The sequence below is a fragment of the Nostoc sp. DedQUE12b genome, from assembly GCF_034530835.1.
Lineage (GTDB): Bacteria > Cyanobacteriota > Cyanobacteriia > Cyanobacteriales > Nostocaceae > Nostoc.
On record NZ_JAVRCI010000030.1, the window covers coordinates 1 to 57,671 of the forward strand.

Genomic DNA, 57,671 nt, shown 5'->3' on the forward strand with positions numbered 1-57,671 from the left:
CGAGTATTTGAACCGGATGAATCCACCTTTGATCTCCGTTAACGAGTATTTGAACCGGATGAATCCACCTTTGATCTCCGTTAACGAGTATTTGAACTGGATGAATCCACCTCTACAAGTTTCGTGGTTAGAGTAGCATAGCTGTGCTGCTCTACAACGATGAGAACATTTACTTATTCTGCTGTTCTAAGATTTTGTGTTGGCTATTCCCACACATCTATATAATAAGAAAACAGTCGCGATGAGCGATAACTATATTTTGAAACGTATATGTGCATACAGACAGCAAATCCTAAAAGAAAATAAAGAAACCTGTTTTTCGCCTATCCAACTAATAAGATATTAATAGTAATAGGATATACAGAAAATAGATTTATAAGCTTACCAAATTCATATTTGAGTGCATCTGAGTACAGCTTAATATATTGCAAAATATCTTGATAAAATCTTAGCAAATGCTTACGGGTAAAGTTTCTTGTAGCATGAACATAAATTCTTAACCCCTGCCCCAAAAATACTAGTACCCCCATCATTAAATACTAGTGCCCCTACCCCAAGATAAATTTTAAGTTTATCTAGAGTCGGGGTTTTGGCGTTTGAGTACAACCTTAATCAATCCAATAAATCCAATCAGCATTGGGTTTTCTATCGAGTTGAAAGTCACCTGATATAAGCATAAAAATAGCAGATGACTCTTTTACCAGATAGACATTACCGATGCAACAGTCTTTAGACAGTATTAGCGATCCCCCAAGTACCAAAACGCAGGATTCTGCCCGTATATCCATGCTGAAAAATTTACTCTCTGGCGTTTTTTTTGAGCCATTATTGAGTGATTTTCGCATTATTTTTGAGCGCGATCCCGCAGCACGTAATTGGCTAGAAGTGGTGTTTTGCTACCCTGGATTGCACGCACTATGTTTGCATCGTCTTGCTCACTGGTTACATTGTCGAGGAGTCGGTTTTATCCCCCGTTTAATTTCTCATTTGGGGCGATTTTTGACAGGAATTGAAATTCACCCAGGTGCAGAGATTGGCGAGGGCGTGTTTATCGACCACGGAATGGGTGTAGTCATTGGCGAAACTGCGATCGTCGGCGACTATACACTGATTTATCAGGGCGTTACCCTTGGTGGAACTGGTAAAGAAACTGGTAAGCGTCATCCCACAGTCGGCAAAAATGCAGTGATTGGGGCGGGTGCGAAAGTTTTAGGTAATCTGCAAATTGGCGATCGCGTCCGTATTGGCGCAGGTTCCGTTGTCTTGCAGAATGTCCCCAGCGATCGCACAGTTGTGGGAATCCCCGGCCGAATCATTTCTCGGAACGAAAGCGCCAGCCTTTCTCCTTTAGAACATGGAAAGCTACCCGATGTGGAAGCAACCGTGATTCGTTCTTTGCTCTCGCGCATTGAAGAACTCGAAAAACAACTGCAAACTTTACAAGTCAAGAGTCATTAGTCATTAGTCATTGGTCATTGGTCATTAGTCATTAGTCATTAGCAAAGGACAAGCGACAAATGACAAAGAACAACCGACAAAGGACAAAGGACAACTGACAAAGGACAAATGACAAATGACAAATCACGTTTTGCAGATTCCTTTGAGCGATCGCTGGCGAATCTATTACCGTTTGCAAGAGTTAAAAATTAATTGCTCTTGTCCCCCTGATGGTTCTTTACGAGTGCAAGTGAACAATTTGCTCGAAGTAATTCTAATTCGTAGTACAGTTATGCAACTTCTCGCTTCTCGTCACGAATTATTAGAATGGCTAGAGCGTTGCTGGCATTACAGTGATGAGTCATGATTCTTTCAAAAAGACCTAATTTAGGCACGATTAATCTTGAATTCATGACGCAAGTACTGGACTTCATCCTTTTTGTTCATAGATGCACAAAGCTCAAATAGGTTTAGAGTTTGAAGCTACTGTCCGCTAGCAGAATTTGTTGCAGACTGAGATGGATTAGATGGGGTTTAGATTTCGTTGGGTCTACTTAATCTGAAACTTCCCTGACATATAGCAACAATTAAAAAGGCGAAATTCCCAAATATAAATTGGAGTTTCTGATTTTTAATCTTTTCCCAAATTAAGACATTGAAAGTTCAATTATGGCGACTCGGAACAGAGATATAAAACTACTCAATTTTTTGCACAATGAACTTGAACTTTCAAATGCCGATATTGCTGTAGCTCTGCGACACCGTGAATTAGAAAATGGCCCGTTACCGATGCTCCTTTGGCAGTATGGTTTCGTTGACTTGGAGCAGCTAGGAAAAATTTTTGATTGGCTAGCAGACCAAAGTTAGCGAATTTGCACCTCTTAGTGTTGAGTACCATTACCTGCCTAAATTACACCAAAATGCACTAGAAAAGTGAGGTTACGAAGATGATTACATCCTTAATTGCTGGCTTCTGTGTATTACTTTGTTCGGGATTTGCTAATAGTTATATTAGTTCATTGCTACTCGAAGACATTTCAACTGACATCGGTAAAAACGATTAGTAATTTATACATTGTTTTAGTTCCCTGCCATACAGATGTGATGCTAATAATGGGGCAATAATTAAGGATCATGTATCCTACATTATGAATTGTGATATTTTTAGCATTTACCATCACGAGGGATTGTAGAGGGAAAGGATATTAAGAATACTTCCAAGAGAGGGATATTTGCAATGAATCAAATCATAATTAATGACACTACATTACGTGATGGGGAACAAGCAGCAGGTGTTGCCTTTACTCTACAAGAAAAAGTAGCGATCGCGAAGTTTCTCGATGCTATTGGTATACCGGAATTAGAAGTGGGTATACCGGCAATGGGTGACGAAGAAACGCGTGCGATCGCCGCAATTTCTAACTTGGGTTTACAAGCAAAACTCTTAGGCTGGAACCGGGCTGTCATCTCAGATATCAAGGCTTCCATTGCTTGTGGTTTGAATCGGGTGCATATTGCTATTCCCGTCTCTGGTATCCAAATTGCCACTAAATTTCATGGTCAGTGGCGAGTAAGTTTGCAAAAACTCAAAGACTCAATCCACTTCGCCCTTGATCAAGGTCTTTGGGTAGCAGTCGGTGGAGAAGATTCTTCTAGGGCTGATGAAAACTTCCTTTTAGATGTAGCACTTTATGCCCAAGAATGGGGTGCATCCCGCTTCCGCTTCTGCGACACTGTAGGAGTTCTCGACCCCTTTACCACCTACACCAAAGTCCAAAGGCTGGTTTCAGCGTTGACGATTCCCCTAGAAATCCACACGCATAACGATTTTGGTCTGGCAACTGCCAACGCTCTTGCGGGTATCAAAGCCGGAGCCTCATCAGTAAATACCACAGTCAACGGATTAGGTGAACGGGCAGGAAATGCAGCTTTAGAAGAAGTTGTCATGGCGATTAAACGCATCTACGGCGTTAATTTGGGCATTGACACACCCAGTTTGCTGGAACTGTCTCAACTAGTTGCAGCCGCATCAGGAGCTAGCGTACCACCTTGGAAAGCGATCGTTGGCGAAAATACCTTTGCTCACGAATCTGGCATCCATGCTCACGGGGTATTGCAAAATCCCATCACCTATGAACCATTTGCACCCGAAGAGGTGGGTTGGGAACGGCGTTTAGTAGTAGGTAAACATTCTGGACGGCATTTAGTTGCTAACTTGCTAGAACAGCATGGAATTTTCTTAAACCCCCAAGAAACCCAATCTGTTTTAGACGCAGTGCGCCATCAATCGGTACAGAAAAAACGCAGTTTGACGACAGAAGAATTGTTGAATTTGGTCAGAGAACAGAGGTACTCTCATGCAACGTGATGAATTAGAACTGAACTTGCCACCCGCTTTTGAAATTGGTGAAAAAGTCAGAGTTCGGAAACTGCTAAAAAACGATGGTACCTTTCCCGGTAAGGAAGTCGGCCAAGTTTTAGTCAACAAAGGAGATATCGGTTACATAGCGAGTATAGGCACATATTTGCAGACTTCCTATATATATGCTGTGCATTTCTTAGAAACAGGGTTTGTCGTCGGCTGCAAGAAAAAAGAACTAGAATCGGTTGAGGAATCTCATGAAAGTAATGCTACGGATGAATGATGCCGGCACTTTAGTAGTTTACGTTGCGAAAAAAGACCTGGAAGAAGAAGTCGTCAAACAAACCGATGGAAGTGATGGCAAGATTCTCACCCTAGCAAATGGTTGGGAATTAGAATTTCGTGAATTGCCAGACACAGCAAATTTACCTCAAACAGTAGAAGCTAAACGCCTAGCTTAAAAACAGTTAGGAGTTAAGAGTTATGAGTTGGAAGTTAAGAGTTATCAGTTAAGAGTTATGAATTATTAACTCTTAGCTCCTCATTTTTAACTCCTCACTCCTAACTCCTCACTCCTAACTCCTCGCTTTAACTCCCCACTCCTAAATTTTTATCAATCATGGGTAACAAGTATTTGACGTTATCAGAATTGAATCTTGAGGGACAGTTACTAGGTTTTGTTGGTGGTGAACCAGGAAAATATAAATACTTGCAATTGGCAGTTCCATCTGGAAATGTAGATGTTAAACTGCCTAAAGAGTTACGCCGTTTACTAAGTTCATCCTTAGTTCCTGGTCAGCAAATTCGCATTTGTGGTCATAGTAAAATAGACTCGCGCACAAGTAAAATTAAAATTAAAGCCTATAAGGTGACACCAATCAGTACTTGTCCAAAACAAGATTTACCACCTCAAACCAAAGCGAGGATTATGGTATGTCAAAAGGGCGGTTGCCTGAAACGTGGCGGTAAAGGGTTATTATCAGAATTAGAAAAAACTTTGTGCGATCGCGGTTTATTAGACAAAGTTACTATTGAACATACAAGTTGCCAAAAATGCTGTGGTAGCGCTCCCAACTGTGTTTTACAGCTTGGTAAAAAGAAATACAAGAATATTCATCCTGACGCGATCGCATCTTTGCTAGAAAGTCACTTAACAGAGTAATAATCTTCTCTAGCTATTCTTCAAATAATACGCAAGTTTGTAGGGGTAAAATATTTACCCCTATTTGTTGTAAGTATCGTCTATATAGCACCCTTGTCAAACTGCGAGCGGCTAAGTTATAACTGCTGCACTGCTAGTAGTACCCAATACAAACAGAACTTATAAAAATTTTCAGTAGTCATGTTCCATCAGGACTACAAGCTTAATTATTGTGTGTAACTTTTTTGGAATTACCTTAAATATTTAAAAATAAATGTCTTTGTTCACGAATTTACTCAATCTGCATTCAGGAAACAAACCGCGTGAAGATTTTTTTACTGAGATTGTTGCTTATTTTTTCTCCTTGAATAAAGATATTTTAATTGATTGGCTAAAACATCACTCAATCATTAGTGATGATAATTATTCCAGCGTCAAGATTTCAACTCAACAAGAACATCAAGCTCTGGCGAGCCATACTGAGGATAGTAGACTTGATATTGTGGTTGAACTTTCAACTGGTTTAAATACAGATGTAATATTTATTGAATCAAAAATTGGTGCAAAGGATGGAAATAATGCTTTAAAAAAATATGCTGATATCTTGAGTAATTTATCAAATATCAGACATCGAATTTTAATTTACATCACCCGTGATTATGACCCAAAAGAAGAAAGCAAACAATATGATTGTGATCCAAAACCAGCAATCAAAGAGTATTGCCTTGAGTTATCACCCAAGATTAATTTTTTCCAACTGAGGTGGTATCAGTTTTATAGCTTCTTAAAAGAACACGCGTCTGATATCTTAGCTCAAGAAATATTAATTTTTATGAGGAATAACAGAATGTCTCACACTAATCAATTTTCATCAGTTGACTTATTGACAATGGTGAATTATAACAAAACTCTCCTTCTTATGGAGTCAACTCTCAGTGAAGAAGTACAGCAAGAATTCAAGCTAGCTTTTGGAGGTGTTATCAAAGGTGCAGCAAGTAGGACTCAATGGAAATGGGACGAAAGATATATTATTTACACCCACTTTTCTCCCTCAACATGGGACTTATGGTGTGGTCTTGGATACTTTGGTTTAAATCCAAGTAATTTAACTGATTATCCATATTTAGGTATATTTTTGCAGGTTTCTCCTAAGTTTGGACAACGCCCAAAAATTATTGAATCTATGCAAAAAATAATTAACGATAAACCCAATCTATGGACTCCTAGTAATTTAAAAGTTTTGCCAGCATGGTCAGGTATATTTTATCGAAAAAGCTTAAAAGATTTTTTATCTGAAGAAAATCACGTATCTGCTATTAAATTATTTTTCCAAGAGTCAATAAAGGAATTAAAAACGGTTCAGGAACAATATTTTGATTTTCCTTGGAAGGGTGTAAGTATAGAAACAGTTACAGAAACTGATAAAGAAGAAGACCTAGACACCTCACCATCTTCCATCGCAGAAGTTTAATCAGTTACAGACAGCTATATTAAGATAAAAATAACTCTGCATTCTCGTATTTGTTATGACCCTTACCACTGCTAAACGCTTTACTATAGCTGAATATCACCGTCTAGCTGAACTCGGCTTCTTTGGGGAGAATGACCGAGTTGAGCTAATTAAGGGTGAAATAATCCAGATGGCAGCAAAAGGTACACCGCACTCTGTTTGTGAAACACGCCTAGAGCGAGAATTATATAAGTTAGTAGGCGATCGCGCAAGTTAATTTATATGCCAAATGAATCAGTTAATCTGCCATGTTTCCCTGATTTAGTTATGAATTTATCCAAGGTATTTTCAGGTTGACGTACCAAGGTCGATTAAACTAAATCCTCTTTCATAAACTAAACCAAGGCACAGTAAAGTTTCCAGAAAGAAGAGTGAGAAATTCTCAGAACATTTTGTAAAAATATTTGTTCACGAACCGATAATATAATCTCTACTTTTGCATTAGTTACCTGAGCAAACTCTATGTTTGTCGTTTCTTCGACTTCAGGGAGTAAATGTGCAACACCAAATAGTTTTCCCAAAGGAGATGTTTTTAGAAAAGCTTGCCGTTGGGCGTGAGTCATCATCTCACTTGAGCCTACTCTTATTTCATCACTGCTCATATAGCTTTGCTTCTCCCCATTGACTTTCGTGTAGCTGACAGAATTTTGCTGCTGCTGTTCGTGAAAATCTGAAGCCATATAACTCTTCTCTAGGAGTGCTACGTGCGAAGCCAAGATATTCCATCTGCACTTTATCTCTATAGTATGACACAGCTGTATCTAGAGCTTCCAGAATAACTAGCGGCTCGTCTGCTTGTGTTTGACAAAATTCCAGACCTACCTTGGTTGCATACCAGATTAACCATTTGCCGATTGGTTCAATTAACCGTTCAGCTACATCTCCTCGACTTGTAGGATGGGCTTCTATATGTTCTATTTCTATAAAACGGGGATATCCAGGATAGGGATAAAGACCATATTGCACTAATCCCCAAACTTTGCCCTTATAAACGAGTTTGACTATGTTTTGGCATTCAAAACTAGTATTTTTCCAGAAGTTTAACCAGCTACAGAACCAATCGTTTGGCATATCGTTTTCTCTAGCTGGGGAAAGAAAAGCTATTTCTTCAACCGTCGATTGAATTCGGACTTTTACCTGATAGGAACCAATGATAGTCAATTAAGTTTTACAACCTTTTAGTAGGAATCTTGCATATTCAAAGATTCTAAAGCACCTACTAAATAATATAAAACAATGAGCATATAAGTTTCATATTTTTCAAATCAATCCTTCCAAAGCGTGTTGCAAATCATTGGTCACCTCAGCAACAGCTTGTTTAGCACCCAAACGATTTTCCTTATACGCCGGGTAACGCTCAGAAATAGATATAGGTTCACCCACAGTAATTTTAACTTTTTGCTTACCCAATTGTGGACGCTGTCCACTTTTATCGCCTTTGATTTTAGCAATCATTTGCCATAAAATTAAAGTCGTCTCAGCAAACCTTTCTACCGTTGGATTTTCCCGAATATAATTACCAGAAACTGCGACAAAACTTTCTACTAACCGCATGTGCCACATCCGTGCATTCGCTTCTTCGGCAACGCGATCGCCTAAAGCTCTTTCAACAGCAGATACTCCTTTTACGTCCTTAAATTCTTCTCTAAATATATAATTCCAACCTGCTTGCTCTACTCGCCGACAACGGTCACTCAAACTACCTTTTGACTGCAAATTAAAATACTGTTCTGAGATTAACAGCGCTGCATTCAATAAAGCTTGCAAACGAAATGATAATGCTTCATTTCTATCAGCAATTTGCCCAGCAACAATCTTGGGATCTGGCAGTTTCTGATGATAAAACCGGGTGTAAAATTCTTCCATGAGCAAAAGTAAATGTTCTGCCAAAGTCAACAATCGAGGATAAAGCGACTCTATAGAAGCATTTTCTGGTGCATTTACAGGTAAACCACTAGCCGCTTCCAATTCACTTAAAAGATTAGCGATCGCATCCCAAGGAGCATCAACGTAACTATATTTAATCCCAACTGGTACAATTAGAACCTGTTGGTCGCGTCCAGCTTTGTGCAAATCTTCAGCACACCAAAAGCCTAATTGGGCAATACCAGGTTCTAGGGGGCTAATATTCTCTGATAAACCATTGGTTGCACCTTCTGGCGCAGCCGCCATCGGAAATTTCCCATTGGCGAACAAGTCACGCGCCGAACGTAACCCCGTCCAGTCAGCCTTACCTCGCTGAATCGGAGTACCACCTAAATGAGAAGCAATCCAGCCGACGTAGGAACCTGCCCATAGAGGAATGCCGCGATCGTAGATAAAATGAGCGTGAATGGGATGTTGTAGTGTTGTACCTTGCGATCGTGCTACCTTTGGCACGAGTTGAGACAGCAAGTAGGTCAAACAAAATGGATCGTCTGTTTTAGGATGGCGAAATGCCAGCATAAAACGGATCTTACCCTCCTGAAACTGGCGATAAAGATCCACCAGCACCTCTACGTTATCTGCTTCAATTTGGGTAATAGGTGTTTGCCAGTTTATCCAACTGGGTAGCAACAGATGGACAACTCGTAGAAATAAGGGGTTAAACGCCGGAGGAATAAATTCTAAGGGTGGCTGTGCTTGATAAATTACATCTGCCAAGGTAGTTTTCTCCTAAAGTTGCGATCAAAAAAGGCGGAAGGCTATAAGTAAAAATGAAAAATAAATAAGGCTGTATACTTTGTACTTCATCCTTAATACTTCATACTTTAGTTGACATAGAAATTAGCGATCAAAGAAAGGCTATAAACGATGCGACTGTCACAAATGTTATTCGTTACACTCCGGGACGATCCAGCTGATGCTGAGATTCCTAGCCATAAATTATTACTCCGTGCAGGCTACATTCGTCGCATCGGTAGTGGTCTTTATGCTTATTTGCCTTTAATGTGGCGGGTATTGCAAAAAGTTTCCCAGATTGTGCGGGAAGAAATGAACGCTACAGGCGCACAAGAATGTCTCCTACCACAATTACAACCATCTGATTTATGGAAAGAATCGGGACGCTGGGACACTTACACGAAAGCTGAGGGGATCATGTTTTCCCTAATTGACCGCCGCGAGCAACAATTAGGATTAGGCCCAACTCACGAAGAAGTAATCACAGCGATCGCTCGTGATATGATTCGCTCTTATCGCCAGCTACCACTAAATCTCTACCAAATTCAAACCAAATTCCGCGATGAAATTCGTCCCCGCTTTGGTTTAATGCGCGGACGAGAGTTTATCATGAAGGACGCCTATTCCTTCCATACCGATGAAGCTAGTCTTAAAGAAACTTACCAGGATATGTATAAAGCCTACAGCAATATCCTGCGGCGTTCTGGTTTAGCTTTTCGGGCAGTGGAAGCTGATTCTGGTGCAATTGGTGGTTCTGGTTCCACAGAATTTATGATTTTGGCGGAAGCTGGCGAAGACGAAGTTCTCTACACTGAGGATGGTAAATACGCCGCTAACGTAGAAAAGGCTGTTTCTTTACCAATTGACGCCGAAACCTCACGGTTTACAACCTATGAGAAACGCGATACACCTGGAACAGAGACGATTGAAAAGGTGTGTCAACTCCTCAACTGTTCTCCTACTCAATTGGTGAAAAATGTCCTTTATCAGACAGTTTATGATAATGGCGCAACAGTGTTAGTTCTGGTAAGCATTCGAGGCGATCAGGAAGTTAATGAAGTCAAATTGCAAAATGAACTGACCAAATTAGCTTCTGAATATGGCGCTAAAACTATTATTAGTTTGAATGTACCAAATGTAGAAGCCCAGCAAGCATGGACAACTAAATCTCTGCCTTTAGGCTACATTGCGCCAGATATCGCAGATGAGTATATTACTGCTAATAAACAGATCCATCCCAAGTTTTTGCGCTTGGTGGATCAAACAGCAGTTGATTTAAAAAACTTTGTTACAGGCGCAAATGAAACTGGCTATCACGTAGTTGGTGCTAATTGGAGTGAGCAATTTAAGTTACCAGAGCGAATAGTAGATATTCGTAAGTCAAGACCAGGCGATCGCGCCATCCATAACCCAGAACAAATCCTACAAAGCGCCCGTGGAATTGAAGCAGGTCACATCTTCCAATTAGGCACTAAATATTCCCAAGCGATGGGAGCAACTTATACCAATGAACAGGGTGAAGAAAAGCCGCTATTGATGGGTTGTTTTGGTGTAGGTGTATCGCGGTTAGCACAAGCTGCCGTAGAGCAATCTTACGATAAAGATGGGATTATTTGGCCAGTTGCGATCGCACCTTATCACGCGATTGTGACGATTCCTAACATTAAGGATGCTCAACAAATCGAAATCGCCCAAAAACTTTACACAGAACTCAATTCCAGGGGAATTGAAACTTTACTAGATGACCGTGATGAACGGGCGGGAGTGAAATTTAAAGATGCTGACTTGATTGGCATACCTTATAGAATTGTAACCGGACGCGCGATCGCTAATGGCAAAGTTGAAGTTGTAGAAAGAGCCACGCGTAACTCTCAAGAAATTGCCATTGATGAAGTAACAACAACACTCAAACAGTGGATTACGGAAGCAATAGAGGGGAGAGGGAAGTAGGGAGTAGAAAATTTTTCATCCAACCTAACTTTTCACCTCATCTAGAAAGTTCCACGAAAAACCTAACGCCCTTCCCAAAATGGTAAGGTGGAAAATTCAAAGTCTCTCTCCTTCTAGGAGAGAGATTCCAGATCCTGCAAAAAATTAGATTCTCCACTCCCCAAAATTTACATAATTTGGTAGGTGACGGATTAGAAGTAAAAATTCTAAAATTGAATGAGGGGCTTGCAAAATTAAAAGGCATTAAAGTCTCTTCCAGATTGTGAGAAACTCTTCAGTTACAAGTATCGTCGTTAACCAGGCTGCTCCTCACATAACTACCATATCAGCCCTCAGTTAGGAAGGTTTTGAACATGAAAGACCAACAAGGATCTAATCGTATTTCTTCAGGCGTAATTGCAGCGGTGTCAGCAGCAGTTGTAGCGGTGGGTGGCGGTGTAGCTTGGTTTACCACACAATCCGGCAATACTCCCACACCATCAAACCCTTCTGGCCGCATTGAACAGCCAGCACAGCCATCAACTAGGCAGCCAGCTAATGAGCAAACCCCCAACGTTTATTGGCTAAGATCAAACAACAAAAATGTTACTTTGGTTCCCCAGCCTGTTAGAGTCGCTTCTATTCGACCCAACCAGCCTTTAGAAGCAGCTTTCCAGAGTTTGTTAGCAGGCCCAACAGAAGGCACAGATTCTACAACCATCCCCAAAGGAACCAAACTGTTGGGGCTGAAGGCGGAAAATGATGAAGTTCACGTTAATTTATCTGAAGATTTTACCAGCGGTGGTGGTAGCACTTCAATGATGGGTCGCGTGGGACAAGTTGTTTACACTGCCACAACTTTAAATCCCAAAGCCAAAGTATACATTGACGTGAATGGCAAACCGTTGGATGTTTTAGGCGGTGAGGGTGTAGAGTTACAACAACCGCTAACTCGTGAACAGTTTCAGAAAAATTATCCACTTTAGTCATTAGTCATTGGTTTTTCACAAATGACAAATGACAACTGACAACTGACAAAAAACCTAACGTTTGCTATTTAACACACGAAAATTACGGGCTTGCTGCTCCAACCTTGTGGCGAGGCGATCGCAAACCCGATTACACAACTCAAAAATCATTTGATCTTCCACCCGGTAATAGGCGCAAGTTCCTTCACTGCGGCGGCTAAGGATACCTGCTTGCCACATTACCTTCAGGTGTTTTGACACATTTGCCTGAGAAGTCTGTGTTGCCTCTACCAACTCTTGCACGCATTTTTCTTCATCCCGTAATAAGTGTAGCAGCCGTAGGCGCATTGGCTCACTTAATAGGCTGAAGTATTCAGCTACTTGTTGCACCACTTCAGGTGGTAAAGGCAACGTTTGTTTCATCAGGGTTGACCCGCAAGGACTGAAAGTTTTAACAATGACTCACATCATACATACATTAATACTTAATCAGGGTTAATTCGCATCAAAGGTTGACCATATTCTACAGCGTCGCCATTTTGGAGGAGAATTTCCATCACCTGTCCAGAGACTTCGGCTTCGATTTCATTCATCAGCTTCATGGCTTCAATGATACAGACTGTTTGACCCTTGCGGACGCGATCGCCCACTTCCACAAATGCCGCTTCCCCAGGCGCAGGAGCGCGATAAAACGTTCCTACCATTGGGGAAGGCACTTCTACTAATCTCTGGTCAATGGTTGAGGGAGGATTTACTGATAACTGCATTTGTGTGCTAGTTCCAGTATTCTCAAATACACGAGATGTGGACACCTCCGTTACCTGACTTCCGCTCATCTGGTTTACTCCAGATGAACTTGATGTCAAGCCTGAACCTACCACACCGCCTAAAGTCCCTTGACCTACCGACAACATTTGATTGCTAATGCTCACAGCCTTACGGACTGTTAGCTCAAAATCATCGCTTTTGAGTATGACTTCTGCAATATCTGTTTGTGCGATAGTTGCCAGTAATTGGCGGATTTCATTAAAGTCCAATGGCACAGTTTTTATTACCTCGACCTATCCGTAAATTAGCATTTTAAGTGTGGCAGGGAATTAATCCCTATGTAGGGATTTAAATCGGGACTTGCATCTCCGTAGAGATGAAAGTTATTCCCTGCTGATATATTTATCTTCTTGGGTATCAACTTTGATGCGTTCTCCTTGAGAAATAAACAAAGGAACCATCACAACTGCACCAGTTTCTAGAGTTGCTGGTTTTGAGCCACCTGTGGCAGTGTCACCTTTTAAACCTGGATCTGTTTGGACAATTTCCAGAACCACAGACTTAGGCAATTCTACTCCCAGTACCTGTTCGCCCCACTTAATAACTTCAGCTTCCATACCTTCCTTCAGGTACTTGACGCGATCGCCAATTTGTTCGCGAGTTAATCTGCCTTCTTCGTAGGTTTCCATATCCATAAAGACAAACTCATCGCCTTCTTTATAGGTATGTTGCATCGTGCTTTTTTCTAGAGTGGCTTGCGGCACTGTTTCCCCTGCACGGAACGTTTTTTCCATAACGCTCCCACTCTGGACATTTTTTAGCTTAGTTCGTACAAAGGCAGAACCTTTACCTGGCTTGACGTGTAGGAATTCAAGCACTCGCCATACAGACCCATCTAATACAATTGAAACACCGGGTCGAAAGTCGTTACTGGAGATCATGAAACTTTCAAATTTTGGAAGACAATCGGCATTTATTGTACCCTTCTAGGGTCGTCATTGGGCATTTGTCATTAGTTAGTTGTCATTTGTCATTTATCCTCCGCCCTTAACGTGGGAAGATTATTGATGGGTTACGTCCAGTCAACAATTTAATGCTGCATTTGAGTTATCCCATGCTTAACTTATTAAAATCCTGGCTGAAGAACAGCCTAATGGCAATACTGCTGATAACAATATTTTTAGGCATAACTACAGCTGGGTGGACTCCCTCCAGTAGCGCCGCACTGCCAGCCGGCAATGCAATTACCGACGGAAAGGCTTTGTTGCGGTATGCACTCCCGATAGATAACAAACCTGTGCGGCAATTACAAGGCAGTTTAGAGGACATCTCTGCCCAACTGCGGGCGAATCGGCGTTGGGGTGCTATTTCCAAAGACATTAGCCAAGCATCCCGCATTCTCGATAAACCTTCCCAAATCTTAACAAGCGTTCCCGCAGAACGCCAACCCCAAGCCGAAGCTTGGATTACCGAGTTGAAATCTGGGGTGGGTAAATTGCAAGAATTGGCGAACAGCAAAGATAAAGAACAAATACTGGAAGAGAGAGGTAAACTACTAAATCTCGTTACTCAGCTAGAAGAGTCAATGGTGAAACAATTCCCCTTTGAAGTGCCTGCCCAGTACAATAATCTGCCGCAACTTAAAGGTCGTGCCACTGTAGAAATTAAAACCAACAAAGGCGATTTGGCCCTTGTCGTAGACGGTTACAGCGCTCCTGTGACTGCTGGTAATTTTGTAGATTTGGTACAGAGGGGTTTTTATAATGGCTTAGAATTTACCCGTTCTGAAGAATCTTACTTTCTCCAAACTGGAGATCCTGCTGGGAAAGATGTGGGTTTCATTGACCCCAAAACGGGCAAATATCGCGCTATTCCCTTAGAAATTTTAGTTCAAGGAGATAAAGCACCTACTTATGGCATTACTCTAGAAGAAGCTGGACGTTACGTTGATATGCCAGTCCTACCTTTTTCTGCCTTTGGTGCAGTAGTGATGGCTCGTCCCGAAAGTGAAGTAAATGGTGGTTCATCACAATTTTTCTTCTTTTTGTTTGAACCAGAACTCACCCCCGCTGGACGCAATCTATTGGATGGTCGCTATGCCGTTTTTGGCTATCTCACCGAAGGTAAAGAAGTTTTGGATAAACTGAAGGCTGGTGACAAAATTGAGTCGGCAACCGTGGTTCAAGGAATAGAAAATTTGGTTCAGCCGCAAGCTGCATAAGAAGACACAAGGGGCAAGAGAAGAATAATTCTTGTACAGACGCGATTAATCGCGTCTCTCCTGATTCAGATTTCCGGCGGTGAATATCCGATCAACTGCGATCGCTAATTCTGGAAAAGTCCGTGATACAATTTGTTGGTTGGCAGTAAAAACTGTTTCTTCGTAAAATCCATCTTCCAGTAATAACACCGAAACTTTTGCTTTCAGTGGGTCTACAATCCAATATTCAGGAACCTCTAAGGCCGCATATTCAGATCGCTTATGGCGATAGTCCCGTTTCACCGACTCTGGACTAACCACCTCGACAATTAGTAACGGTGGTGACTCAAATACTGCTGAAGCATTCAACAATTCTCTAGCTTGCTCCAGTGTCACTACACACAAATCAGTCAACCTAGATTTATTTCTACCCGTTCTCACCCCACTTTCCCGAAAACACAGCCAAGTAGAGTTACAACGTTTGATTTCTGCTTTCAAGGCAGTATCCAAAAAATCGACAATCAGAAAATGTTCAATAGTAGGTGGGTTCATTAGCTCTAGCTTGCCATCCACCAGTTCATAATGGAAACCGTTGCCATCATCATAGGTTAAGTACTCCTCAAACGTAATGCTGGTTACTGGTGTTGTTACCATTCCAACTGACTCCTAGACGATACCTTTATCTTAAACAGTAAAGTAAATCATCAGTTTTCTTCGTAATTTTGCAACACGGAAAACCGATTGTGAACAGTGAGTTATCTTCTCAACAAGTAAAAGACATTGGTGAACAAGGTCTTTTAGAAAGATTACAGCGTTTCTGTCCTCCAGAAATTATCGGCGATGATGCAGCAGTACTTGAGACTGCACCAGAGAAATCTTTGGTAGTGACTACAGATGTACTGGTTGATGGCGTGCATTTTAGCAACCTCACCACTTCTCCAGAAGATGCTGGTTGGCGAGCTGCTGCTGCAAATTTATCAGATTTAGCAGCAATGGGTGCTTCTCCATTGGGAATCACTATTGGGTTGGGACTACCCGGTGAACTTAGGGTGAGTTGGGTAGAACGCTTGTACCAGGGAATGACAGAATGCCTGCAAAAATACAATACCCCAATTGTTGGGGGTGATGTGGTGCGATCGCCTGTTACTACTCTGGCAATCACCGCTTTTGGTCAAGTTAACCCTAGTCAAATTATTCGCCGTTCTGCTGCTGTCGTGGGGGATGCGATCGTCGTTACAGGCGTTCATGGAGCCTCCCACGCTGGCTTAGAACTCCTCTTACATCCCGAATTAGGACAAAACCTCAAAGATGCAGAACGCACGGCTCTAATCCGCGCACATCAACGTCCACAACCACGATTAGATGTCTTACCAATCCTCTGGAAAATCTTAACTCCTAACTCCCAACTCTCCATTGCTGGTATGGATAGCAGCGATGGTTTGGCAGATGCGATTATCCAAATTTGCCGCGCGAGTGGCGTTGGCGCTGTTTTAGAACACAGACAAATTCCCCTAGCAAAAACTTTTAACCATTGGCTGACACCAGACCAAGCGCTAAGATATGCTCTATATGGTGGCGAAGACTTTGAATTAGTACTGTGCTTACCACAAGAATTAGCATCAGCCTTAGTGCAACATCTTGGAGAAGGTGCTGCGATCGCAGGCAGAATTACAGCCGGATCGACAGTAATATTGCACGACGAACAAAAAAAATTCCCTGACCAAGTTCTGAATCTTAGCCAGGGATTTCAACATTTTACTCAATAATCCTTTGTCATTTGTCCTTTGTCTTTTGTCATTTGTGAAAAACCAATGACCAATGACTAATGACTAATGACAAATCAATTATTGCCACTTTTCGGCTACCAACTCTGCCAAATCCAAAACTCGTTGGCTGTAACCCCACTCGTTGTCATACCATGCCATAACTTTTACAAGGTCACTGCCCATAACCAAAGTCAAGCTGGAATCAACAATTGAAGAAGCATCACTACCTTGATAATCGGAAGATACCAGTTCTAGTTGGCTGTAGTCCAAAATGCCTTTGAGTGGCCCTTCGGAAGCATCTTTGAGAGCTTGGTTAACTTCTTCAGTAATAGTACGCTTCTCAACCTGAACTACGAAATCTACCATTGAGACGTTCGGGGTTGGTACGCGCAAGGCAACGCCATTTAGCTTGCCTTTCAGGTCTGGGATAACCAGCGCCACTGCTTTTGCTGCACCAGTAGAAGTGGGTACAATGTTTATCGCTGCGGCCCTTGCCCGTCGCAAATCCCGGTGAGAAGCGTCTAGCAAGCGCTGATCGCCTGTATAGCTGTGGGTGGTGGTCATCGTACCTTTGATGATGCCGAACTTATCGTTCAACACCTTGGCGATTGGTGCCAAGCAGTTGGTAGTACAGCTAGCGTTACTGATAATGTTGTGTTTGTTGTGGTCATAGTCATGATGATTCACACCAACCACAAAAGTACCATCCTCGTTTTTACCAGGAGCGGTAATCAGAACTTTCTTGGCTCCAGCATTTACGTGCTTGAGCGCTCCTTCTTTGCTAGTAAATACCCCGGTTGCTTCGATAATTAGGTCAATTCCCCAATCTTTCCAGGGCAAGTTTTCTGGGTTGCGATCGGACACGCACTTAATGGTCTTACCGTTAACGATGATAGAGTTATCATCGGCACTAATCTCAGCACCCTTGATCTTCCCTAGCATTGAGTCATACTTCAGCAGGTGAGCATTAGTTCTAGGGTCTGAAGTGTCATTAATAGCGACAAGATCGATTTTACTATTCTCTCTACCTACCCAGCAACGCGCAAAGTTACGTCCAATCCGCCCGAAACCGTTGATTGCAACTCTAATCACAGTGTCTTGCCCTCTGTATTTATGCTTATATGTTGATATCGTTGACCCCAATCATATCGCAAAGGGGGGGGGCACTTTTAACCATAAAGTGTTGGATCAATAAAAAAACACATAATTTATTCAGATTTGTAAGAGTAGAGATTGTTGTTAGTGATATATGATCTGACCGATTCCGGGACTAAATAACGAATTGACTGGCGTTCGCGGCAAAATTTGCGAATTAGACTTGACGAAACTCCTACTAAAGGTATATTCAAGAGTTGCCAGTGAATGATCAAAGACTGCTCCCTGAGTTGTTGTTCGACTTGCTTGCAGATTAATTTGCTTTGAGTTATAGTCTCACCACCTAGCTGTCGGGGTGCGATTAACCAATCACACATTTGTGCTAATTCGTGTCCCCGGTACCAACCGGGTAAGGTTTGGAAAGTATCCAAGCCCACAATCCAGTACCAATGAGTATTTGGGTAACAAGCAGATAAGTCAATCAGGGTGTTAATGGCATAAGAAGTCCCAGAGCGATTAGTCTCCACTAGTGAGACAGTAAATGCTGGGTTATCTTTGATGGCTAATTGCAGCATTTGCAGACGATGCTCAAACAAAGCTGCTTCTTTGTGAGGAGGATTTAGGGATGGCACCCAAATTACCTTTTCAAGCGATACTTGATGCAAAGCTGTCTCGGCTACGAGCAGGTGTCCCCAATGAATTGGATCGAATGTGCCACCAAAAATTGCTAGTTGCTGCATCCAGATAAGCCTGGGTTATATGCAATTGAAAAATAGTTTCATTACCAATGTACTATTGTACTCAATTCACGCTTAGACTTGATGCAATTTCAAATTAGTTTCACTAAACAATGTATTATGTAGCCAATTCCAGTAAGGTAGCCAAAAATATGTATTTGACATTACAAGAATTTCTTTCCCGATGCAGCCAAAATTTTCAGAATAATCTTAAGAACAGTTCAGAAATAGCAAAAACCTCCAACCAAGGTAAAATCATTCTCAACCAGGAAAACCAGAGCAGAAACATCATTTGGGCATCAAACATAAACATGATACAGGAGTAGTTACGGTAAAAATCAAATTCCTGTTATGATACGCGTGTCATTTGTGATTATGGTGTGGTGTGGTGTAAGAGGAGCAATAAATGACTAATTTTGTAGATTTTAGTGGTAGACCATTTCATTTCATTGGCATCGGTGGCATAGGTATGTCTGCTCTGGCATACGTTCTTGCAAAGCGTCAATTTCCAGTGTCAGGTTCGGATCTTCGTCCTAACCACATTACGCACAAGTTGGAATCTATCGGTGCTCATATTTTTGGTAAACAAGAGGCAAGCAATCTCGAATTCTTTCAGCCTCAGGTATTGGCTGATCCAGTAGTATTAAATTCACAAGAACAATTACGTGCTGATACTAAGTCAAAACTGCCTCAAGTCATTTGTTCAACAGCAATAAACACTAATAATTTAGAATACAAAGCAGCTCTGGAATTAGGTTGTCCAGTTTTACATCGTTCAGATGTACTAGCAGCTTTAATTGCTGATTATTACAGTATTGCAGTAGCAGGAACGCACGGCAAAACTACAACCAGTAGCATGATTGGCTATATGCTTCTGGAAGCAGGTTTAGACCCAACGATTTTAGTCGGTGGCGAAGTCAATGCTTGGTCCGGTAATGCTCGATTGGGACAAAGCCAATATTTGGTAGCCGAAGCAGATGAATCAGATGGTTCTCTGGTAAAACACGCTCCTGAAATTGGCATCATCACCAATATTGAACTCGATCATCCCGACCATTACGATACATTAGAAGAAGTCATTGACACCTTCCAGACATTTGCTAAGGGTTGTAAAACTTTAATAGGTAGCATTGACTGTGCGACAGTGCGCGATCGCTTGCAACCCACAATTACCTACAGCTTACACTCAGATACCGACGCTGATTACACCGTCACCAATATTGATTATCGTGCTGATGGTACCACAGCTTTGGTTTGGGAAAGAGGCAAAGCTTTGGGCGTGTTGACGTTGCGGTTGCTCAGTCGGCACAATCTCAGCAATGCTTTAGCCGCAGTAGCTGTTGGTCGCGCTTTGGGCTTAGAATTTGGAGCAATTGCTAAAGGTATCGCCACCTTTGAAGGAGCAAGACGACGCTTTGAGTTCCGAGGTGAAGTCAATGGCATTACCTTCATTGATGACTATGCTCATCACCCGAGCGAGATTCGCGTTACTCTCGCCGCAGCACGTTTACAGGCAAGACCAGGGCAAAGAGTGGTTGCCATCTTCCAACCCCATCGCTATAGCCGTACACTGACCTTTTTAGATGAATTTGCCGAGTCATTTACTCATGCTGATTTGGTAGTGCTAACTGATATTTACAGTGCAGGCGAACCGAATTTAGGGCAGATTAGTGGTGAACGTCTAACGGCAGAAATTGCTAAACAGCATTCGCAGGTCGTTTATCAACCAACTTTACCCGCAGTGTATGAGTACTTGCTACAAACACTACGCCCAGGAGACTTGGCGCTGTTTTTGGGGGCTGGAAACTTAAACCAGGTCATTCCTGAAGTAATTACGACACTTTGTGAGCCGGCTAAAGCCACATCCTAAAGTGGAGACTTTGCGAAGTTTTATTTCCGAGCAAAGTGCCCCTCTAGCAACGGTTTCATCTGTGAACTCTATTACCGTATCTTTGCGGTAAATAAATGTAAAAATTTTACCAAAAAAAAGTAAAGATGACCATTTCCCAGGCAGCTGGAAACGTCTGCACAGTTTCTGCTTTGAATACAAAGAAACAGCAAACAACTAATTCAGTGGAGAGCGAAGTAATTTACTTACCCAGTACTGATTGTGCGATCAAGCCCCAGGCTTCTTTGTCAGCATTTACTTCCTATAGAGTTGGGGGAGCAGCTGATTTATACGTTGCCCCCCGAAACTTAGAGGCACTGCAAGCAAGTCTTAAATACGCAAAAGAACGTGATTTAAAGGTGACAACACTGGGCGCCGGTTCTAACTTGCTGGTAAGCGACGGTGGCATATCAGGCTTAGTCATTGCGACTCGTCATCTCCGTTTCAGCCACTTTGACCCAGGTAAAGGTCAATTAACCGTTGCTGCTGGAGAATCAATTCCCAGTTTGGCATGGGCAGCAGCAGAATTGGGTTGGCAAGGATTGGAGTGGGCTGTTGGTATCCCCGGAACAGCCGGAGGAGCCGTGGTGATGAATGCAGGGGCACATAATAGCTGTATCGCAGATATGTTAGTTAGTGCCCAGGTACTTTCACCCGATGGTACGCTAGAAACTCTTACCGCCGATCAGTTAGGTTATGGCTACCGAACTTCATTATTGCAAGGTGGCGATCGCATAGTCACCCAAGCCACCTTACAACTCGCGCCAGGTGCAGACCCAGCAAAAGTTGTTGCAATTACCAAAGAACATAAAAAGCATCGGTTAAGCACTCAACCATACAACTTCCCCAGTTGTGGCAGTGTGTTTCGCAATCCCAAACCTTACAGTGCTGGCTGGTTAATTGAACAAACTGGTCTGAAAGGCTACCAAATTGGTGGCGCACAAGTAGCACTACTACATGCTAATTTTATCGTTAATCGTGGCGGAGCAAAAGCTAGTGATATCTTCTGTCTCATTCGCCACATTCAACATCAAGTACAAGAACGTTGGTCTATTAATTTAGAGCCAGAAGTCAAAATGCTCGGAGAGTTTCAAGGTGCTTGTGGATAAAGAATGGGGAATGGGAAATGGGGAGATGAGGTTGAAAAATTAATAACCAATGTCCAATACCCTACTCCCTACTCCCAACCTATGACGGATTAATTATTGGTAAAAAAAGAGTCAAATTACTTACCGCATCTATAATTGAATTTGATTTGTTATTCAACGCATACGCGTATTAATAATTATGACAGGAAAAGGACAGGGATTCGGCTTTGGCTTAGGAAAAATGAAAGAATTAGCCGAAGCTTTTAAGAAAGCGCAACAAGTTCAAGAAGGCGCAAAGCGACTTCAAGAAGAATTGGAGCAAATGGAGATTCAAGGAGAATCTGGCGGTGGTCTGGTGAAGGTAATTGTCAGTGGAAACCAAGAACCCAAGCGAGTGGAAATTTCTCCAGATGCTTTAGCAGAAGGTGCAGAAGTACTTTCCGATCTTGTAACAGTGGCAATGAAAGAAGCCTACAACAAGTCCACAGCAACAATGCGGGAACGCATGGAAGAATTAACCAGTGGGTTGGAGTTACCTGGATTTTAGTCATTGGTCATTAGTCATTGGTCATTAGTCACTGGACAAAGGACAAATGACTATTGACAAAGGACAAAGTATATCTATGCCTTACAAGTTGCTGTTTGTCTGCTTAGGTAACATCTGCCGATCGCCATCGGCAGAAAATATCATGAATCATCTAATTGAGCAGGCTGGCTTGAGCGAACATATCCTCTGTGATTCTGCTGGTACATCTAGCTATCACGTTGGTAGCCCACCTGACAGACGTATGAGTGCTGCGGCTGTTACTAAGTTGGGAATTAAACTGCGTGGTCGAGCACGCCAGTTTCAAAAGTCAGACTTTCAAGACTTTGATTTGATTTTGGCTATGGATCGAGAAAATTATGAGAACATCCTCACTCTTGATCGAACTAAGCAATATCAGCATAAAGTGCGTTTGATGTGCGAGTTTTGTTCTCGACACACTCTAAAGGAAGTTCCAGATCCCTATTATGGTGGTCAAGAGGGATTTAATCAGGTTATTGATTTACTGATCGATGCTTGTGAAGGTCTGCTGACAAAAGTTAAAAGTGAAGAGTTATGAGTTAGGAGTTAGGAGTTAGGAGTTTTAATTCCTCACTCCTCACTTTTAACTCCTAACTTTTATTCCACTAAACCATGCTTCATCGCATAACGGACTAATTCCGCGCGGTTGCTGGTTGAGGTTTTTCTCAATAAACTGCTAACGTACTTTTCCACAGTTCGAGGACTCAGGTGTAGCTGATGACCCATTTCGGCATTAGAAAGACCATGAGTCAATAACTCTAAGACTTCCTGTTCTCTGTGAGTTAGGGCTGAGTGCAGATGAGATTTCTGAATTTGAGTGGACAGAGAATTATGGGCATCCCCCGCTTTTGTCAAGCCGGAGATGCCCAAACTGTCTTTATGAGAAAAACGATACTCTGATTGGATAATTTGCGATCGCTCCAAAAGATTGCGGATTGCTGCTGCTAACTCTTCCAGTTCAAAAGGCTTGGGTAAATATAAATCGCACCCTGACTGGTACCCCAGAATTCTTTCTTGGGTCTTAATGCGTGCCGTTAATAAAATTACAGGCAATAAACGAAACACTGGTTGCTGACGCACCCGGCGCACGAGTTCATAGCCATTCATCCGTGGCATAACAATATCCGTGACAATCAAATCAGGATGATACTCATCCACCATAAACAAAGCCTCTTGACCGTCATTAGCCGTGATCACTGAGTAGCCAGACAGTTCAAGATAGTCGCTAACAGACAGACGAGTGCCCAAATCATCATCCACTACAAGGATCGTCAAGGGCATGGATAATACACCCCTAGCATTTTTGTACCCAGAAATTTGCTTTTATGTACTCCGTTAATGAACACAGATAATAATAGTGTTCTTATGTTTCATACTATGACAGGATTACCAGCTAATGACTGCTCTCAGGGTTTATTTATAAAGGAAATCTTAAATCATTAGGAAGGTTAACGAAGTGTAACCACCTTAGACTCCCTGTGCTTAGGAGGCATAGAGAGCTTTGTAATTTGTAACAACTCATCATTAGCGTCATACCAATTCTTTGTCAGGATTTATGCAAAAAGGAAGTGAAAATCTTAATTTTCTGTAGAGACAATTTATATAAACGCCAAGAAGCAAGTTACCCGGAGTTTTTCGTAGAGAAGCGGCTTTCCACAGGGTATTACCTCTGATTGATGTGTAAGTCCTATTTGTGAAACTGCACAAAATCAGGCTTGGTGAGACAAGTTGCTCAAGCAACTTGTTCTATGAAATCTTAGAGGTAATCGGTATCAGCTAACTTAAAGTTGCCAGAAAACCTTAATTGTGAACTTAGAAAAGCTAAATTAGTGATATGCAGTTCAACATTTATAGCGGTTCTAAGATAGACCCTATAATTTACAAACCAATCCAAATAATTTTTTAGGTACATTTAAAGCACACAAAATTATCAATGAGCGACAAGAACGAAGGTTACAAAGTTATTTGCGACAACCGTCAAGCCCGTTATTTGTATGAAATTCTAGAAACTTACGAAGCTGGAATTGAGTTGACAGGAACAGAGGTGAAGTCGATTCGTGCGGGTAAAGTCAATCTCCAAGATGGCTATGCTTTGCTTCGCAATGGCGAAGCATGGTTGATCAATGTGCATATCTCGCCTTACAACGCTAGTGGACAATATTTTAATCATGAACCACGGCGTACACGCAAGCTACTATTGCATCGTCAAGAACTCCGTAAGCTAATTGGCAAAGTCGAACAACAGGGTTTAACTTTAATCCCTTTGAAAATGTATCTCAAACGAGGCTGGCTAAAAGTGAGTATAGCCCTTGGCAAAGGTAAAAAGCTCCACGATAAGCGAGAAGACCTGAAACGACGCCAAGACCAGCGTGACATTCAACGGGCAATGAAAAGTTATTGAGGATTCAGTGTTGCTAAACTACCACAGCAAGAATGAAAAACGGATTGCTGTGAAAGCTATATTGTATGTCTACAGCGTGAGTTATGAAAATGTCGAGTTTATAGCCGCAGATTGATTTTGTTAAGGTTAAGAACCGATAGAGTGGTGAGTGACTTCGGATAGCATCAGGAACTTTTACAACTATGAAAAGTAATTTTATTACCGCTGTTGGCGCTGGCGTTCTCACCTTGAGTATAGGAATTTTACCTTTAACTCTATCTGCACAAGCTCAGACAACTAATGACACTGGAGCCACTACTACTGCTCCAACAACGACTACTGATGATCGCAACGGTTTTGATTGGGGTTGGCTAGGATTGCTTGGTTTATTCGGTCTAGGCGGGTTGGCTGGGAAAAAGAATGATCGCGAACCTGTAGCTTATCGCGACCCTAATGCCCCAAGTGCCACTACCTACAGAGATTAGACAATTCAAAGTTTATTCATAGAAAATTCAAAAGTTGTCAGTTGTCCGGTAAGAAAACAACTGACAACTTATTTATGTTAATTTACTGCTGGTTCTGAGTTAGTTGTATTTGTCTGGTTTTGAGCTAAAGGTGTCCAGTAGCTGGCAATTAAGGCAACGATCAGCCACCAGAGAGTATTGACTTCAGGACGATACCAAACAGTATCTACAGTACCGTGAGCTAGCATACCCAACAAAATAGCGATCGCTCCGATTAACCAAAATCCTTCTACACTTCTGATTTGTCGCAATCGTCGCACTTGTAAAAATGCGGTATTAAATGTGACAATTAATAGCCAGAGAAAGCAGGCTAAACCAACAAAGCCAGTTTCTACAGTCACTTCAAACAATATCGAATAGGCGCTCAAAGCAGTGTAACGAGGACGTTGGTAGAGGGGATAAACTTTATTAAAAGAGTTGTGACCAGGCCCAATGCCGAAAATCGGGCGATCGCGAATCATCTCAAAAACAGCATCCCACACATTTCGGCGAAAATTATTACTGCTATCCTTACGGTCGGCAAAAATACTAAACACTCGCAGCCGCACTGGCTCTACAAATATCACTGCTAGCACCAATACGCCGATCAAACCTCCTAAAACAATCGGTATTGACCAAGTACGCCAAAAACGAGGCATTTCCACGCTTTTCCAAAAAACTAGCAATGCCATCGCAGCTAAGACTGCCACCACTAATCCAATCCAACCGCCACGACTAAAAGTCAGAATCAGGCAGGAACTATTGACAATTAACATCGTTAATGCCAAAGCCTTTTTAGGCCAACTTTGCCATGCAAAAATTGCCATTAAGCTGAAAATTACTGCTGGTAAGAGATATCCAGCCAATAAGTTGGGATTGCCTAAATAACTGTAGACTCTTGTAGTCTTAGACATCGGAGATTCTGGATCAACCCAAGTTGCCAATGCTGTGGCTCCAAAAAACCATTGCCGCAACCCGTATACACTAACAATTAACGATACGTGCAGATAAAGGATGATAATCCAAGAACGGAGGCGAGGCGACCTTAATACCCTGGCACAAAGGGTAAATAGTAGCAAATACAAAGTCAAGGTTCCCAAGTCGTTAAGTGCCGCCTTTTTGACTGGTGATAATGCTGTTGCGATTGCGGCAACTCCCCAGTAGAGCAGTACCAGCAAGTGAATGGGAGTGACTGAGGAGACATTTGCTGGTGTTACTTCATCAGATAAAGTCAACAACAGCCAAAATCCGACACAAGCCACCAGCAAAAAACCCACCAACGTACTGGAAGCAAAAGGTGCTAGAGCATATATTAAGCTGAGTAAAGCCGCTGCGATCGCATCTCCCCACTGGAGCAAGACGCTAGTTTGCCGCCAAGAACTTAGCAGTCCCACCAGAGAGCGGTGTACATAACTGGTAGCAAGATATTCTTTAAGCGGTAAAGTTGATAGAGTAAATCGTTGCCAGACTAAATTCATAAAAAACATTGCGATCAATTAGCCTGCCGACGCAGAACTTGGAATTGATCATAATGCCTATAGCTATAAAAAGGTAATAACAGAGATTGCACATCGCGTGATGGCGCTCTTATTCCTAGCCATCAGCCAATAGGAAGTTAAGAATAGTTCTTCATATACTTAGTACTTGACATAAAATGGTGGCGAATTGAGGGTTGAAATTTAAAAGCATAGGTAAGCGCAGAAGCACACAGAGAATTCGTTACAAACTAATGAAATCTAGATAAAAAATACATCTTTCCCAATTTCCAATCCCCAATCCCCACGATTAGACATCGCTCATTGCTTGTGAGGAAGTCGCTAGTTGCAGTGGCAAAGAAAGCACATAACGATATCCTGATTCTGGTGAACCTTGAATCAAAATATGTCCACCGTGCAATTCTGCCAGTTGACAACTTAGTAATAGACCTAAACTTTCGCGAGAAAGACTTCCATGTGATTTAGCTAAATTTATACCTGAACTAGTAGCAAAGAAATTTGAGTGGGAATCACTCAAGTTTTTGGAATTTTCCACTGCTACTGATGAAGTATCTAGCTGTTCTTGTCTTTCTGGTTGTTCTTGTCTTTCTGTATGAATATTGTAAGTTGTTACCTCACCTGTAAGCTCCAGCAGCGACAAAGAATTGAGACGGAAGTAAGGATCAACTTCTGTTATGCCATCCCCTAACCAAGGATGGGAAACCCAAATAGTAATGTTGAGCGTATCTTCTTTGTAAGAAACATGAATGCGAACAATGCTACCTGTAGCCGAAAGTTGAATCACACTGAAAACCAGATGATAAAGCATTTGCCGCACCTTGTCTTTATCTAAAGGCCAAATGCGATTGCGTCCTGGTTCTATAGACAGGCGAATATCTTGCTCGCGGCGATTAGCTACTTCTTCTAGGGTATTGATAGCTTGTTGGCATAACATTTCAATATCCACGGGAGCTAAATTTAGCACAGTTGAGTTTTCATCCATAGCTCCTAGTTCGGTAATTTCGTTTACTAGGGAAAGTAAGTATCGACCACTGTGTTGAATAATTTCTAAATATTCTCTCTGCTTAGTCGTCAAAGGCCCATAAATCTCACGTCCTAAAACACTAGCCATACCGAGTACAGATGTTAAGGGCGTGCGTAATTCCTGAGTTAGCTGACTCAAAAGTTCTAGCTTCAGTTGTTTAGTAGAAACAGAGTCGCTATCTTGAGTGGATGCAGTGATTTTAATCTCAGTGTTACGTTCCTCATTGAGTGAAAATATCGGAATGTTCTTGGAAACGCTTGATTCGAGTCTCCCTTGCAGGAGTCTATTACGTTCAAATTCACTCATGCTCCAACGAGCAATGATTTGTAAAAACTCAATGTCTCGGGTTGTAAAATTACGCGGGACTAAATCCATCACCGCTAATGCACCTAAACAATGTCCCTCAGCATCAATTAATGGCGCTCCTAAGTAAGCACGAATACCATAATCTTGCACTAACTTGCTACCAGCAAGTACTGGATCGGTAAGTTTATGCGTATCATTAATTACAAATACTTGAAAGCTGTCTACTACCTGAGTGCAAAATGATTCCCGGCGTAGTAGTTGGCGGCTTTGTGCCAAATGATTCATTAGTCCTAGTCTAGATAAGCCTATCGCCGATTTGAACCAATGGCGTTCTTGATCCACAAATCCCAATATGGAAATTGGTGCTTCCAAAAAGTGGGCAGCAGTTTGTGTGGCTTCTTCAAAAACCGGAATCGTTTCTGGTTGCCGCAAACCTAAATCCGACAAAGCTTTGAGGCGTTGCTGTTCTCTTGATTCATGAGAATCCCAACCATCCTTTAGGGCAAATAATTTGTTTTCAGGCTCTATCATTGCCACTGCTACCTTAATAATTTCTCGATTGTGTAATTGATCCAAGTCCTATTTCTAGGTTATCAATTGCTATTTTTAAGCATTCCCTAATTTTGCCTCTGACAAACAAATTTAGGGCAAAAATTTTTTCTCCCTTCCATTAAGCCAAGATGTGTGTCTGCTAGTTACTAGTTACTGGTGCTGAATGTTCTTTATTTAGAACTGGTGTAGTCTTTATTGCTTGAGATTTTGCAATCAGACTGCGTTAGATTTGGATTCAGCCAGGGTAAGCTAATGCTAAGGGTACAATACAAAGGGGCTATCATTCTTTATGTACATAAGGGGAAATTTTTACTGTAGTATTCAAAGTAAATTTACTTAAAAATATAGATGTTAATGTAATTAAATATAGACATTTTACTGATAACAGCTAGTACCCAGAGATGATAATCCTAGTGCAGGATGACCTAAATAGGCCAACTATATCCCTACGGATTAGCAAGCTACCAAATTATTGAAAAGCCCAGTTTCTAAACTTTTTGAATTTTAAGAGAAGTTTGAGTTGTGGCTTCAGAGAAGTCTGATGGCAACTTCGGGTGATCAAATTAAGAAGGCGTGATTTTGAATTAACCATCACCGACTAAATATTTGATCTCAGCCTTTATCCAATAGATTCAATCTACTACAATTTCATGCCGAAAATTGTACAATAGTTTCTATTTTTTCCATACGAGGAAACATTTTTTGAGGACGACTGGTAATGAATAAAATGACTATTAGAGTTCCTTTTGTAGACCTAAAGTTACAACATGAACCAATTGAAACGCAATTGCAAGATGCAATCCAATCTGTATTGGAACGGGGAGATTTTATTTTAGGGCAAGCACTTTCAGATTTTGAAGCAGCATTTGCGGCAGTATCTGGTACGACTTATGGAGTTGGTGTGGCATCAGGAACAGATGCGATCGCTTTGGGATTACAAGCGTGTAATATTGGTGCTGGCGATGAAGTGATTTTACCCGCAAATACTTTTATCGCCACCTTAATTGGGGTAATACGTGCTGGTGCCAAGCCAATTTTGGTAGATTGCGATCGCCAAACTGCTTTAATTGATTTAAGAGAAGCAGCAAAGGCAATTACGCCTCAGACTAAAGCAATCATCCCCGTGCATCTCTATGGTCAGATGGTATCACCACGCGATCTAGTGAACTTTGCCGATACCTACAAACTCCTAATTTTTGAAGATGCCGCCCAAGCACATCTCGCCCAAAGAGACGGATATTACGCTGGTTCAGTAGGAATAGCGGCAGCTTTTAGTTTCTATCCCAGCAAAAATTTGGGAGCATTTGGGGATGGGGGAATGCTGCTGACACAAGATTCAGATGTAGCCCAGAAGATGGTGCGCTTGCGAAATTATGGTGCATCGCAAAAGTATTTTCATACTGAACCAGGTACGAATAGCCGCTTGGATACTTTGCAAGCAGCGATTTTGCACAAAAAACTCCCATATTTGCCGCAGTGGAATCGCGATCGCCTGACTATTGCCCAGCAGTATGATAATGAACTAGCACCCTTGGCAACTGCTGGAATTATTCCTATAGAAAATCAAAGTGATACAGGACACGTTTATCATCTTTATGTGATTAAAGTAGATGATTCTTGCCCAATAGAACGCCAACAACTCCAAGAAAAACTCACAGTCGCGGGAATACAAACTGGTATTCACTACCCAATTCCTTGTCATCTCCAGCCAGCATTCACCAACTTAGGCTATCAACCAGGAGATTTTCCCCAAGCAGAAAAGTTGTCAAAGCAAATATTATCATTACCGATGTATCCTGGTTTAAGTAGTAGCCAAGTTAAAGAAGTTGTAGCAGCGATCGCCAATGCAGTCTCAACAAGTTATCAAGCAGATAATCTATCTTCTGCCGACCTTGGCAGCGTGGTAGCCTGAAGTTAATTCATACTTAATGTGCATCTTGTCCTTTGTCCTTTGTCATTTATCCTTTGCAAATGACTAATGACCAATGACCAATGACCAATGACCAATGACCAATGACTAATAACCAAAGTTTTTGAATTACTTAAAATCATGGCACTCCAGCAACAGGTTAAAAATATAAACGCATCAGGCTTGTTAAATCTAGCTATTTTAGGCGTTTTGCTGCTGCTTTATGCTCCAATATTGCTACACTGGTTGGATGGTTGGCTGCACAAAAATATCAGTACAGAACACGAATATTTCAGCCACGGAATTATTGGTCTACCATTTGCGGCTTATCTTGGTTGGATGAACCGGAAAAAGTGGAAACGTTTGCCAGATACCATCAATCCTTTGGGCGCTGTTTTATTGTTATTAGGGGCAATTTTTTATTTTAGCGGTGTTACAGAGTGGGTCAACCTATCCTTGCCCGTTATATTAGTAGGCTTATGCTTGTGGTTTAAGGGAATAGCAGGTTTGCAATTACAAGGATTCTCTCTACTACTAGTATTTTTAGCAACCCCAACAGCATTACCCTATCTTATTGCTCCTTATACTTTGCCTCTCCAAAGCTTCATCGCTGGCACAGCAGGTTTCATACTGAATCAATTTGGGATGGAAGTAACCGTAGATGAGATCAATCTTTACGTGGGAGGACGGATTGTAGAAGTTGCTCCCTATTGTGCAGGGCTGAAAATGTTGTTTACGACTCTCTACGTGGGCTTGATGCTGCTTTATTGGACAGATGCTTTGTCTTCACGGCGGACAACTATATCGTTTTTATCTCTTGCTGCGATCGTTAGTGTTACTGCCAACATCATTCGTAATACTTTACTGACTTTCTTTCACGGCACGGGTCAAGAAGCGGCTTTTAAATGGCTGCATGAGGGTTGGGGTGGCGATCTCTATTCTGCTTGTATGCTGGTGTCACTAGTGCCCTTATTGAATTGGATTAATACCTATTTTTCAGCATCCCTAGAAACTGAGCAAGAGGCAGAAAGTTAGAGGCATTGGGGATTAGGCAGAGGAGCAGAGGAGAAAATTTTCTGCAACTTCTGCCCTGTTCTTCACTCCCAACTCCTTTAATTTTTCATCACTTATACGTAAGTCCTAAATATTACTGAACTCACAATGTGAATTTATAAAGTAAAATTTTGTCTAAGTATTGCAAATTTTACTGATGATTTCCTTCTCCAAGTTTTTCAAGGAAAACCAATTGACTCAGGTAGCAGCACTTTTGTTATTGCTACTGCTGCTAGCAATGGCAGGGGTTCCCGGATATCTGACAGGACACTGGCAATGGAAACAGCCGCCAGCTGTTACTAGCCTCAATGAATTAAAACAGATCCGCAAAGCTGGGTTAAACCTTCCTGGTTGGCAAACCATTGAACAAGCAGAACAGCAAATTGGCGAACACAAATGGTCTTTGCAAGTAGTTAAAAAAGAAAGTTCCGAATCCCAGGCAATCCTGCTTTTATTGCCGCAAAATGGGCCTATGGATCAACCAGAGGTAGAGTGGACAGATGTTAACAGTTGGGGAAGATCGCGCTGGGGAAAGTGGGATATAGCTCAATCTCGTTCTGCGGAATTTACTGTGAAACCATCTGCAAAGTTGGCTTCTAATGTCGAAACTAAAGTAGAAGCTAGATTCTTTCGCGCCTCCACACCACAGCAAACCTTCGCTGTTTTGCAATGGTATGCTATGCCAGACGGCGGAAATCCATCACCTTTTCACTGGTTCTTGGCAGATCAACTGGCACAGTGGCGCAAGCAACGCACTCCTTGGGTTGGGGTGAGCATTCTGATTCCAATGGAACCTTTGGGGCAGGTAGAAACATCTTGGTCTTTAGCTCAGTCTATTGGGGAAACAGTGCAAGCTGCATTAATGGCAGGCCCTTTGTAGAGTCTGTTATAGATGCCCTTGTGCAGAGATTTATCAAGAGTATGTCTATAAATTGTGTTCAGGCTGAAACTCACCTAAAATGATGTTAACAACATGAAGTTAGAAATTAAAATTAGCAAAATTATTCTCTTTATCTTGGTAAATACTTCTAGATAAAAGAGACATTGAAGGCATTTTTAGAGTAAAATAACCACTCGGCGCGACTAATTTCTATATCAAGATTTTCTGCACCGATGTTCATAGATCCCAGTTATTATATGCGTGGATTCAGCGCCCTGTGTTTTGTCAGTCTTCAAGTAGGAGTTTTCTTAACAACACCTATCCAACTTGTTGTTGCCCAGCCTTTTCCATCTCAAGGACAATCACCAGGGCAATTCCCCTCACCTGTGCCAGTTAATGAAGTTGCACCTCCAGGTGCAAATGAAGAAATTTCCCCGCAACTGAGCCGCTACCTTTTGGGACCAGGAGATGCAATTGGTGTTGTGCTTCAGCGTCCTCCTGGTCCATACCGTTTAGGCATAGGAGATGGAATTAGCGTTTCCGTTCAGCGCTTTCCAGATTTGAGCTTTCAAGCTTTAATCAACCCAGAAGGTAATATTGCAGTGCCGTTATTGGGAACAGTTTCTTTACAAGGTTTAACTTTGGAAGAAGCTCAAGAAAAAATTCGCTTGGGTTTAAATCGTTATGTAGTCGATCCGATAATAGTTTTAGCATTAGCAGCGCAGCGTCCAGACCTCAGTTTTCAAGCTGTAATTAGTCCAGAAGGCAACATCATCGTGCCGCAAGTGGGAACAGTATCATTAAAAGGTTTAACCTTGGAAGAAGCTCAAGAAAAAATTCGCCTGGGCTTGAGTCGCTTTTTTCCAGATCCAATCGTGGTAGTATCTTTGGCAGGAACGCGACCAGTTCAAGTTACCATTAGCGGAGAAATATTTCGACCAGGAATTTATCCAATTAATTCACCAACACCCCGCGTTGCTGATGCTTTGCTAACATCTGGTGGTTCAACATTGAATGCAGACCTGCGACAGGTGCAAGTACGCCGGAAGTTAATCGATGGTTCTGTGATTTCACAAACGATTGACTTATACGCAGCACTGCAAAATGGCGGTTCAATCCCAAATTTACGCTTACAAGATGGAGATGCGATACTCGTGCCTCGTCGTGAAGTAGGTAATGAGGATGGTTATGACCGCAATTTGGTAGCACGTTCATCCTTGGCCACACCACAGATTAGAGTCCGAGTTTTAAATTACGCTGCGGGTGGTCTTTCCATTCAAGCACTGCCTAATGGCAGTACATTTGTCGATGCTTTGGGAGGTGTAAATCTAGACACTGCTAATCTGAGAGATATCGCTCTGGTTCGCTTTGATTCGGAACGAGGCAAAGCTGTTACCCAAAAACTTGATGCTAAAAAAGCTCTAGGCGGTGATGCGTCGCAAAATGTAGCACTTCAAGATAATGATGTTATTGTTGTTGGTCGGAACCTCATTGGTAGAATTACTAATTTCTTGACCACCATTACCCAACCTTTCTTCAATGTTCAATCCTTTCTCCGGTTTTTTGACAACATCGGTGGTGGCTCGGATTAGTAACTTTAAAAGAAGGATACAACCTAGAAATAGTTTGGAGTGTAGAAAGTCACATCTCTAACTGCTCTTTGAATTCATTTATGTAAAAATCTTAAAGATATAAACCGATATATACAGTAGGAAGTTGATAGCATCCTTGTATCAAAGCCACTATCTTTAGTTTGGTGCTTCCTAAATTTTTAATTTTGAATATTTAAATTTTGAATTGGAGCGAAGCGACCATGACCCCACCAATTGTTAAGCGCTATCTTATTGCTTTTGATAAATATAAGTGGATTGGACTAGCTAGTTTTGGTTTAGTTGTCGCCGGGTCAACTGTGGTAGCTATGCAACCAGAGCCACCTACTAGCTATATCGCATCTGGGGCACTTACTTATAGTGGCCCACCAGTTTCTTTCTCTGCAACTGGTAATGAAATCCAACAGCAAGGAAAGGAACTAAATGAGGAAGTTTTACTATCAAACCAGATAATTGCAGGCGTAGCAGAGAAAGTCGGTGTCAAACCGAAACAACTCGGTGCAAGTCTTGCTCTTGCTCTACCTAAAAAAAATGCTAAGAGTGGAGAATTAGAATCTTCTACCTTTGAACTGAAATATGTAGATAGTGACGCCAAACGAGGCGTACAAGTCTTGACAGAATTGATGCAAGCAATGATCAAGTTGAGCAGTGACATCAATACTGGGCGCTTACAAGCAATTATTCAAAAGATTAACGATCGCACACCACAAGCTAAACGGGAATTGCAAATTGCTGAAAAGAAGCTGGAACAATACGATCGCGTCGAGCGAACAGCAATATTAGCAGCAGAGAATGGCAGCTTGTTAAGCGCCATTACTGCCAGCCAAAATCTCCAACGGCAAATTCAATTAACTATTTCTGGGGTTGATGGTCAAGTTCGCAGTTTACAAAATAAGTTAGGCTTAACAGTCAGCCAAGCTTATGTTTCTTCTGCTTTGAGTGCTGATCCAATTATTGGTAACTTACGAGCGCAAATTTATCAAAGTGAATCACAAATCGCTGTACTCAGAAAAGATTTGCGGCCGGAACATCCAACGATGGTGCAGTTAGTGCGTCAGAAACAAGCTGCTGAGGAATTACTACAACAACGTGCTGCTGAGGTTTTAGGTGGTGATGGAACGGCGGCTCCGCTTCAGGGTAGCGTTGCAGGTATTCGCACTCAAAGCAGCTTAGATCCAACACGCCAGCAATTGGCTAACCAAATGGTGTCTTTACAAACCCAAAGGGAGACACTGCAACAACAACTAACTCAAGAAGTCCAACAAGAAGCGCGACTCCGGCGAGAGTATGCTCTAATACCCAATAAGCAATTAGAGCGATCGCGTTTAGAACAAGAGGTTGGACTCAAAAAAGCCATCTACGATCAAATGCAGGTGAAGCTAACCGATGCGAAAACCGCAGAGGCAGAAACTACTAGTAGCCTCAGCATTGCCAGACGCCCCGCAGTCACTGTCGATCCCAAACCGCCGAAGAGTGTGCCTATTACCCTTGCTGTGGGTGGTTTCTTAGGTGTATTGATTGGTGGCGGGGTGATATTTTTATTAGGAGCGCTGGAGGGTACTTTCAAAACCAGGGAGGATATCCGCGAGAGCCTCAAGCAACGAGAAGTGGCACTGTTGGGAGAATTGCCTTTAATGCCAGTTGATGATTTGGAGCCAGATGCTGTACCGGTAGTATTTTCCCAAGATTCCCCTTATTTAGAATTTTATGAAAAATTCCGTAGTAATATGCGCCGGATTGGTGGTAAAGCCTTAAAGGTAGTATTGATTACTAGCACCAGTAGCCTAGAGGGTAAAACAGCAAGTGCTTATAATTTGGGTGTTGCTTCCGCACGTGCTGGTAAAAGAACCTTGATTATCGAAACAGATTTGCGATCGCCTTCCCGTTGTGCATCCTTGAAAGTAATTCCTGACCCAGAAGCCACTATTGAACCCCTACGTTATTACGCTAATTTGAGTGAATGTATTCGTTTAGTTCCTGATGTGGAAAATTTATACATTCTTCCCAGTCCTGGCCCAGTGCGGCAATCCGCTGCTATTCTTGAATCCAGCGAAATGCGGCGGCTGATAGAAGATGTCCGCGAACGTTTTGATTTAGTCATCTTAGATACTAGCCCCCTCAGCATATCCAATGATCCTTTGTTAATTCAACCCTACAGCGATGGAATCGTACTAGTGGCACGACCAAACTATACACAAGAGAACATGCTAGGTGAAGCTATCGATCAATTGGTTGAATCTGAACTGGGGTTATTGGGAGCAATTATCAATGGTGCTGATATCATTGTTTCTGCACGTGAAGAAGTTGCAAAATCATCAACATTTATATCTGAAGTAGAACAGTCAGAAGAAGTTTCAGCGAGTGCCAACAAAAACTAATAGTTTCAAATGTGGAAATTTTAACTTGAGTATCGCGTTAGCGTTCGCTTTAGCGTCTCTGAAAGAGAAGGGTCTTGCAGAACATTGAAAGGTAGCAATTTTTTTTGTTAAGAGTTTCAGGAAATGCTGTATTTAGTCGCGCCGAAACAAGCCAAATAAGGGAGCAAGAATTACCCCAAATACAAAACCACCGATGTGCGCCCAATATGCAACTCCACCAGTTTGCACGGTCATATTAGCGGCTGTTTGGAGAGTAGCAAGACCGGATATCACATTTTGCACAACAAAAATTCCAATTATGATTAGTGCTGGAACTCTGATTGTGGTGATGAAAAACCCCAAAAATATTAAAGTCATGACTTGAGCGTGGGGAAAGCGGATAATGTACGCACCCAAAATCCCAGAAATTGCACCACTTGCACCCAAAGAAGGAATCTCAGAATTCATTCCAATAAACCATTGGCACAAGGCAGCTAAAGCACCACACGCTAAATAAAAAATCAGATATTTGGCATGACCTAATCGATCTTCAATATTGTTGCCAAAAACCCAGAGAAACACCATATTTGAGATTAAGTGCCACCAACCACCGTGTAAAAATTGCGACGTAAATAACGTTATCCACTCTCCATTTAAATTGGTGGTTAACTCTTGAGGCACTACTGCATACTCACTGAAAAATTGACTTAATTGTGCATTCGGCAGGCTCACCTCGTGAATAAAAACTAAAACATTCATGCCAATTAACCCATAGGTGAAATACGGGGTGATTCGCGTCGGATTTTCATCGTAGAGGGGAAACACAGGTGTTTTTCCTAAATTATTGACTAACTGCAATATAGCTTGTCAGGCATGGCAGTTGCGAAGGTTAAACAATTTCACCTATTAAATTAATCAGTATAATTGAGGGTAACAAAGATACTACGAAAAATTATTGATACCAAGATTCTTCTTGAGATTTATCGCTAAACAAACCCAACAGTGGGCCGAGAATTGCCCCGAAGATAAACCCGCCTGCATGGGCCCAGTAGGCAATACCGCCGCTTTCCATACCGATGTTGGTACGTGCTTCAAGACTAGTAAGTCCGTAGAAAGCTTGTTCGAGAAACCAGAATCCTAAAAAGAAATATGCGGGGACACGGAAAGTTGGGAAGAAAAACCCTAAAGGTACTACACCAAGAACTTCGGCGTTGGGAAAGCGGAGAATGTATGCACCCATAACACCTGCGATCGCACCACTTGCACCCAAAGAAGGAATGCTAGAATCTTGAGCGAAGAACCACTGTGTTAAGGATGCCAAAACACCGCAAGATAAATAAAACAGTAAATATTTGGCATGACCTAATTTATCTTCAACATTATTACCAAAAATCCAGAGAAACAACATGTTGCCGGCTAAGTGCAAGAAACCGCCGTGCAAAAATTGCGAAGTAATCAAAGTTGCCCACTCTGGTACTGGTTGATGTACAGAGATACCAGCAAAGCTTAAAGTCAGTTCTCGTGGAACTACAGCCGCAAGGTGTAGAAACCCATTTAATGCTTGGGGGGGAAGATTTGCCTCATAAAGAAAGGCAAGGACATTAGCAGCAATCAGTCCATAAGTCACATAAGGCGTAATTTTTGTAGGATTATTATCTCTAATGGGAACCACGGGCGTTTTTTCCTGATTTTAAGACAGCAGTTACACAATACTGAATAATCCAAGTAGTTTCTTCTACCTCGTGGATGGATCTCACTTTGAGATTTGAGATTCATAGTAGGACTTACGCTCCAGCAAAGGATTTCCTGCCCAATGCTGCAAACTATTTATTAGATATTGACTGTGGAGAATAATCGCCTCTTGCTGCTAAAGAAACGCAATCACGCTGGTTATCCAAAAGTGAAAATATTACGCCAAGGATTTAGTATGACAAAACTTGATTCATTTTAGGGGTTGACGAGTTCTCCCCAAGCCTGAAAATATTCTATTTAATGCATAGCTAGGCAAACCCATGTTTTTTTCAAATTCTCTGAAAAATCAACTCCAGGGCTGGAATGAAACCATTCGCAATCAGCCGAAAAATCCCAATGCTTACATTCGCCGAGGCATGGTTAACTTTCAACTGGCTAAAATTGATGAATCTATTCAAGATTTTGATATCGCAGAGCAATTGGATGTCCGTATTAAACCTTATCTCTGGCAACGGGGATTATCGTATTATTATGCAGAAAGATTTGCTGAGGGCGCTGAACAATTTGAAATAGATTTGACAGTGAATGCTCAAGATGTAGAAGAAACAGTATGGCGATATCTCTGCGTAGCTCGTTCGTTAGGTGTTGAAGAGGCGCGTAATTCTTTACTAACTATAAAAAATGACCCTCGACGTATTATGCAGCGCGTATATGATTTGTATGCAGAAAATTGTTCGCCAGATGATGTTTTAATTGTTGGTCAATCAGAAGGGATAAAGGGAAATTTTTACAGTCATCTTTACTTGGGATTATATTACGAAGCTCAAAATAATCTTGATTTAGCTCAGGAGTATATAGTGAAAGCTGCTGATAATTATAAAATTGATGATTATATGTGGTATTTAGCGCAGGTACATAAAAAATTCCGAGGGTGGAGATAGTGCTTATAATGACAGATACGGTACTCTTCGACGAATATTTACTATGCCATGCACAATTCCTAACACTGCACCGATGTAAAGTCCAATATGGATTCCCCAAACCAACATAAACCTGGAAACTTCTGCTGGCTGAACGACTGGCGTAATCTGATCGGCAAAGAAGGGAAATTGAAAATAATAAAATATGAATCCTGCGATTTGAGAAACTACAATTGCCCAAGTAATCGGATATCGTGCCATTTTAAGTAATTGCCGATAAGACAAAGGTAACTTTCGTCTCTGATTAACCAATAAAAATATGCCGTAGCTTAAAAAACCAGCAAAAAAGCCCGCCTGAAATCCAACTTCACTGACTTCCCAGCGAAAACTATAACCATAAGGAATATTTTTGAAGTAATAAAAGTAAGCAGGTGAGACAGTACAGGTAATCTGATCGTTAACGATACCAAACCCAGCACCAATTAAACCGGACACCACCAAAAACGAGTATTCCTGAAGTTTTGTCGGTTTTGTTGGATTACGCCAGTAGTCTACCGCTACAACCAAACCCATCAGCAAAAACAAAATCAGCAGTCGGTATTGATATGGAACACTTTGCATAAGACAACTGGTTTAATCCAAAATTAGCCTTTCAGGAAGTGTGACTATTTACAACTTCTTCAGAATTTTCACCATTGTATGCGAAGCATCTGTGAGATCGCATGAAATTCAAAGATTGACTATCTATCATGTCAATTTTCGGTGGCTGCGGTTTCAAACTGTACTTGTCTGTACAAATGGGCGATCGCAATTTTTACATCCACTGATTCCAGTCGCAATCTCTCATCCAAACTATACTCTGACAGCACCACCCATTTCCACTGTTCGTTGCGCCGAAACACTTCTAGAACCGATTGAGCTACTTGTACTAAGACATATTCTTGCAAGGGTAAAGCAAGCATTGGCACGATCTCTTAATAATTTACTTAATGTAGAATAACGAAAAAAGGGCGTTCTCTTTTAGTATGACTATTCCCACATCCTCTGAACAGAATAAGCATCGAGTTTTTTATCCCTGCTAATAATAATTAAGGAGTGATTGATAGCCTGTGCAATCAACATTCGGTCAAATGGATCGCCATGATGTTGCGGAAGATTCCGAACTTGAACCGTATTGGCAAAAGATATCGTAAGTATGAGGATATCTGAAGCGTCGATCGCAGAACCTATTGTTTCATAGCTCCGTTGAAGCGATAATTTGCCAAGGTTCAACTTGATGGCAATTTCCCAAAGACTAGCGATGCTGAGATAAACGATATCTGCGGTATTGATCATCATCCTCAGATTATCTGGAAGGCTTAAGTCATTTTCAGTTAGCCAGATAAAAGCATGAGTATCTAAAAGGAAAGCACTCATTCCATATATTCCTTAAAAACTTCGAGAGGTTCATCAAAGTCATCAGGTAAAGGTAAAACAAAAGTTCCTTTTAAGATGCCAGATCGACGCTTTTTTTGTTGTCAACTTTCCTGAGAAACAGCCTTTGAATAATTCTCAATTAAATATTTAGCATAATGCAAGAGTTCTTGTTTAAGTGGCTCTGGCATTTGATCTAGTGTTTGTAAAATTTCTGCATCAATAGCCATGATTTCTCCTAAGAGGTTCTCCTGCTTGTAATTTTATGGGAATTTCTGGAAGGGATTTTATTTTTCGATAGCTTCGGTTTCAAATTACACTTGTCGGTACAAATGGGCGATGTCTACGACGGGCTATTCGGCGTCGCACACTGTGCCAGAATCGTAATTGTAGACGATTATGCTTGTTATAAGTGATATGTGCTTTTTAGATGTGTAGCAAATTAAGCGATCGTTTCTCACAGAAAACTTTCCGGTCATGCCTCAACAGATAACCTAAGTCAGCTAACGATTGAGATGAGCCACCGCAGAACACCTCCGGTTCTCACAGACAAGCTTAATACGGCCGGCTCCATTGATTTATTTCCATAGAAAAAGTTTAGGATCAGATGTCTCATATGCCCTCAAAACATCACTTGGTAAGAGTTTTCCTTTACCTAATATATCGACTGAAGAACCGTCCTGAATGATGATCTTGAATAAAGGCTGTCTGCTTAGAAGCATTGCTGCATCTAAATTGATCACCTGACCATCTTCCTTCAAAATAGCTAGAAATTCAGAAGATGATAAATACAGTTGCTGTTCATCATTTAGCTGCAAGGTTAACCTTCCGCCTTGTTTCCCTGTTGCATCTAAATCTGAAATCTGCCACTGAGTATCTTTGTAGGTCTTTGCAAGGTAATCCGCGATTAAAGCAACCCTTTCCTCAAGACTCTCTTCAGAAGTTTGGCTCAACGTAATAGCCCACAAACTACTTTTCATTTCTATTCCTCCTTTAGAATGGCTCTGGTTTTTTACTTCTGCTTGGAGTGCCTCCTGTAGGATTAGGCAACCATCGGTGCTGATGAGGTGGAGGAAGATGGTCAGGTGCGGCTTTTAAGTATAGGGTTTACGCTGAAATATACCAACAAGTGGTTTGTATATTATGTAAAACCACTTAATATCTATTCAATTTTCGGTAGGTTCGGCTTTAAACTGCACTTGTCGATACAAATGCGTGTAGGCATAGCTCGTCGTAGACATCGCTATTTCTATATCCACTGAATTGCTATCCTAACCAAGCACTAATGCTCTAGCATTTTATCTCGTAGATGCTTTATGCCGATTGCCTTCTAGACTTTTCGCAATAATTCCCGAATAGCGATCGCACAATCAGGGAAAGCTAAAGGTGAAATTGTCACATCTTCTGCAAGTATGCTCTAACTGTGGTATCTATCTGGACTAGGGAGACGATACATATACAACTTGCGTCCACTGACATCTAAAATCCGGTACTCAATAATGCCTGATTTAGCATAAGCGTTCGCCCTTGGCGTTGGCGAAGCCATCGCTTTTACTTCTCGATCATATTTGAGACTGTAATCACCTATTTCAATAATTGGTGAGTATAAGATTCAAGTTAACGTCCTAGCATTTTATCCCGCAGATGTTTAATGCGATCGCGCAATTTTGCCGCTTCTTCAAATTCTAATTTCTTGGCGGCTTCTTTCATTTGCGCTTCTAACAGTGTAATCAACTGGGGAATCTGTTCTAATGGCAGTTCATCTAGATGTTCATCTACAACTTTCAAGTCAGTTGCATTTAACCGCCGAGATACATCTAAAAAAGCCAAAATCGCATTACTTGATTTTTTCACAATTGGTTGTGGTGTAATCCCATGCAGTCGATTATGTGCCGTTTGAATACCGCGACGCCTGTCTGTTTCATCAATAGCTTTAATCATACTACCTGTCAGATTATCGGCATATAAAATCGCTTGTCCCTGGATGTGACGCGCGGCTCTACCAATAGTTTGAATTAAGGAACGCTCGGTTCGTAAGAAACCTTCTTTATCTGCATCCATAATCGCTACTAAGGAAACTTCGGGTAAATCTAAACCTTCCCGCAGCAAATTCACACCAACTAATACATCAAATTTACCCTCGCGCAAGTTCTGCAAAATCTCAATGCGCTCAATAGAAGTAATCTCAGAATGTAAATACCGTACCCTGATACCGTGGTCTTGCAAATATTCGGTTAAATCTTCCGCCATTCGCTTAGTTAATGTGGTAATTAACACTCGTTCATGGCGGTCGGCTCTATCTTTAATTTCGCCTAATAAATCATCAATTTGTCCTTCTGTGGGACGCACGGAAATTTCTGGATCAACCACCCCAGTTGGTCGAATCACTTGCTCAACTACATGATCTTCAGAAACTTCTATTTCCCAATTTCCGGGAGTTGCTGAAACAAAAATGCACTGATTCACTTTTTGCCAGAATTCTTCTGCTTTCAAAGGACGGTTATCGGCAGCGCTAGGAAGCCGAAATCCATGTTCAATTAAAACTTTTTTTCTAGCTTGATCCCCGTTATACATACCGCGAATTTGGGGTACAGTAACGTGAGATTCATCGATAATTAATAGCCAATCTTTGGGAAAATAATCAATTAAACATTCTGGTGCTTCTCCAGCTTGTCTTCCTGCTAAGTGACGGGAATAATTCTCAACGCCGTTGCAGTAACCCACTTCGCGCAGCATTTCTAGGTCATAGCGTGTACGCTGATCTATGCGTTGCGCTTCTAATAATTTTCCAGCTTGTTCTAAGTCTAGTTTTTGCTGTTTTAATTCTGCTGCAATATCATTACAAGCTACTTCTAACCGTTCTTCTGGGGTGACGAAGTGGCGTGCTGGGTAAACATTCACCGCTTCCAAACTCTTGAGAATTTCACCTGTCACTGGGTCAATATAGCGAATCGCGTCAATTTCATCACCAAAGAATTCGACACGAATAATTCGGTCTTCATAAGCTGGACCAATTTCTAAGACATCTCCACGGACGCGAAATTTCCCCCGACCCATTTCGATGTCGTTGCGGCTATATTGAACATTTGCCAAATCCCGTAAAATTTGGCGTTGATTTACTTCCATACCTATCTGAAGTGGGATGGCAGCTTTCAGATATTCTGCTGGCATTCCTAAACCATAGATACAGCTGATGGAAGCAACGACGATGACATCACGGCGTTCAAAAAGCGATCGCGTCGCTGAATGCCGCAACATATCTATTTCATCATTAATTGCCGCCGTTTTTTCAATATAAGTATCGGTAACGGGAATATACGCTTCTGGCTGATAATAATCGTAGTAGCTGACAAAGTACTCGACTGCGTTGTTGGGGAAGAAATCCCGCAACTCGTTACAAAGCTGTGCTGCCAGGGTTTTGTTATGCGCCAAAACTAAAGTAGGCTTGCCAATATTCTCAATAACTGCTGCTACCGAAAATGTCTTACCAGTTCCAGTGGCTCCTAGTAAAGTTTGATAACGATTGCCTGATTGAATACTAGCAGAAAGCTTAGCGATCGCTTGTGGTTGATCGCCTGTGGGACTAAAGGGAGCTTGAAGACAAAATTCTGTCATACAGTTTTGCTGTAAATACCCTATCTGATGGTGACGATTCCGCCCTGTATCCATTGTAGCTGGCTTCTTAAAGCAAATAAATAGTAATGATTATTTACAAAAATTATTAATTTACATCTACTTATGTATTGGTTTTAAAGATTCTTATATCTATATGGGGTTTTTTAAGGTTAAACTCTAGGGTATATGGGAAAAAATTTCATCTTTCCTTAATTATTGTAAAATTCAGTTAACAAACTAGAGGTGTTCGTTTATGGCTATTAGCAACGCTGGCAAAGCAACCAGTTCTCGGCAGAAGTATGCCAAGTCTACAGAGGAAGTTGAAAATCAACAAGACCAGAGCTTGAATGCAGATAAAGTCGAGGAAGTTAATGAACTGCCAGTAGGAGCTTCTGGAACACTTGCCATTTCTGGAATTCGTCCCATAGGTGCTAGCGACTTAGAAGTTGCTGAACACCTTTCAATTTCTGGGGTGCGTCCTGTTAGCACCAGTAGTTTGGAAGTAGTTGAAACCTATAACGCAATGGGTATTCGCCCAATTGGTGCTAATAAATTCCAAATTGTTGAAAGTATGAATCTCTCTGGTATTCGTCCAATTGCTTCAAGTTCATTGGTAATTGATGAAAGCTATTCGACATTCGGTAATCGTCCGATAGCATCAAATGAGATTGACAATTCTGAAAACCTGATGGGTTTTCTAGATTAAAGAAAAAAACATCCCCATAACTTGATTAACCCATTTTCTATACGAAACTGGGTTTTTTTATTTAAAAAGTAAAAATTACCATCTGTAACATTTGTTCTATGTCTTTTAGCATAGGTAACTAAACTATTTTCGCTTTATTTTATATTCAAATAACAGCCAGAACGCTTATTGAAACTAACTTTCTTAATTATGAATTACCAATTACCAATTCCGAATTATTGAATCTGCCTTGTGGTAGAAGGCTTTAGCAAAAACTTTAAGTTACTGTGTAAAAGTAATAACAAAGAGTTTCAAAGTTAGTTTATAGCTTTGAAATTAATTTTTAATTGAATCAGGAGGATCAAAATGAGCATAGAAGATCGTGCAAAGGCTGCTGCTAAAAATGTTGAAGGTAAAGCCCAAGAAGCATTAGGAAACGTCACTGGAGATCCAGAAGATAAAGCTGAAGGTAAAGCAAAGCAAGCCGAAAGCGAAGTACGTCACGGAATTGAAGACGTAAAAGATAATGTAAAGAAAAACATTGACTAGTAATTCATGATTTTTTTGCAGAAACTCTAGGGATATAAATGGGATTAATTCCATTTTTGCAAGAGAAAATCACGAAATGCTAAACATTCAATGCTATGCACCTTTATTCTATTCTTAGCAAGCGTTGAAAGATAAAGGACTAGCTTGATTGACAGAAATTTTATAGAGACGTAATTAATTACGTCTCTATATTTATGTTTAATTTATTCTTACAGAAGATTGCAAGTTAATAGACCTCTTGCAAAAATCCTTGAATCACCCCTCGCCGTATGTATTGGAGAGAAAGCAAGATTTCAAGTTTTCCTCCTTTATAAGGCAGGATTAAGGGGTGTAAGAATGTATTTCATTTAGATGCAAAATGCTCTAATTTATTTTTTATAATTATTATAACTATAAAGCAATACAGTTCACAATAAGCAACAAAAACCTGATTCCGTTGCAAATCTGTCTACGACGAGCGTAGCTATGACAACTTTGCTCAATCTGAAAATCATTGCAAATATCAAAATTTGTAGTAATATACCACAGGCATTAACTATCTTCAGCTACATCTGATTGTTAGCGCTCTTAAATTCACAATCGATGAGAATATACCGTGAACCTAACTCTTTATTTCCTCCGTCACGGACAAACAGAATAGCAGCCGCAATAATTCCTTTTGCGGTTCTATAAATTCAGAACTTACTCCAGAAGGTTTGGAGATGGCAAAAGCTTTTGCAGACACATATAGTTCTATGGATTGGACAGCAATATTTTGTAGTCCAATGCAGCGAACTGTGGAGACAGCAAAACCTTTGTATGAAGCAATAGGGATAGAACCACAACTTAGGGATGGTTTGAAAGAAATCAATTATGGCTTGTGGGAAGGAAAAACCCCAGAAGTCATTAGCCGTGAATATCACGATGATTATATTCGCTGGTCAGCAGATCCGGCTTGGAATGCTCCAACTGGCGGAGAAATGGCTGTCACAATTGCTTCTCGCGCCTTGCAGGTAATTGAAGAAATTAAACAAAATTACACTAGTGGAAATGTTTTAGTGGTTTCACACAAGGCAACCATCAGAATTCTTCTGTGTAGTTTTCTGGGGGTTGACGTGGGACGCTTCCGTTATAAGTTAATGTCTTGTCGTCACCAACATTACAACATTAAGGCTTAAGGTTACGAGATTAAGGCTTAATGCTACAACCTTAAGGCTTAACGTTACAACATTAAGCCTTAACATTACAACATTAATCACCAGTATTATAAGATTAAGGCTTAAGGTTACGACATTAAGCCTTAACATTACGACTTTTTGACAAAAGCTTATGCGATCGCTCTTTAGGGTAGTGCGCTTTGCGCGATCGCAAGCAATGCTTAAATAAAACTTATGAGTGATTTGACGTTGGCAATAAATCTTGCACTGCACCCTACGACTCTGTTTCTAGCCCATCCCGCGCTGTTCAAATTGCCTGGCACACCTATCTGGCGAACTCTTCACCCATCGCCTCGCGCAAAATGGTTTGAAACTGGCTTTCACCTAACTGCTGAAGCATAGGGACTAAAGCATTGATATAGAAAATAATAGTTAATGTAATACCACCTTAACCTAAAATTTACGCAGAGGTTAGCTGATTACGCAAATGAAATCAGCTAATTCTATTGGGCTAGGCTTTTAATTCAGTACAGATACAGCGATAATTTACTCAAATTATCACTGAGTTATTTTATGTTGCCAGTTATTGAAAGCATTGTATTACGTCAAATGGCTTCGGGCGATCGCCTCTACTTACAAATATACAAATTCATCGGCGCTCAACCTGGTAAAAAGGCTTACATTCAATCTAATCTGCACGGTGCAGAAATTGCTGGTAATGCCGTAATTCACCAGCTAATTGAGTTTTTATTAACAATAAATGATACAGATTTAACTGGAGAAATTTGGTTAGTTCCCGTTTGTAATCCAATGGGTACAAATGAACGCGCTCATCATTTTTCTCCTGGACGATATTGCATTTACGAAGCCAAAGACTGGAATCGCATCTTTTGGGATTACGAGAAAGAAGCTGATGATTTAGTAGCTTTTACTAAATCTCAACTTCATAGTGTTCTAAAGGTCATTCGACAAAATTATCTAACTATAATTAAGCAACAATTCGCAAAAACTTTAGAAAAACTTAATTCTTCTAGTGGTGTTCCTTACACTGAGCTTTTTGCCTACAAGCTACAAAATCTCAGTTTAGATGCAGATTACTTAATTGACTTACATACTTCTACAAATCAAGCTTTAGACTACCTTTACTACTTCCGAAATCGAGAAGAGAGTGCAAAATATTTCGGGTTTGATTTCGGAATCTTGCTTGATAAGTATGATGGTGATGCTTTTGATGAAGCTTTTATCAAACCTTGGTTAGCATTGGAAGCTTGTTTTAAAGAGTTGGGTAGGGAAATCAAGTTTGATGTAGAAGCTTGGACACTGGAATTAGGAACAGGAATGCAAATAAACCCTGATTCAGTTGCTAAAGGCGTAAGAGGTGTGAAAAACTATTTAGTGCAAAAGGGTGTACTGCAAATTCCTAATTTTTCAGATGACACAAAAACCCATGAAATGACTTTTAAATCTAACAGCAACCGGAAAAAATATTATGCGATCGCAGGTGGTATGATTCAATCCAGAATCGAATTAGGTAGCACAGTCAAAGCTGGTGAAAAACTCTATCAGATTCTCAGTTTTAACAAAGAAGGTCAACTACCTACTGTAATTGATGTCTGTGCTCAACATGATGGATTGGTTTATGATGTCGCAACCAATCAAGCCGTGAATGAAGGCGAGTTTGTGTTAGGAATTATTAGCTAGTCATTTGTCATTTGTCATTGGTTATTGGTCATTGGTCATTGGTCATTTGTCATTGGGAGTTTAGAGTTTTTTAACTCCTCACTCCTCACTCCTCACTCCTCACTCCTCACTCAGCACTCAGCACTCAGCACTCAGCACTCAGCACTCAGCACTCCTCACTCAGCACTCCTCACTCAGCACTCAATTCAGTCTCCCAAATAAATACTCATACCACGAGCAGTTTTAACTAAAGTACCATTGGGATCGACAGCGCTATATTGAGCGATCGCTTCTGTAATTGGTACACTTAATACTCGACGATTTTGCCATGTCACCATGCGATCGTATTTATCTTCGGCAATTAGATTAACTGCTGCTACGCCAAAGGCTGTTGCAACTAATCTATCTAGTGGTGAAGCAGTTCCACCCCGTTGAATGTGTCCTAAAACTGTGACTCGCGTTTCTACACCGATGTGCTGAATAATTTCATCGGCTAAATATTCGCCAATTCCACCGTATCGAGATTGACCTAAGCGATTGGTAATCGTCACATTTTCGCCATCTTGGGTACGAACTGCTTCGGAAACAATAATCAAACAATAGTTTTTGCCTTTCTCTTGGCGTTCTTTAATTTTGTGGCAAATATGCTCAACTGTATAAGGAATTTCGGGAATTAAAATTACATTTGCTCCCCCTGCAATTCCCGCAGCTATTGCTATGTGTCCGGCATCACGCCCCATTACTTCCAAAATCATGACTCGGCTATGACTTGCAGCAGTAAAATGTAATCGATCTAATGCTTCCGTGGCAATATTTACTGCTGTATCAAAACCGATGGCGTGTTCGGTAACGCCAATATCGTTATCAATGGTTTTGGGAATACCTACTAGATTAATACCACCTTGTTGAGCGAGGCGACGCAAAATTGCCAAACTACCATCACCGCCAATGCCAATCAAAGCGTCTAAACCTAGTTCATGATAACCTGCAATGATTTCTTCGGAGCGATCGTATAAACTTCCATCCGCCATTGGAAAAGCAAAAGGGTCGCCTTTATTGGTTGTCCCCAACATTGTGCCACCCGCAGTTAACAACGAGTCAACTTGGTCAACTTCCAGCTTGGTGAATTGTGGCGGACGCGCCATTAATCCTAGAGTCGCTTGACGGATTCCCAAAACCTCCCAGCCGTAAGTATTTACAGCACAATTTACTACAGCCCTAATCACAGCATTCAAGCCAGAACAATCACCTCCACTTGTCAGAATTCCTATGCGTTTGGGTTGTCCCACATCTTTTATTGACATTTTGATCCAAATGTATATATTAAGTAGTCGATGAAACTTAAGCCAAAGTTAGCAGATTAAACCTAAGCAAAAGTCCTACCTGTTAATGCCAAAGTAATTTTATGTTTCTTTTGGATCTAAAAACAAAACAAAGTCTAAAAATTCAGCAACTCTTGAGCCAGAAGTTAGAATTTATGTGGGTTTGGTATGATTATCGGTGAAATGAGGTAAACTTGGAGTTTAATTTTTTTAATATTCTGATTACTGAATTCTGACTCCCGAATATTACAAGTCAGGTTATCTCAGCTGTAAAATATAAGTGTAGAGTCGGTAGTAGATTAAACCTCGGCAAAAGCAATCCCTAAAAATGCCAGGGTAATTTTATGCCTATTTTGTGTCTAAGAACAAACCAAGTTATCCCAACTATAAAATATGAGGGTGGAGCCAAAGGTGACTAGTATTGAAAATTACAACTTCTCTTTTTCAGGAGAAGTAACAATTCCCCAGGCTCCTCCTGAGTTTAAATCAGGTTTTATCGGCATTGTTGGTCGTCCAAATGTCGGTAAATCTACTTTGATGAATCAGTTAGTAGGACAAAAAATTGCCATTACATCACCAGTAGCGCAAACTACACGTAACCGTTTGCGCGGTGTATTAACTACACCAGAAGCGCAGTTAATATTTGTAGATACGCCAGGAATTCATAAGCCCCATCATCAATTGGGCGAAGTATTGGTGCAAAATGCCAAAATTGCCATTGAATCGGTAGATGTAGTGTTATTTGTGGTAGATGGATCTGTGGCTTGTGGATCGGGCGATCGCTACATTGCTGAATTGCTCAGTCGCAGTAAAACACCAGTGATTTTGGGTGTGAACAAAACCGACCAACAACCGCCCGATTCGCAGTTTCTAGATGATAGTTACGCTCAAATGGCCCAGTCTCATGAATGGGAAATAGTGAAATTTTCGGCCAAAACTAGTACAGGATTACCGCAACTTCAAGAATTATTAATTGAGCATTTAGAAATTGGGCCATTATATTATCCTCCCGACTTGGTAACTGACCAGCCAGAACGCTTTATTATGGGTGAATTAATCCGAGAACAAATTTTATTGTTGACTCGTGAAGAAGTACCCCATTCAGTAGCGATCGCCATTGACCTAGTAGAAGAAACTCCCAGCATTACCCGTGTACTTGCTACCATCAACGTCGAGCGTGATTCTCAAAAAGGCATACTTATCGGCAAAGGTGGAGCGATGCTCAAAGCAATTGGTAGTGAAGCCCGCGAACAAATTCAAAAATTAATCGCTGGCAAAGTTTATCTAGAATTGTTTGTGAAAGTCCAGCCAAAATGGCGACAGTCGCGGATTAGTTTAGCAGAGTTAGGCTATCGCGTGGAAGAATAAAATTAAGTTAGGAGTTAAGAGTTAGGAGTTAGGAGTTAAGAATTAAAGAGTTATGAATAGCTCCTGACTTTCTGCTTTGTTTATGATTAGGTAGGTTTTTCAGATTAGACAAATTTCTTGAGTTTGAGAACCAACATAATTGTCTGAAGCCCTAAATCTCAGTTGAATAATTGAAAAGTTACTCAATGATTTCTTGGAAACCTAAATACCTAACCTTGAAAGCGACTCCTAACTCTTAACTCTTAACCGCCAACTCCTAACTCCTAACTCCTAACTCTTAATTAATAAAAATGTCTTTAGATACTCGCTATCCCTTAAATTTACCGGTCAATGCTTCGCCCTTGCGCGTGTTAATTGTCGAAGACGATCCGATGATGCAACTGGGATTAGAGCAATCGTTGATGGCTCATCCTCAGTTGGAGATTGTTGGACAAGCTGAAGATGGTTATTTGGGAGTTCAAGCTGCACTGCAACTGAAACCTGATTTGGTGGTTATGGATATTGGATTGCCGCGATTGGATGGGATTGCCGCAACACAGCAAATTAAGGCGGCGCTACCAGCGACTCATGTGGTAATGCTGACATCTCATCAAACGGAGACAGAAATTATTGCTGCACTATCTAGCGGTGCAGATGCATATTGTATCAAAGGTGCAAGTGTGGAACGATTGTTAAGTGCGATCGCAGCCGCAGTTGATGGTGCAGCCTATCTCGATCCCCAAATTGCACGGCGAGTAATTGATAATCTCAAACCGCCTTCACCTACCACCAACACCGCCAACTTATCTGGGCGCGAGTTAGAAGTGTTAAAGCTGATGGTAGATGGATTGAGCAACCCAGAGATTGCCGAAAAGCTCTATCTTAGTCCCAACACCATCAAAACTCATGTCCGAGGGATTATGAATAAATTAGCCGTGGATGATCGCGTGCAAGCAGCAGTTGTCGCACTGCGTTCTGGTTTGGTTTGATATCAGAATAAAATTATCTGCAACTTTCAAAATACTAAAGTTCAACCTTTGGCTAGTATTTTTAACTATTAAAATTGTTGTAAAAACTTTAAATTTAGCTAATTTTTTTCCATGCGCTCATTAATATTTCAAAATTTGAAGCTGACTATTCCTACAGCTTTAGCATTTACGGTTCTTGGTTATATTCTAAGTCTACCTCTGAGTTATCTTGGCAACTCAGAAGCAGCAAGATGGCAATTCAATTTCCAACGCACAACATTTATTGAAACCCGAAAGCTTGATGAGCTTGGAAGTTTTCAAGCTAGGGTAGCACTTGGTGGTACAGCGCTCGGAATCCTTGTAGCTCAAACAACTTTTATTACGTATATATTTGGACTTAGCAATCGTAGTACTAAGCAGTAAGCGACCAATGCAGCAAAGTACAGAAAAAAACCTTAGCCTTAGCAAAGATAAGAATACTGGTGTATCTAAACTTAATAATGAATTACCCACTTTCTGCCCTCAAAGCCGCGAAGAATGGCGAAAATGGTTAGAAGAAAACCATCGCACCTCTCTTGGTGTGTGGCTCATTTACTACAAAGTAAAAAGTGGTAAACCAAGTGTTCGATATAGCGAAGCGGTAAAAGAAGCTTTATGTTTTGGTTGGATTGACAGTAAAGTTAAATCCTTAGACGAAGAACGTTATATGCAAATATTTACACCTCGAAAACCGAAAAGTGTGTGGTCAAAATTAAATAAACAATATATTGAAGAACTTATAAAACAAAGCTTGATGACTACAGTTGGTCTGGAAAAAATTGAAGCGGCAAAAGAAAATGGTTCATGGAACTCTTTAGATGCGATCGAAGCATTAATTATTCCCTTAGATTTAAAGCAGGCTTTAGAAACAAACACAACAGCCAAAGGGTATTTTGAGGCATTTAATAACTCATCCAAAAAGAATATTCTTTTTTGGATTGACAGTGCAAAACGTCCAGAAACCAGATTAAAAAGAATTGAACAAACTGTAAACTCAGCAGCGATTAACAAAAATCCATTAGTACGATAACAAAGCTTATATCATTCTTGGACAAACTGTCTTTTGAAGCACTCTTGTTAGAGATTACCATATTTTTTAATCCCATTTACAAGTAGAAGCGTACATATATATGTACGCCTCTATAGCTGACTAATTTGTTGCCAAGATGTTTGAAAGATAGTCTACCTCAATGCATTTTAGTTAAAAGAGTTTGAGAGTTGATTAGGGTCAATATTAGTAGGAAATAACAAAATTTCCTTGCCTTCTAAACTTGCCTTTTGGTGAAGCAAAATTGCTTTTTCCAAAGAACAATATTTAATTGGAACCCATCTGTCGCTATAAAAGTAGACAGTTACTCGGCTCATTGCATACTCTTTCAACGGCAGTGGAAGAGACCAGGACGAATCCACAGTTTGAACCTTACCTGTTGAGTCCATGCTTTGAACCTCAGTTATTAAGTATATTTACTTTCCCTCATCAGAATCATTTGAAGGAACTATCATAAGTAATAACAATCTGCCTCAAAACTGCATCTTTAGGTAAAAATTAGAATAATTAAAATTGACCTCACTACCTTGGCACTAAATGCGATCGCTAATTCTTGTATCTTTGCAGCTTGGATTATATCCACAGGATAACCCCCTGAAATAGTCGTTACGGAGATCGCTATTGCAAAAATACAAGTAGGGATTTGATAGAAGAGTGCGATCGCATAAGCTAGTTTTCTTACAGCTATTTTCAGCTAAATAGCTGTAAGCTTTGTGCATCTAACTCTTAACAAATGTCCACTCTAGTACCTTGATTGGCGCTTCTTGTAGTACTTGAGATAATTCGGTGCTGCTCTCAAATTTCACCTGGGAGAGGTCGCAGGCTTCGACAGTGACCGTGAATTTATCGTCTTGGAAGGGCCAGGGTTTAACAACAACCAAGTTATCACTGCGCTGCATGATGTCATAGCGCTCCCCTTCAGGGCCCTTGCTAATTTCTAAAAACCGCTCATCATCAGGTAGTTCTTGCTGACAGAGAATAAGTGAAAGGCGATCGCACCATTGCATAAATGCATAGGCTGCATCAACTTCCTCCTTTTTGATGCCCAATTCTTTGCGCCAACGTTGCTGATTTTGAAGTTGCTCGTCTAAAAGTTTGTCTAATTTTGAAGACTTACCCCGGCTTGACTCATTTAAACGGCTGATGTGCATAGAAATTAATAGAGCTACCCATCGTCCACGGTAAAGGGCATTCTTTGCCAAATTAGCCAATTTATCGACACCTGCATCTAAATCGGCATTTGTGGAGAGCATGAAGTCCTTTGGCGCACCCGCTTCAGTTAGAATATCTTCTTCCCACTCTTTTTCTAAGTCATCGTGATGAGAAATTGCAGCTATTGTTTCATATAACCTTGCTGGTGCGTCTTTGCGTCGCCATTGTCCCGCTAGTTCAGCTGCTAATAAAGCATGGGCACGATGATAAATAACTTCCCAACCAGTTGGCGTAGCGTTGACAATCACAAGTTAATCTCCTGATTCTGAGTTTTGATTTTGAGTTGAATTAATTTCTGAAGTCAGAAATATCGGGGTAGAAATTGAAACCGCGATCGCTCTAACTTTTTCCGTGTGGATTAATATTTAATAGCTCTAGCTATTTTCAATTAAGTGTAATCCTCAAATACTTAAATAAAAATCCCGACTTCTTAGAAAAGTCGGGATTTTTATGCTCACCAAATGTAGCTAAACAGCCCAACATTTTCTCAAAAAGGTAGGTTATTTACCCACCAGATTATTGGGAGTTGTTCAGAATCTGCCAAAAACCTCTTTGCCCAAAATAAACCTATATTCTGACTGCAACCTATGCAATTAAGAGTGGCTTTCTAGCGGATCAGCCACATATTTGAATGTTGGCTCAGAATTCCAAGGGCCACGCTCATCTTGACCATTTCCGTTTGTAGATAGGTTGTAGTAAAGAGCAACAGTTTCATCTGGCTTAATATTACCAAAGAATGGATCTGTCAACTTACCTAGTGAATCTAGAGCTTTCATAAACATCTGGGTATGAGAAATTTCTCGTGTTAACAGATGGACTAAAGTCTCTTGAGTTCCTTTGTCGGTTGCCAACTTAATCAATTCTTCGTAAGTCTGACGAGCGCCAGCTTCGGCTGCAACGTTAGCTCTTAAATCACGTACTACATCTCCACCCTCATTCAAGTAACTTGCAGTCCAAGCATTACCTTGGCTGTCTAGAAAATGAGGTCCAATTCCTCGAACTGCAAAAAGAGTACTCTTGTAAGCCTCTGTTTGATCTACATTTTTAGTATGAGCCTCAATGAGTTTACCAACCATTTCTAAATGGCTGAATTCCTCAATTGCAATGTCTTGGAGCATATCTTTAATGCCAGCATTTTCGACATGGAATGATTGAACCCAATATTGAAGTGCTGCACTAAGTTCTCCAGTAGCTCCGCCAAACTGCTCTAAAAGCAATTGAGCAAAACGAGGGTTTGGTTCACTAACGTTAACTGCATGAATAGGCTCTTTTTTGTGAAAAAACATAGATTTACACTTCTCAAAATTTGGTGTTACAAAACGAATCAAGTTATCTCTCAGTTGTTTCCAGATAGAGCTAATTTGATGTTTTATAGCTTCTTAAACTGGTAATAAACTAAAAGACTGAATAAAACACAGCAATTATCTTAGGGTTGATAACTACCAATCAGCGGTTATACATTGCTGCTTCTTCTGATTAATCCCCACAGGTAAATAGCAACAATTGCACCAAGCACAGCCACTAAAATACCAGGAAAAGTTAAACCAGCGCCAGCCGCAGTAATTTGCAAAGTTCCTGTTCTAAACAAGGTAAATAAAGTTCCACCGACGAAAGCACCAATGATACCCAAAATCATTGTGGAGAGAATTCCGCCGCCTTGAGAACCAGGATAAATAGCTTTAGCGAGCGCACCTGCCAAAAGTCCTAAAACTATCCAAGCAATAATACTCATAACCGCCTCAACAATCTCACTCACTTAATATCTAAGTTATCAACTCCAACCCCAAATTCTTTCTACCAGATGGGGTAAATGCTAAATCCAAAAGTTATACAAAATAATTTATATCCAGATTGGATGAGAATTTACATTTTTTGCATCTTCATACTAAATGAAAGTTTTTGCATTTTGTAAGCTATAACTTATTAAAAACATCTAATCATAGACATAATTATTGTCTGCACAACTAAATACTAGTTACTACTCAATACATATATATTCTCTTTTATCTCTATCTTAAGGAGTAAAGTTGTATCTAACTTATTGGGGATGTATTAAAATATTTATTCAACTTTTGAGAATTTTCGTTACAACTCATCATTAATTATAAATAATTAACCAAGATTTTTATTGCAGATTTTTATTTAACAACTTTATTCCAATTGCCTTTTGACTGCCTATCCGGCTTGCACTGCGCTTCATACACCACACAAATCAGTTCAAACATAAAATCGGATTACTATAGTCTTAATAATATCCCCTCAACTTTGATTTTTAAGGTAAATTGAGGGAATATTATGTGGTAAAGATTTGCAGAAGTGATATCAAATAGCGCGGGAGAACTTTGTCTCTCGCGTTCTTGTGTGAGTATCAAATATGACGGCAATGTTTCTAACTAGTAATCTACCGATGTCGGTGATCTGGATCTGATTTTTTGATAAACTGACTAGGCCATCGGCTTCTAGTGGTTTTAAAGCCTTTAGTTCTTCAGAGAAATATTCATCAAAACTGATATGATATTTGTTTTCAATATCTTGCTTATGAAGTTGAAAATGAGACATAATACCCATAATCACATCCCGTCGAATAATGTCATTATGAGTGAGCTTGATACCTTTGCTAATAGGTAAACTACCTGCTGCCAGTGTCTTCTGATAATAATCCTTTAACTCCTTGTGGTTTTGAGCATAAGCATCTTCTAACATACTGATGGATGTTGCACCAAAACCAAATAATTCTGTTTCGGCGTGTGTAGTATAGCCTTGAAAATTGCGTTTAAGAGTGCCATTGCGTTGAGCGATCGCTAATTCGTCATTAGTTTTAGCAAAATGATCCATCCCAATAAATAGATATTGGTTATTCGTCAATTCTTCAATGGTCATTTTCAGAATCTCTAACTTTTCCTCCGCTGGGGGTAGCGCCTCTTGAGGAATATTTTTTTGTGTCGGTTTGAGCCACGGCACATAAGCAAAGTTAAAGACAACAATTCGGTCAGGATCTAATTCAATCGTTTTTTTCAGCGTCTCTTGAAATGTCTCACGTGTTTGATAAGGTAAACCATAAATTAAGTCTACATTCACACTTTCAAACTTAGCTTCTTTGATCCAACTCATGACATCAAAGAGCATTTCTTCTGGCTGGACACGATTTACAGCTACTTGAACTTGGCGATTAAAATCCTGAATGCCAAAACTAATGCGGTTAAATCCAATCTGTCTCAGAAAGAAAATGTAGTTTTTCTCGATATAGCGGGGATTAATCTCAATTGAGATTTCTGCTTGGGGATCGATGTTGAAATAGCGATTGATGTTTTTCCATAAAAATTCTACTTGGTGACGCTCTAAGTAATTAGGAGTACCACCTCCCCAGTGGATTTGCAGCACTTTTCTATCAGAATCGATTAAAGCTGCGGTGTTTTTAATGTCTTGAACCAAAGACTCCACGTAAGGTTTAGCAATATTCTTGTTGTTGGAAATTACTGTATTACAGCCGCAGAAGTAGCAAGCACTTTGGCAAAAGGGGATATGGAAATACAATGAAAGAGGGGTTTTGCGTTGATTCGATGCGGCGATCGCGGCCTTAAAATCAGTTTCAGTGAATGTTTCGCTTAACTCTGTAGCGGGCGGGTAACTGGTATATCTAGGTGCGCGAGTGTCGTACTTTTGAATCAGATCGAGATCAAACTTGACACCAGGTAATAGAAAAACCATTGAGTTGCTTTCCAATGAATGAAGGGAGTAGGTAGAGACGCGATTAATGGGGAGCAGCACTTCGGCTACGCTCAGTGACCGAGGAGCAGGGGAGCAGGGGAGAAGTTACAGTAAGTTTTTCCCCTCTGCCTCTTTACGCAATGACAAATGAC

Annotated in this window: 57 protein-coding genes and 4 pseudogenes; 34 read left to right on the forward strand and 27 right to left on the reverse strand. The window is 40.9% G+C overall.

Features of this window, described 5'->3' with window-relative positions:
* The first annotated feature begins 717 nt into the window (after positions 1-717).
* The 9 genes and pseudogenes from cysE to RMY16_RS16335 all read left to right on the forward strand — a co-directional run.
* The gene (cysE, locus tag RMY16_RS16295; protein WP_322737286.1) at positions 718-1,458 is read left to right on the forward strand and encodes a serine O-acetyltransferase; all 741 of its coding nucleotides are present in this window, start codon (positions 718-720) and stop codon (positions 1,456-1,458) included.
* 115 nt (positions 1,459-1,573) lie between these two features.
* A complete protein-coding gene (locus RMY16_RS16300) occupies positions 1,574-1,804 on the forward strand; it encodes an Asr1405/Asl0597 family protein (protein WP_322673844.1) in 231 nt (76 codons plus the stop codon).
* 302 nt (positions 1,805-2,106) lie between these two features.
* Positions 2,107-2,304 (forward strand): DUF2949 domain-containing protein, encoded by a 198-nt coding sequence (locus RMY16_RS16305; protein ID WP_094349915.1) that lies wholly within the window; start codon positions 2,107-2,109, stop codon positions 2,302-2,304.
* Between the two features lie 370 nt (positions 2,305-2,674).
* Positions 2,675-3,805, forward strand: a complete 1,131-nt coding sequence (nifV, locus tag RMY16_RS16310; RefSeq protein WP_322668142.1) for a homocitrate synthase — start codon at positions 2,675-2,677, stop codon at positions 3,803-3,805.
* A complete protein-coding gene (locus RMY16_RS16315) occupies positions 3,795-4,082 on the forward strand; it encodes a nitrogen fixation protein NifZ (protein ID WP_069070441.1) in 288 nt (95 codons plus the stop codon). The genes nifV and RMY16_RS16315 overlap by 11 nt, the downstream gene beginning before the upstream one ends.
* Positions 4,057-4,260, forward strand: coding sequence for a putative nitrogen fixation protein NifT (gene nifT, locus RMY16_RS16320; protein WP_322737287.1), 204 nt, complete (start codon positions 4,057-4,059; stop codon positions 4,258-4,260). The genes RMY16_RS16315 and nifT overlap by 26 nt, the downstream gene beginning before the upstream one ends.
* A gap of 158 nt (positions 4,261-4,418) precedes the next feature.
* Positions 4,419-4,961 carry a (2Fe-2S) ferredoxin domain-containing protein gene (locus tag RMY16_RS16325; RefSeq protein ID WP_322737288.1) on the forward strand — a complete coding sequence of 181 codons (543 nt, stop codon included), beginning with the start codon at positions 4,419-4,421 and terminating at the stop codon, positions 4,959-4,961.
* A gap of 253 nt (positions 4,962-5,214) precedes the next feature.
* On the forward strand, positions 5,215-6,411 hold the full coding sequence (locus RMY16_RS16330; RefSeq protein ID WP_322737289.1) for a PD-(D/E)XK nuclease family protein: 1,197 nt from the start codon (positions 5,215-5,217) through the stop codon (positions 6,409-6,411).
* A gap of 55 nt (positions 6,412-6,466) precedes the next feature.
* Positions 6,467-6,664 (forward strand): annotated as a pseudogene (locus tag RMY16_RS16335) (Uma2 family endonuclease); the annotation flags it as partial.
* A gap of 121 nt (positions 6,665-6,785) precedes the next feature.
* On the opposite strand, the gene RMY16_RS16340 reads toward RMY16_RS16335, so the two are convergent.
* The 3 genes from RMY16_RS16340 to RMY16_RS16350 form a co-directional block, all read right to left on the reverse strand.
* Positions 6,786-7,052, reverse strand: a complete 267-nt coding sequence (locus RMY16_RS16340; protein ID WP_322668145.1) for a protochlorophyllide oxidoreductase — start codon at positions 7,050-7,052, stop codon at positions 6,786-6,788.
* Positions 7,042-7,611 (reverse strand): hypothetical protein, encoded by a 570-nt coding sequence (locus RMY16_RS16345; protein ID WP_322737291.1) that lies wholly within the window; start codon positions 7,609-7,611, stop codon positions 7,042-7,044. Before RMY16_RS16345 ends, RMY16_RS16340 begins: the two co-directional genes overlap by 11 nt.
* Before the next feature lie 99 nt (positions 7,612-7,710).
* Positions 7,711-9,093: a 1-acyl-sn-glycerol-3-phosphate acyltransferase gene (locus RMY16_RS16350; protein WP_322737292.1), complete on the reverse strand. Its 1,383-nt coding sequence runs from the start codon at positions 9,091-9,093 to the stop codon at positions 7,711-7,713.
* 150 nt (positions 9,094-9,243) lie between these two features.
* On the opposite strand from RMY16_RS16350, the gene RMY16_RS16355 reads away from it, so the two are divergent.
* Both RMY16_RS16355 and RMY16_RS16360 read left to right on the forward strand, forming a co-directional pair.
* Complete coding sequence (locus tag RMY16_RS16355) at positions 9,244-11,061, forward strand: proline--tRNA ligase (RefSeq protein WP_322737293.1); 1,818 nt, start codon at positions 9,244-9,246, stop codon at positions 11,059-11,061.
* 353 nt (positions 11,062-11,414) lie between these two features.
* Positions 11,415-12,026 (forward strand): GerMN domain-containing protein, encoded by a 612-nt coding sequence (locus RMY16_RS16360; RefSeq protein WP_322668149.1) that lies wholly within the window; start codon positions 11,415-11,417, stop codon positions 12,024-12,026.
* 57 nt (positions 12,027-12,083) lie between these two features.
* On the opposite strand, the gene RMY16_RS16365 is transcribed toward RMY16_RS16360, so the two are convergent.
* The 3 genes from RMY16_RS16365 to efp all read right to left on the reverse strand — a co-directional run bounded on the left by RMY16_RS16365 (position 12,084) and on the right by efp (position 13,717).
* Complete coding sequence (locus RMY16_RS16365; protein WP_094349905.1) at positions 12,084-12,431, reverse strand: ArsR/SmtB family transcription factor; 348 nt, start codon at positions 12,429-12,431, stop codon at positions 12,084-12,086.
* 62 nt (positions 12,432-12,493) lie between these two features.
* Entirely contained in the window at positions 12,494-13,051 is a 558-nt protein-coding gene (gene accB, locus RMY16_RS16370; RefSeq protein ID WP_322668150.1) for an acetyl-CoA carboxylase biotin carboxyl carrier protein, read from the reverse strand.
* A gap of 108 nt (positions 13,052-13,159) precedes the next feature.
* Positions 13,160-13,717, reverse strand: coding sequence for an elongation factor P (gene efp / locus RMY16_RS16375; RefSeq protein WP_194042039.1), 558 nt, complete (start codon positions 13,715-13,717; stop codon positions 13,160-13,162).
* 173 nt (positions 13,718-13,890) lie between these two features.
* Between efp and RMY16_RS16380 the strand changes: the two genes are divergently transcribed.
* Positions 13,891-14,997, forward strand: a complete 1,107-nt coding sequence (locus RMY16_RS16380) for a peptidylprolyl isomerase (protein WP_322737294.1) — start codon at positions 13,891-13,893, stop codon at positions 14,995-14,997.
* A gap of 45 nt (positions 14,998-15,042) precedes the next feature.
* On the opposite strand, the gene RMY16_RS16385 is transcribed toward RMY16_RS16380, so the two are convergent.
* Complete coding sequence (locus tag RMY16_RS16385) at positions 15,043-15,630, reverse strand: Uma2 family endonuclease (protein WP_322737295.1); 588 nt, start codon at positions 15,628-15,630, stop codon at positions 15,043-15,045.
* A gap of 89 nt (positions 15,631-15,719) precedes the next feature.
* On the opposite strand from RMY16_RS16385, the gene thiL reads away from it, so the two are divergent.
* Positions 15,720-16,742, forward strand: a complete 1,023-nt coding sequence (thiL, locus tag RMY16_RS16390) for a thiamine-phosphate kinase (protein WP_322737296.1) — start codon at positions 15,720-15,722, stop codon at positions 16,740-16,742.
* Between the two features lie 78 nt (positions 16,743-16,820).
* On the opposite strand, the gene RMY16_RS16395 is transcribed toward thiL, so the two are convergent.
* Both RMY16_RS16395 and nadD read right to left on the reverse strand, forming a co-directional pair.
* Positions 16,821-17,834: a type I glyceraldehyde-3-phosphate dehydrogenase gene (locus RMY16_RS16395; protein WP_322737297.1), complete on the reverse strand. Its 1,014-nt coding sequence runs from the start codon at positions 17,832-17,834 to the stop codon at positions 16,821-16,823.
* A 116-nt stretch (positions 17,835-17,950) separates the two neighbouring features.
* On the reverse strand, positions 17,951-18,577 hold the full coding sequence (gene nadD / locus RMY16_RS16400) for a nicotinate (nicotinamide) nucleotide adenylyltransferase (protein WP_322737298.1): 627 nt from the start codon (positions 18,575-18,577) through the stop codon (positions 17,951-17,953).
* 403 nt (positions 18,578-18,980) lie between these two features.
* On the opposite strand from nadD, the gene murC reads away from it, so the two are divergent.
* The 4 genes from murC to RMY16_RS16420 all read left to right on the forward strand — a co-directional run bounded on the left by murC (position 18,981) and on the right by RMY16_RS16420 (position 22,653).
* Positions 18,981-20,444 carry a UDP-N-acetylmuramate--L-alanine ligase gene (murC, locus tag RMY16_RS16405; protein ID WP_322737299.1) on the forward strand — a complete coding sequence of 488 codons (1,464 nt, stop codon included), beginning with the start codon at positions 18,981-18,983 and terminating at the stop codon, positions 20,442-20,444.
* 125 nt (positions 20,445-20,569) lie between these two features.
* Positions 20,570-21,571 carry a UDP-N-acetylmuramate dehydrogenase gene (gene murB / locus RMY16_RS16410; RefSeq protein ID WP_322737300.1) on the forward strand — a complete coding sequence of 334 codons (1,002 nt, stop codon included), beginning with the start codon at positions 20,570-20,572 and terminating at the stop codon, positions 21,569-21,571.
* 178 nt (positions 21,572-21,749) lie between these two features.
* A complete protein-coding gene (locus RMY16_RS16415; protein WP_099100025.1) occupies positions 21,750-22,097 on the forward strand; it encodes a YbaB/EbfC family nucleoid-associated protein in 348 nt (115 codons plus the stop codon).
* Positions 22,098-22,173: 76 nt separating this feature from the next.
* Entirely contained in the window at positions 22,174-22,653 is a 480-nt protein-coding gene (locus RMY16_RS16420) for a low molecular weight protein-tyrosine-phosphatase (protein ID WP_322737334.1), read from the forward strand.
* A 59-nt stretch (positions 22,654-22,712) separates the two neighbouring features.
* On the opposite strand, the gene RMY16_RS16425 is transcribed toward RMY16_RS16420, so the two are convergent.
* A complete protein-coding gene (locus RMY16_RS16425; protein WP_289794909.1) occupies positions 22,713-23,396 on the reverse strand; it encodes a response regulator transcription factor in 684 nt (227 codons plus the stop codon).
* 652 nt (positions 23,397-24,048) lie between these two features.
* Between RMY16_RS16425 and smpB the strand changes: the two genes are divergently transcribed.
* Together smpB and RMY16_RS16435 are read left to right on the forward strand one after the other, a co-directional pair.
* Positions 24,049-24,516: an SsrA-binding protein SmpB gene (gene smpB / locus RMY16_RS16430; protein ID WP_094349892.1), complete on the forward strand. Its 468-nt coding sequence runs from the start codon at positions 24,049-24,051 to the stop codon at positions 24,514-24,516.
* 182 nt (positions 24,517-24,698) lie between these two features.
* Positions 24,699-24,980, forward strand: coding sequence for a WGxxGxxG family protein (locus RMY16_RS16435; RefSeq protein ID WP_322737301.1), 282 nt, complete (start codon positions 24,699-24,701; stop codon positions 24,978-24,980).
* A 77-nt stretch (positions 24,981-25,057) separates the two neighbouring features.
* Here RMY16_RS16435 and RMY16_RS16440 read toward each other — a convergent pair whose 3' ends face one another.
* Positions 25,058-26,476, reverse strand: a complete 1,419-nt coding sequence (locus tag RMY16_RS16440) for an IctB family putative bicarbonate transporter (protein ID WP_322737302.1) — start codon at positions 26,474-26,476, stop codon at positions 25,058-25,060.
* Between the two features lie 307 nt (positions 26,477-26,783).
* The gene (locus RMY16_RS16445) at positions 26,784-28,355 is read right to left on the reverse strand and encodes a GAF domain-containing sensor histidine kinase (RefSeq protein ID WP_322737335.1); all 1,572 of its coding nucleotides are present in this window, start codon (positions 28,353-28,355) and stop codon (positions 26,784-26,786) included.
* Positions 28,356-29,094: 739 nt separating this feature from the next.
* Between RMY16_RS16445 and RMY16_RS16450 the strand changes: the two genes are divergently transcribed.
* The 5 genes from RMY16_RS16450 (at position 29,095) to RMY16_RS16470 (ending at position 36,206) form a co-directional block, all read left to right on the forward strand.
* A complete protein-coding gene (locus RMY16_RS16450) occupies positions 29,095-30,288 on the forward strand; it encodes a DegT/DnrJ/EryC1/StrS aminotransferase family protein (protein ID WP_322737303.1) in 1,194 nt (397 codons plus the stop codon).
* Positions 30,289-30,426: 138 nt separating this feature from the next.
* Entirely contained in the window at positions 30,427-31,320 is an 894-nt protein-coding gene (gene crtB / locus RMY16_RS16455) for a cyanoexosortase B (protein ID WP_322737304.1), read from the forward strand.
* Between the two features lie 175 nt (positions 31,321-31,495).
* Positions 31,496-32,218, forward strand: a complete 723-nt coding sequence (locus RMY16_RS16460) for a cyanoexosortase B system-associated protein (RefSeq protein WP_322737305.1) — start codon at positions 31,496-31,498, stop codon at positions 32,216-32,218.
* 233 nt (positions 32,219-32,451) lie between these two features.
* On the forward strand, positions 32,452-33,810 hold the full coding sequence (locus RMY16_RS16465; protein WP_322737306.1) for a polysaccharide biosynthesis/export family protein: 1,359 nt from the start codon (positions 32,452-32,454) through the stop codon (positions 33,808-33,810).
* Positions 33,811-34,031: 221 nt separating this feature from the next.
* On the forward strand, positions 34,032-36,206 hold the full coding sequence (locus RMY16_RS16470) for a polysaccharide biosynthesis tyrosine autokinase (protein WP_322737307.1): 2,175 nt from the start codon (positions 34,032-34,034) through the stop codon (positions 36,204-36,206).
* A gap of 132 nt (positions 36,207-36,338) precedes the next feature.
* Here the strand turns inward: RMY16_RS16470 and RMY16_RS16475 are convergent, their stop codons facing one another.
* Together RMY16_RS16475 and RMY16_RS16480 are read right to left on the reverse strand one after the other, a co-directional pair.
* Complete coding sequence (locus tag RMY16_RS16475) at positions 36,339-37,010, reverse strand: rhomboid family intramembrane serine protease (protein WP_322668165.1); 672 nt, start codon at positions 37,008-37,010, stop codon at positions 36,339-36,341.
* A gap of 127 nt (positions 37,011-37,137) precedes the next feature.
* Positions 37,138-37,857, reverse strand: coding sequence for a rhomboid family intramembrane serine protease (locus tag RMY16_RS16480; RefSeq protein ID WP_322668166.1), 720 nt, complete (start codon positions 37,855-37,857; stop codon positions 37,138-37,140).
* A gap of 340 nt (positions 37,858-38,197) precedes the next feature.
* Between RMY16_RS16480 and RMY16_RS16485 the strand changes: the two genes are divergently transcribed.
* Positions 38,198-38,818, forward strand: coding sequence for a hypothetical protein (locus RMY16_RS16485; protein ID WP_322737308.1), 621 nt, complete (start codon positions 38,198-38,200; stop codon positions 38,816-38,818).
* A gap of 3 nt (positions 38,819-38,821) precedes the next feature.
* On the opposite strand, the gene RMY16_RS16490 is transcribed toward RMY16_RS16485, so the two are convergent.
* The 7 genes and pseudogenes from RMY16_RS16490 to uvrB form a co-directional block, all read right to left on the reverse strand.
* Positions 38,822-39,418 carry a hypothetical protein gene (locus RMY16_RS16490; RefSeq protein ID WP_322668168.1) on the reverse strand — a complete coding sequence of 199 codons (597 nt, stop codon included), beginning with the start codon at positions 39,416-39,418 and terminating at the stop codon, positions 38,822-38,824.
* Between the two features lie 131 nt (positions 39,419-39,549).
* Positions 39,550-39,744: pseudogene (locus tag RMY16_RS16495) on the reverse strand (Uma2 family endonuclease); the annotation flags it as partial.
* A gap of 82 nt (positions 39,745-39,826) precedes the next feature.
* Positions 39,827-40,213, reverse strand: coding sequence for a type II toxin-antitoxin system VapC family toxin (locus RMY16_RS16500; protein WP_322737309.1), 387 nt, complete (start codon positions 40,211-40,213; stop codon positions 39,827-39,829).
* Positions 40,210-40,440 (reverse strand): annotated as a pseudogene (locus RMY16_RS16505) (DUF2281 domain-containing protein). Before RMY16_RS16505 ends, RMY16_RS16500 begins: the two are co-directional and overlap by 4 nt.
* Before the next feature lie 348 nt (positions 40,441-40,788).
* The gene (locus RMY16_RS16510; protein WP_322737310.1) at positions 40,789-41,190 is read right to left on the reverse strand and encodes a hypothetical protein; all 402 of its coding nucleotides are present in this window, start codon (positions 41,188-41,190) and stop codon (positions 40,789-40,791) included.
* Positions 41,191-41,627: 437 nt separating this feature from the next.
* Positions 41,628-41,756, reverse strand: a complete 129-nt coding sequence (locus RMY16_RS16515; RefSeq protein ID WP_322737311.1) for a hypothetical protein — start codon at positions 41,754-41,756, stop codon at positions 41,628-41,630.
* 71 nt (positions 41,757-41,827) lie between these two features.
* Positions 41,828-43,825 (reverse strand): excinuclease ABC subunit UvrB, encoded by a 1,998-nt coding sequence (gene uvrB / locus RMY16_RS16520; RefSeq protein WP_322737312.1) that lies wholly within the window; start codon positions 43,823-43,825, stop codon positions 41,828-41,830.
* 253 nt (positions 43,826-44,078) lie between these two features.
* On the opposite strand from uvrB, the gene RMY16_RS16525 reads away from it, so the two are divergent.
* From RMY16_RS16525 to RMY16_RS16545, 5 genes and pseudogenes are all read left to right on the forward strand, one after another.
* Positions 44,079-44,531: a hypothetical protein gene (locus tag RMY16_RS16525; RefSeq protein WP_322668175.1), complete on the forward strand. Its 453-nt coding sequence runs from the start codon at positions 44,079-44,081 to the stop codon at positions 44,529-44,531.
* Between the two features lie 345 nt (positions 44,532-44,876).
* The gene (locus RMY16_RS16530) at positions 44,877-45,059 is read left to right on the forward strand and encodes a CsbD family protein (protein ID WP_100900626.1); all 183 of its coding nucleotides are present in this window, start codon (positions 44,877-44,879) and stop codon (positions 45,057-45,059) included.
* A gap of 595 nt (positions 45,060-45,654) precedes the next feature.
* Positions 45,655-46,177: pseudogene (locus RMY16_RS16535) on the forward strand (histidine phosphatase family protein); the annotation flags it as partial.
* Positions 46,178-46,429: 252 nt separating this feature from the next.
* Positions 46,430-46,597 carry a hypothetical protein gene (locus RMY16_RS16540; RefSeq protein WP_322737313.1) on the forward strand — a complete coding sequence of 56 codons (168 nt, stop codon included), beginning with the start codon at positions 46,430-46,432 and terminating at the stop codon, positions 46,595-46,597.
* A 171-nt stretch (positions 46,598-46,768) separates the two neighbouring features.
* Complete coding sequence (locus RMY16_RS16545) at positions 46,769-47,896, forward strand: succinylglutamate desuccinylase/aspartoacylase family protein (RefSeq protein ID WP_322737314.1); 1,128 nt, start codon at positions 46,769-46,771, stop codon at positions 47,894-47,896.
* Between the two features lie 185 nt (positions 47,897-48,081).
* On the opposite strand, the gene RMY16_RS16550 is transcribed toward RMY16_RS16545, so the two are convergent.
* Complete coding sequence (locus RMY16_RS16550; protein ID WP_322737336.1) at positions 48,082-49,164, reverse strand: ATP-dependent 6-phosphofructokinase; 1,083 nt, start codon at positions 49,162-49,164, stop codon at positions 48,082-48,084.
* Between the two features lie 426 nt (positions 49,165-49,590).
* Between RMY16_RS16550 and era the strand changes: the two genes are divergently transcribed.
* The 4 genes from era to RMY16_RS16570 all read left to right on the forward strand — a co-directional run bounded on the left by era (position 49,591) and on the right by RMY16_RS16570 (position 52,581).
* A complete protein-coding gene (gene era / locus RMY16_RS16555; protein WP_322737315.1) occupies positions 49,591-50,565 on the forward strand; it encodes a GTPase Era in 975 nt (324 codons plus the stop codon).
* A 290-nt stretch (positions 50,566-50,855) separates the two neighbouring features.
* Positions 50,856-51,533, forward strand: a complete 678-nt coding sequence (locus RMY16_RS16560) for a response regulator transcription factor (protein ID WP_322737316.1) — start codon at positions 50,856-50,858, stop codon at positions 51,531-51,533.
* Between the two features lie 111 nt (positions 51,534-51,644).
* Entirely contained in the window at positions 51,645-51,935 is a 291-nt protein-coding gene (locus tag RMY16_RS16565) for a hypothetical protein (RefSeq protein WP_322737317.1), read from the forward strand.
* 7 nt (positions 51,936-51,942) lie between these two features.
* The gene (locus RMY16_RS16570; protein WP_322737318.1) at positions 51,943-52,581 is read left to right on the forward strand and encodes a YdeI/OmpD-associated family protein; all 639 of its coding nucleotides are present in this window, start codon (positions 51,943-51,945) and stop codon (positions 52,579-52,581) included.
* Positions 52,582-52,748: 167 nt separating this feature from the next.
* Here the strand turns inward: RMY16_RS16570 and RMY16_RS16575 are convergent, their stop codons facing one another.
* From RMY16_RS16575 to hemN, 5 genes are all read right to left on the reverse strand, one after another.
* Positions 52,749-52,961 carry a hypothetical protein gene (locus tag RMY16_RS16575; protein ID WP_322737319.1) on the reverse strand — a complete coding sequence of 71 codons (213 nt, stop codon included), beginning with the start codon at positions 52,959-52,961 and terminating at the stop codon, positions 52,749-52,751.
* 357 nt (positions 52,962-53,318) lie between these two features.
* A complete protein-coding gene (locus RMY16_RS16580) occupies positions 53,319-54,059 on the reverse strand; it encodes a DUF3891 family protein (protein WP_322737320.1) in 741 nt (246 codons plus the stop codon).
* Between the two features lie 345 nt (positions 54,060-54,404).
* The gene (locus tag RMY16_RS16585; protein WP_322737321.1) at positions 54,405-55,097 is read right to left on the reverse strand and encodes a manganese catalase family protein; all 693 of its coding nucleotides are present in this window, start codon (positions 55,095-55,097) and stop codon (positions 54,405-54,407) included.
* A 167-nt stretch (positions 55,098-55,264) separates the two neighbouring features.
* Complete coding sequence (locus RMY16_RS16590; RefSeq protein ID WP_322669414.1) at positions 55,265-55,543, reverse strand: GlsB/YeaQ/YmgE family stress response membrane protein; 279 nt, start codon at positions 55,541-55,543, stop codon at positions 55,265-55,267.
* 590 nt (positions 55,544-56,133) lie between these two features.
* Positions 56,134-57,519, reverse strand: coding sequence for an oxygen-independent coproporphyrinogen III oxidase (hemN, locus tag RMY16_RS16595; protein WP_322737322.1), 1,386 nt, complete (start codon positions 57,517-57,519; stop codon positions 56,134-56,136).
* Positions 57,520-57,671: the final 152 nt, after the last annotated feature.

What these genes read in the sequence shown, in the direction of transcription:
- cysE (WP_322737286.1), top strand. Translation starts at nt 718, where the DNA reads ATGCAACAGTCTTTAGACAGTATTAGCGATCCCCCAAGTACCAAAACG.
- RMY16_RS16300 (WP_322673844.1), top strand. Translation starts at nt 1,574, where the DNA reads ATGACAAATCACGTTTTGCAGATTCCTTTGAGCGATCGCTGGCGAATC.
- RMY16_RS16305 (WP_094349915.1), top strand. Translation starts at nt 2,107, where the DNA reads ATGGCGACTCGGAACAGAGATATAAAACTACTCAATTTTTTGCACAAT.
- nifV (WP_322668142.1), top strand. Translation starts at nt 2,675, where the DNA reads ATGAATCAAATCATAATTAATGACACTACATTACGTGATGGGGAACAA.
- RMY16_RS16315 (WP_069070441.1), top strand. Translation starts at nt 3,795, where the DNA reads ATGCAACGTGATGAATTAGAACTGAACTTGCCACCCGCTTTTGAAATT.
- nifT (WP_322737287.1), top strand. Translation starts at nt 4,057, where the DNA reads ATGAAAGTAATGCTACGGATGAATGATGCCGGCACTTTAGTAGTTTAC.
- RMY16_RS16325 (WP_322737288.1), top strand. Translation starts at nt 4,419, where the DNA reads ATGGGTAACAAGTATTTGACGTTATCAGAATTGAATCTTGAGGGACAG.
- RMY16_RS16330 (WP_322737289.1), top strand. Translation starts at nt 5,215, where the DNA reads ATGTCTTTGTTCACGAATTTACTCAATCTGCATTCAGGAAACAAACCG.
- RMY16_RS16340 (WP_322668145.1), bottom strand. Translation starts at nt 7,052, where the DNA reads ATGAGCAGTGATGAAATAAGAGTAGGCTCAAGTGAGATGATGACTCAC.
- RMY16_RS16355 (WP_322737293.1), top strand. Translation starts at nt 9,244, where the DNA reads ATGCGACTGTCACAAATGTTATTCGTTACACTCCGGGACGATCCAGCT.
- RMY16_RS16360 (WP_322668149.1), top strand. Translation starts at nt 11,415, where the DNA reads ATGAAAGACCAACAAGGATCTAATCGTATTTCTTCAGGCGTAATTGCA.
- RMY16_RS16365 (WP_094349905.1), bottom strand. Translation starts at nt 12,431, where the DNA reads ATGAAACAAACGTTGCCTTTACCACCTGAAGTGGTGCAACAAGTAGCT.
- efp (WP_194042039.1), bottom strand. Translation starts at nt 13,717, where the DNA reads ATGATCTCCAGTAACGACTTTCGACCCGGTGTTTCAATTGTATTAGAT.
- RMY16_RS16380 (WP_322737294.1), top strand. Translation starts at nt 13,891, where the DNA reads ATGCTTAACTTATTAAAATCCTGGCTGAAGAACAGCCTAATGGCAATA.
- RMY16_RS16385 (WP_322737295.1), bottom strand. Translation starts at nt 15,630, where the DNA reads ATGGTAACAACACCAGTAACCAGCATTACGTTTGAGGAGTACTTAACC.
- nadD (WP_322737298.1), bottom strand. Translation starts at nt 18,577, where the DNA reads ATGCAGCAACTAGCAATTTTTGGTGGCACATTCGATCCAATTCATTGG.
- murC (WP_322737299.1), top strand. Translation starts at nt 18,981, where the DNA reads ATGACTAATTTTGTAGATTTTAGTGGTAGACCATTTCATTTCATTGGC.
- murB (WP_322737300.1), top strand. Translation starts at nt 20,570, where the DNA reads ATGACCATTTCCCAGGCAGCTGGAAACGTCTGCACAGTTTCTGCTTTG.
- RMY16_RS16415 (WP_099100025.1), top strand. Translation starts at nt 21,750, where the DNA reads ATGACAGGAAAAGGACAGGGATTCGGCTTTGGCTTAGGAAAAATGAAA.
- RMY16_RS16420 (WP_322737334.1), top strand. Translation starts at nt 22,174, where the DNA reads ATGCCTTACAAGTTGCTGTTTGTCTGCTTAGGTAACATCTGCCGATCG.
- RMY16_RS16425 (WP_289794909.1), bottom strand. Translation starts at nt 23,396, where the DNA reads ATGCCCTTGACGATCCTTGTAGTGGATGATGATTTGGGCACTCGTCTG.
- smpB (WP_094349892.1), top strand. Translation starts at nt 24,049, where the DNA reads ATGAGCGACAAGAACGAAGGTTACAAAGTTATTTGCGACAACCGTCAA.
- RMY16_RS16435 (WP_322737301.1), top strand. Translation starts at nt 24,699, where the DNA reads ATGAAAAGTAATTTTATTACCGCTGTTGGCGCTGGCGTTCTCACCTTG.
- RMY16_RS16440 (WP_322737302.1), bottom strand. Translation starts at nt 26,476, where the DNA reads ATGAATTTAGTCTGGCAACGATTTACTCTATCAACTTTACCGCTTAAA.
- RMY16_RS16445 (WP_322737335.1), bottom strand. Translation starts at nt 28,355, where the DNA reads ATGATAGAGCCTGAAAACAAATTATTTGCCCTAAAGGATGGTTGGGAT.
- RMY16_RS16450 (WP_322737303.1), top strand. Translation starts at nt 29,095, where the DNA reads ATGAATAAAATGACTATTAGAGTTCCTTTTGTAGACCTAAAGTTACAA.
- crtB (WP_322737304.1), top strand. Translation starts at nt 30,427, where the DNA reads ATGGCACTCCAGCAACAGGTTAAAAATATAAACGCATCAGGCTTGTTA.
- RMY16_RS16460 (WP_322737305.1), top strand. Translation starts at nt 31,496, where the DNA reads ATGATTTCCTTCTCCAAGTTTTTCAAGGAAAACCAATTGACTCAGGTA.
- RMY16_RS16465 (WP_322737306.1), top strand. Translation starts at nt 32,452, where the DNA reads ATGTTCATAGATCCCAGTTATTATATGCGTGGATTCAGCGCCCTGTGT.
- RMY16_RS16470 (WP_322737307.1), top strand. Translation starts at nt 34,032, where the DNA reads ATGACCCCACCAATTGTTAAGCGCTATCTTATTGCTTTTGATAAATAT.
- RMY16_RS16485 (WP_322737308.1), top strand. Translation starts at nt 38,198, where the DNA reads ATGTTTTTTTCAAATTCTCTGAAAAATCAACTCCAGGGCTGGAATGAA.
- RMY16_RS16490 (WP_322668168.1), bottom strand. Translation starts at nt 39,418, where the DNA reads ATGCAAAGTGTTCCATATCAATACCGACTGCTGATTTTGTTTTTGCTG.
- RMY16_RS16500 (WP_322737309.1), bottom strand. Translation starts at nt 40,213, where the DNA reads ATGAGTGCTTTCCTTTTAGATACTCATGCTTTTATCTGGCTAACTGAA.
- RMY16_RS16510 (WP_322737310.1), bottom strand. Translation starts at nt 41,190, where the DNA reads ATGAAAAGTAGTTTGTGGGCTATTACGTTGAGCCAAACTTCTGAAGAG.
- RMY16_RS16515 (WP_322737311.1), bottom strand. Translation starts at nt 41,756, where the DNA reads ATGGCTTCGCCAACGCCAAGGGCGAACGCTTATGCTAAATCAGGCATT.
- uvrB (WP_322737312.1), bottom strand. Translation starts at nt 43,825, where the DNA reads ATGACAGAATTTTGTCTTCAAGCTCCCTTTAGTCCCACAGGCGATCAA.
- RMY16_RS16525 (WP_322668175.1), top strand. Translation starts at nt 44,079, where the DNA reads ATGGCTATTAGCAACGCTGGCAAAGCAACCAGTTCTCGGCAGAAGTAT.
- RMY16_RS16530 (WP_100900626.1), top strand. Translation starts at nt 44,877, where the DNA reads ATGAGCATAGAAGATCGTGCAAAGGCTGCTGCTAAAAATGTTGAAGGT.
- RMY16_RS16540 (WP_322737313.1), top strand. Translation starts at nt 46,430, where the DNA reads ATGAGTGATTTGACGTTGGCAATAAATCTTGCACTGCACCCTACGACT.
- RMY16_RS16545 (WP_322737314.1), top strand. Translation starts at nt 46,769, where the DNA reads ATGTTGCCAGTTATTGAAAGCATTGTATTACGTCAAATGGCTTCGGGC.
- era (WP_322737315.1), top strand. Translation starts at nt 49,591, where the DNA reads ATGAGGGTGGAGCCAAAGGTGACTAGTATTGAAAATTACAACTTCTCT.
- RMY16_RS16560 (WP_322737316.1), top strand. Translation starts at nt 50,856, where the DNA reads ATGTCTTTAGATACTCGCTATCCCTTAAATTTACCGGTCAATGCTTCG.
- RMY16_RS16565 (WP_322737317.1), top strand. Translation starts at nt 51,645, where the DNA reads ATGCGCTCATTAATATTTCAAAATTTGAAGCTGACTATTCCTACAGCT.
- RMY16_RS16570 (WP_322737318.1), top strand. Translation starts at nt 51,943, where the DNA reads ATGCAGCAAAGTACAGAAAAAAACCTTAGCCTTAGCAAAGATAAGAAT.
- RMY16_RS16585 (WP_322737321.1), bottom strand. Translation starts at nt 55,097, where the DNA reads ATGTTTTTTCACAAAAAAGAGCCTATTCATGCAGTTAACGTTAGTGAA.
- RMY16_RS16590 (WP_322669414.1), bottom strand. Translation starts at nt 55,543, where the DNA reads ATGAGTATTATTGCTTGGATAGTTTTAGGACTTTTGGCAGGTGCGCTC.
- hemN (WP_322737322.1), bottom strand. Translation starts at nt 57,519, where the DNA reads ATGGTTTTTCTATTACCTGGTGTCAAGTTTGATCTCGATCTGATTCAA.